This is a genomic window from Chryseobacterium sp. CFS2, from assembly GCF_036543225.1.
In the GTDB taxonomy this organism is placed as follows: Bacteria; Bacteroidota; Bacteroidia; order Flavobacteriales; family Weeksellaceae; genus Chryseobacterium; species Chryseobacterium culicis_A.
Genome location: NZ_JAZHQU010000005.1, coordinates 346,028 through 403,698, shown reverse-complemented (window position 1 = coordinate 403,698; position 57,671 = coordinate 346,028). Strand labels below are relative to the sequence as shown.

The 57,671-nt window shown below is 36.5% G+C and carries 60 protein-coding genes (2 of these 60 running past the window's edge); 32 read left to right on the top strand and 28 right to left on the bottom strand.

Going from position 1 to position 57,671, the window contains the following annotated elements; all coding sequences use genetic code 11:
* From ODR02_RS14665 to tssO, 10 genes are all read right to left on the bottom strand, one after another.
* Nucleotides 1–204, bottom strand: partial view of an ATP-dependent Clp protease ATP-binding subunit gene (locus ODR02_RS14665; protein ID WP_309513414.1) — the 5' portion only. Its footprint begins 2,295 nt before the window's first position; only the first 204 of its 2,499 coding nucleotides appear in the window; its start codon is at nucleotides 202–204; its stop codon lies beyond the left edge, outside the window.
* A 264-nt stretch (nucleotides 205–468) separates the two neighbouring features.
* Nucleotides 469–1,140: a hypothetical protein gene (locus ODR02_RS14660; protein WP_309513413.1), complete on the bottom strand. Its 672-nt coding sequence runs from the start codon at nucleotides 1,138–1,140 to the stop codon at nucleotides 469–471.
* Between the two features lie 197 nt (nucleotides 1,141–1,337).
* Nucleotides 1,338–1,970, bottom strand: a complete 633-nt coding sequence (locus ODR02_RS14655; RefSeq protein ID WP_309513412.1) for a PepSY domain-containing protein — start codon at nucleotides 1,968–1,970, stop codon at nucleotides 1,338–1,340.
* A 2-nt stretch (nucleotides 1,971–1,972) separates the two neighbouring features.
* Entirely contained in the window at nucleotides 1,973–3,442 is a 1,470-nt protein-coding gene (locus ODR02_RS14650; RefSeq protein WP_309513411.1) for a hypothetical protein, read from the bottom strand.
* Between the two features lie 2 nt (nucleotides 3,443–3,444).
* Nucleotides 3,445–5,376, bottom strand: coding sequence for a type VI secretion system Vgr family protein (locus tag ODR02_RS14645; RefSeq protein WP_309513410.1), 1,932 nt, complete (start codon nucleotides 5,374–5,376; stop codon nucleotides 3,445–3,447).
* A gap of 171 nt (nucleotides 5,377–5,547) precedes the next feature.
* Nucleotides 5,548–5,955, bottom strand: a complete 408-nt coding sequence (gene tssD / locus ODR02_RS14640; RefSeq protein ID WP_034697144.1) for a type VI secretion system tube protein TssD — start codon at nucleotides 5,953–5,955, stop codon at nucleotides 5,548–5,550.
* A gap of 418 nt (nucleotides 5,956–6,373) precedes the next feature.
* Nucleotides 6,374–8,779, bottom strand: coding sequence for a type VI secretion system protein TssR domain-containing protein (gene tssR, locus ODR02_RS14635; protein ID WP_209785750.1), 2,406 nt, complete (start codon nucleotides 8,777–8,779; stop codon nucleotides 6,374–6,376).
* Between the two features lie 47 nt (nucleotides 8,780–8,826).
* On the bottom strand, nucleotides 8,827–9,738 hold the full coding sequence (locus ODR02_RS14630) for a PKD domain-containing protein (protein WP_105684435.1): 912 nt from the start codon (nucleotides 9,736–9,738) through the stop codon (nucleotides 8,827–8,829).
* A 49-nt stretch (nucleotides 9,739–9,787) separates the two neighbouring features.
* Nucleotides 9,788–10,312, bottom strand: coding sequence for a type VI secretion system transmembrane protein TssO (locus ODR02_RS14625; RefSeq protein WP_105684436.1), 525 nt, complete (start codon nucleotides 10,310–10,312; stop codon nucleotides 9,788–9,790).
* A gap of 11 nt (nucleotides 10,313–10,323) precedes the next feature.
* Nucleotides 10,324–10,860 carry a type VI secretion system TssO gene (gene tssO, locus ODR02_RS14620; RefSeq protein WP_105684437.1) on the bottom strand — a complete coding sequence of 179 codons (537 nt, stop codon included), beginning with the start codon at nucleotides 10,858–10,860 and terminating at the stop codon, nucleotides 10,324–10,326.
* Nucleotides 10,861–11,039: 179 nt separating this feature from the next.
* On the opposite strand from tssO, the gene ODR02_RS14615 reads away from it, so the two are divergent.
* From ODR02_RS14615 to ODR02_RS14595, 5 genes are all read left to right on the top strand, one after another.
* Entirely contained in the window at nucleotides 11,040–11,711 is a 672-nt protein-coding gene (locus tag ODR02_RS14615) for a response regulator transcription factor (protein ID WP_034697153.1), read from the top strand.
* Between the two features lie 317 nt (nucleotides 11,712–12,028).
* Entirely contained in the window at nucleotides 12,029–12,319 is a 291-nt protein-coding gene (locus tag ODR02_RS14610) for an HU family DNA-binding protein (RefSeq protein ID WP_002984212.1), read from the top strand.
* A 367-nt stretch (nucleotides 12,320–12,686) separates the two neighbouring features.
* Nucleotides 12,687–14,246 (top strand): Rne/Rng family ribonuclease, encoded by a 1,560-nt coding sequence (locus ODR02_RS14605; RefSeq protein WP_105684438.1) that lies wholly within the window; start codon nucleotides 12,687–12,689, stop codon nucleotides 14,244–14,246.
* Nucleotides 14,247–14,465: 219 nt separating this feature from the next.
* Nucleotides 14,466–14,945, top strand: coding sequence for an OsmC family protein (locus ODR02_RS14600; RefSeq protein WP_309513409.1), 480 nt, complete (start codon nucleotides 14,466–14,468; stop codon nucleotides 14,943–14,945).
* 200 nt (nucleotides 14,946–15,145) lie between these two features.
* Complete coding sequence (locus ODR02_RS14595) at nucleotides 15,146–15,796, top strand: response regulator transcription factor (RefSeq protein WP_245169767.1); 651 nt, start codon at nucleotides 15,146–15,148, stop codon at nucleotides 15,794–15,796.
* Nucleotides 15,797–16,088: 292 nt separating this feature from the next.
* Here the strand turns inward: ODR02_RS14595 and ODR02_RS14590 are convergent, their stop codons facing one another.
* The 6 genes from ODR02_RS14590 to ODR02_RS14565 form a co-directional block, all read right to left on the bottom strand.
* Nucleotides 16,089–17,600: a carboxypeptidase-like regulatory domain-containing protein gene (locus ODR02_RS14590; protein WP_309513408.1), complete on the bottom strand. Its 1,512-nt coding sequence runs from the start codon at nucleotides 17,598–17,600 to the stop codon at nucleotides 16,089–16,091.
* Nucleotides 17,601–17,611: 11 nt separating this feature from the next.
* Nucleotides 17,612–18,976, bottom strand: a complete 1,365-nt coding sequence (locus ODR02_RS14585; protein WP_309513407.1) for a CsgG/HfaB family protein — start codon at nucleotides 18,974–18,976, stop codon at nucleotides 17,612–17,614.
* Nucleotides 18,977–19,000: 24 nt separating this feature from the next.
* On the bottom strand, nucleotides 19,001–19,411 hold the full coding sequence (locus ODR02_RS14580) for a curli production assembly/transport component CsgF (RefSeq protein WP_209785754.1): 411 nt from the start codon (nucleotides 19,409–19,411) through the stop codon (nucleotides 19,001–19,003).
* A gap of 11 nt (nucleotides 19,412–19,422) precedes the next feature.
* Entirely contained in the window at nucleotides 19,423–20,157 is a 735-nt protein-coding gene (gene csgH, locus ODR02_RS14575; protein ID WP_309513406.1) for a curli-like amyloid fiber formation chaperone CsgH, read from the bottom strand.
* A gap of 7 nt (nucleotides 20,158–20,164) precedes the next feature.
* Nucleotides 20,165–20,563, bottom strand: a complete 399-nt coding sequence (locus ODR02_RS14570; protein WP_309513405.1) for a hypothetical protein — start codon at nucleotides 20,561–20,563, stop codon at nucleotides 20,165–20,167.
* A gap of 118 nt (nucleotides 20,564–20,681) precedes the next feature.
* Nucleotides 20,682–21,500: a hypothetical protein gene (locus ODR02_RS14565; protein ID WP_105684444.1), complete on the bottom strand. Its 819-nt coding sequence runs from the start codon at nucleotides 21,498–21,500 to the stop codon at nucleotides 20,682–20,684.
* 480 nt (nucleotides 21,501–21,980) lie between these two features.
* On the opposite strand from ODR02_RS14565, the gene ODR02_RS14560 reads away from it, so the two are divergent.
* Genes ODR02_RS14560 through ODR02_RS14545 form a run of 4 tightly spaced genes read left to right on the top strand, consistent with a single transcriptional unit; the run spans nucleotide 21,981 to nucleotide 25,241 of the window.
* On the top strand, nucleotides 21,981–22,610 hold the full coding sequence (locus ODR02_RS14560; RefSeq protein ID WP_105684445.1) for an NUDIX hydrolase: 630 nt from the start codon (nucleotides 21,981–21,983) through the stop codon (nucleotides 22,608–22,610).
* Between the two features lie 27 nt (nucleotides 22,611–22,637).
* On the top strand, nucleotides 22,638–23,444 hold the full coding sequence (locus ODR02_RS14555) for a lysophospholipid acyltransferase family protein (RefSeq protein ID WP_105684446.1): 807 nt from the start codon (nucleotides 22,638–22,640) through the stop codon (nucleotides 23,442–23,444).
* A 15-nt stretch (nucleotides 23,445–23,459) separates the two neighbouring features.
* On the top strand, nucleotides 23,460–23,897 hold the full coding sequence (locus tag ODR02_RS14550; protein WP_105684447.1) for a hypothetical protein: 438 nt from the start codon (nucleotides 23,460–23,462) through the stop codon (nucleotides 23,895–23,897).
* Between the two features lie 6 nt (nucleotides 23,898–23,903).
* A complete protein-coding gene (locus tag ODR02_RS14545) occupies nucleotides 23,904–25,241 on the top strand; it encodes a UDP-N-acetylmuramate--L-alanine ligase (RefSeq protein ID WP_209785757.1) in 1,338 nt (445 codons plus the stop codon).
* A 50-nt stretch (nucleotides 25,242–25,291) separates the two neighbouring features.
* Here ODR02_RS14545 and ODR02_RS14540 read toward each other — a convergent pair whose 3' ends face one another.
* The 3 genes from ODR02_RS14540 to ODR02_RS14530 all read right to left on the bottom strand — a co-directional run bounded on the left by ODR02_RS14540 (nucleotide 25,292) and on the right by ODR02_RS14530 (nucleotide 28,107).
* Nucleotides 25,292–25,906 (bottom strand): hypothetical protein, encoded by a 615-nt coding sequence (locus tag ODR02_RS14540; RefSeq protein ID WP_309513404.1) that lies wholly within the window; start codon nucleotides 25,904–25,906, stop codon nucleotides 25,292–25,294.
* 95 nt (nucleotides 25,907–26,001) lie between these two features.
* Complete coding sequence (locus ODR02_RS14535) at nucleotides 26,002–27,060, bottom strand: NAD(P)H-dependent flavin oxidoreductase (RefSeq protein ID WP_309513403.1); 1,059 nt, start codon at nucleotides 27,058–27,060, stop codon at nucleotides 26,002–26,004.
* Between the two features lie 171 nt (nucleotides 27,061–27,231).
* A complete protein-coding gene (locus tag ODR02_RS14530; protein ID WP_309513402.1) occupies nucleotides 27,232–28,107 on the bottom strand; it encodes an aldo/keto reductase in 876 nt (291 codons plus the stop codon).
* 227 nt (nucleotides 28,108–28,334) lie between these two features.
* Between ODR02_RS14530 and ODR02_RS14525 the strand changes: the two genes are divergently transcribed.
* Both ODR02_RS14525 and ODR02_RS14520 read left to right on the top strand, forming a co-directional pair.
* Nucleotides 28,335–28,769 (top strand): GNAT family N-acetyltransferase, encoded by a 435-nt coding sequence (locus tag ODR02_RS14525; RefSeq protein WP_309513401.1) that lies wholly within the window; start codon nucleotides 28,335–28,337, stop codon nucleotides 28,767–28,769.
* Entirely contained in the window at nucleotides 28,770–29,237 is a 468-nt protein-coding gene (locus ODR02_RS14520; protein ID WP_309513400.1) for a GNAT family N-acetyltransferase, read from the top strand.
* On the opposite strand, the gene ODR02_RS14515 is transcribed toward ODR02_RS14520, so the two are convergent.
* A complete protein-coding gene (locus ODR02_RS14515; protein WP_209785762.1) occupies nucleotides 29,214–30,110 on the bottom strand; it encodes a LysR family transcriptional regulator in 897 nt (298 codons plus the stop codon). The genes ODR02_RS14520 and ODR02_RS14515 overlap by 24 nt on opposite strands.
* A 40-nt stretch (nucleotides 30,111–30,150) precedes the next feature.
* Nucleotides 30,151–30,897 (bottom strand): metallophosphoesterase family protein, encoded by a 747-nt coding sequence (locus ODR02_RS14510; RefSeq protein ID WP_309513399.1) that lies wholly within the window; start codon nucleotides 30,895–30,897, stop codon nucleotides 30,151–30,153.
* A gap of 600 nt (nucleotides 30,898–31,497) precedes the next feature.
* On the opposite strand from ODR02_RS14510, the gene ODR02_RS14505 reads away from it, so the two are divergent.
* The 6 genes from ODR02_RS14505 (at nucleotide 31,498) to ODR02_RS14480 (ending at nucleotide 36,463) form a co-directional block, all read left to right on the top strand.
* Nucleotides 31,498–32,115, top strand: a complete 618-nt coding sequence (locus tag ODR02_RS14505) for an NAD(P)H-dependent oxidoreductase (RefSeq protein WP_309513398.1) — start codon at nucleotides 31,498–31,500, stop codon at nucleotides 32,113–32,115.
* Nucleotides 32,112–32,996, top strand: a complete 885-nt coding sequence (locus ODR02_RS14500) for an NAD-dependent epimerase/dehydratase family protein (protein ID WP_209785764.1) — start codon at nucleotides 32,112–32,114, stop codon at nucleotides 32,994–32,996. Before ODR02_RS14505 ends, ODR02_RS14500 begins: the two co-directional genes overlap by 4 nt.
* Before the next feature lie 2 nt (nucleotides 32,997–32,998).
* A complete protein-coding gene (locus tag ODR02_RS14495) occupies nucleotides 32,999–33,292 on the top strand; it encodes a putative quinol monooxygenase (RefSeq protein WP_309513397.1) in 294 nt (97 codons plus the stop codon).
* A gap of 2 nt (nucleotides 33,293–33,294) precedes the next feature.
* A complete protein-coding gene (locus ODR02_RS14490) occupies nucleotides 33,295–34,047 on the top strand; it encodes a type 1 glutamine amidotransferase domain-containing protein (protein ID WP_309513396.1) in 753 nt (250 codons plus the stop codon).
* A gap of 228 nt (nucleotides 34,048–34,275) precedes the next feature.
* Nucleotides 34,276–35,259, top strand: coding sequence for an aldo/keto reductase (locus ODR02_RS14485; protein WP_309513395.1), 984 nt, complete (start codon nucleotides 34,276–34,278; stop codon nucleotides 35,257–35,259).
* A gap of 235 nt (nucleotides 35,260–35,494) precedes the next feature.
* Nucleotides 35,495–36,463: a cyclase family protein gene (locus tag ODR02_RS14480; RefSeq protein ID WP_309513394.1), complete on the top strand. Its 969-nt coding sequence runs from the start codon at nucleotides 35,495–35,497 to the stop codon at nucleotides 36,461–36,463.
* A gap of 258 nt (nucleotides 36,464–36,721) precedes the next feature.
* Here the strand turns inward: ODR02_RS14480 and ODR02_RS14475 are convergent, their stop codons facing one another.
* The 3 genes from ODR02_RS14475 to ODR02_RS14465 all read right to left on the bottom strand — a co-directional run bounded on the left by ODR02_RS14475 (nucleotide 36,722) and on the right by ODR02_RS14465 (nucleotide 38,240).
* Nucleotides 36,722–37,165, bottom strand: a complete 444-nt coding sequence (locus ODR02_RS14475; RefSeq protein WP_309513393.1) for a carboxymuconolactone decarboxylase family protein — start codon at nucleotides 37,163–37,165, stop codon at nucleotides 36,722–36,724.
* 7 nt (nucleotides 37,166–37,172) lie between these two features.
* Complete coding sequence (locus ODR02_RS14470) at nucleotides 37,173–37,604, bottom strand: DoxX family protein (RefSeq protein WP_309513392.1); 432 nt, start codon at nucleotides 37,602–37,604, stop codon at nucleotides 37,173–37,175.
* A gap of 63 nt (nucleotides 37,605–37,667) precedes the next feature.
* Nucleotides 37,668–38,240 carry a Crp/Fnr family transcriptional regulator gene (locus tag ODR02_RS14465; RefSeq protein WP_309513391.1) on the bottom strand — a complete coding sequence of 191 codons (573 nt, stop codon included), beginning with the start codon at nucleotides 38,238–38,240 and terminating at the stop codon, nucleotides 37,668–37,670.
* 63 nt (nucleotides 38,241–38,303) lie between these two features.
* Here ODR02_RS14465 and ODR02_RS14460 point away from each other — a divergent pair, with 63 nt between their 5' ends.
* From ODR02_RS14460 to ODR02_RS14445, 4 genes are all read left to right on the top strand, one after another.
* Entirely contained in the window at nucleotides 38,304–38,669 is a 366-nt protein-coding gene (locus ODR02_RS14460) for a DUF1304 domain-containing protein (RefSeq protein WP_105684465.1), read from the top strand.
* 530 nt (nucleotides 38,670–39,199) lie between these two features.
* Nucleotides 39,200–40,450, top strand: a complete 1,251-nt coding sequence (locus tag ODR02_RS14455) for a quaternary amine ABC transporter ATP-binding protein (protein ID WP_309513390.1) — start codon at nucleotides 39,200–39,202, stop codon at nucleotides 40,448–40,450.
* A gap of 1 nt (nucleotide 40,451) precedes the next feature.
* Nucleotides 40,452–41,279 carry an ABC transporter permease gene (locus ODR02_RS14450; protein WP_309513389.1) on the top strand — a complete coding sequence of 276 codons (828 nt, stop codon included), beginning with the start codon at nucleotides 40,452–40,454 and terminating at the stop codon, nucleotides 41,277–41,279.
* A gap of 1 nt (nucleotide 41,280) precedes the next feature.
* The gene (locus ODR02_RS14445; RefSeq protein ID WP_309513388.1) at nucleotides 41,281–42,135 is read left to right on the top strand and encodes a glycine betaine ABC transporter substrate-binding protein; all 855 of its coding nucleotides are present in this window, start codon (nucleotides 41,281–41,283) and stop codon (nucleotides 42,133–42,135) included.
* A gap of 308 nt (nucleotides 42,136–42,443) precedes the next feature.
* Here ODR02_RS14445 and ODR02_RS14440 read toward each other — a convergent pair whose 3' ends face one another.
* Nucleotides 42,444–42,821: a winged helix-turn-helix transcriptional regulator gene (locus ODR02_RS14440; protein ID WP_309513423.1), complete on the bottom strand. Its 378-nt coding sequence runs from the start codon at nucleotides 42,819–42,821 to the stop codon at nucleotides 42,444–42,446.
* 92 nt (nucleotides 42,822–42,913) lie between these two features.
* Here ODR02_RS14440 and ODR02_RS14435 point away from each other — a divergent pair, with 92 nt between their 5' ends.
* Together ODR02_RS14435 and ODR02_RS14430 are read left to right on the top strand one after the other, a co-directional pair.
* Nucleotides 42,914–43,903: an NADP-dependent oxidoreductase gene (locus ODR02_RS14435; protein WP_309513387.1), complete on the top strand. Its 990-nt coding sequence runs from the start codon at nucleotides 42,914–42,916 to the stop codon at nucleotides 43,901–43,903.
* A 3-nt stretch (nucleotides 43,904–43,906) separates the two neighbouring features.
* The gene (locus ODR02_RS14430; protein WP_309513386.1) at nucleotides 43,907–44,377 is read left to right on the top strand and encodes a cupin domain-containing protein; all 471 of its coding nucleotides are present in this window, start codon (nucleotides 43,907–43,909) and stop codon (nucleotides 44,375–44,377) included.
* Nucleotides 44,378–44,693: 316 nt separating this feature from the next.
* On the opposite strand, the gene ODR02_RS14425 is transcribed toward ODR02_RS14430, so the two are convergent.
* Both ODR02_RS14425 and ODR02_RS14420 read right to left on the bottom strand, forming a co-directional pair.
* Nucleotides 44,694–45,155 (bottom strand): thioredoxin family protein, encoded by a 462-nt coding sequence (locus ODR02_RS14425; RefSeq protein ID WP_309513385.1) that lies wholly within the window; start codon nucleotides 45,153–45,155, stop codon nucleotides 44,694–44,696.
* Complete coding sequence (locus ODR02_RS14420; RefSeq protein WP_309513384.1) at nucleotides 45,152–47,221, bottom strand: TonB-dependent receptor plug domain-containing protein; 2,070 nt, start codon at nucleotides 47,219–47,221, stop codon at nucleotides 45,152–45,154. The genes ODR02_RS14425 and ODR02_RS14420 overlap by 4 nt, the downstream gene beginning before the upstream one ends.
* 122 nt (nucleotides 47,222–47,343) lie before the next feature.
* Between ODR02_RS14420 and ODR02_RS14415 the strand changes: the two genes are divergently transcribed.
* From ODR02_RS14415 to ODR02_RS14375, 9 genes are all read left to right on the top strand, one after another.
* Nucleotides 47,344–48,495, top strand: coding sequence for a homogentisate 1,2-dioxygenase (locus tag ODR02_RS14415; RefSeq protein WP_209785777.1), 1,152 nt, complete (start codon nucleotides 47,344–47,346; stop codon nucleotides 48,493–48,495).
* Nucleotides 48,496–48,667: 172 nt separating this feature from the next.
* Nucleotides 48,668–50,179: a succinate CoA transferase gene (locus ODR02_RS14410; RefSeq protein WP_309513383.1), complete on the top strand. Its 1,512-nt coding sequence runs from the start codon at nucleotides 48,668–48,670 to the stop codon at nucleotides 50,177–50,179.
* Between the two features lie 220 nt (nucleotides 50,180–50,399).
* A complete protein-coding gene (locus tag ODR02_RS14405) occupies nucleotides 50,400–51,674 on the top strand; it encodes an acetyl-CoA hydrolase/transferase family protein (RefSeq protein ID WP_309513382.1) in 1,275 nt (424 codons plus the stop codon).
* Between the two features lie 139 nt (nucleotides 51,675–51,813).
* Entirely contained in the window at nucleotides 51,814–52,605 is a 792-nt protein-coding gene (locus tag ODR02_RS14400) for a hypothetical protein (protein ID WP_209785781.1), read from the top strand.
* A gap of 236 nt (nucleotides 52,606–52,841) precedes the next feature.
* Nucleotides 52,842–53,972 (top strand): 4-hydroxyphenylpyruvate dioxygenase, encoded by a 1,131-nt coding sequence (gene hppD / locus ODR02_RS14395; RefSeq protein WP_105684476.1) that lies wholly within the window; start codon nucleotides 52,842–52,844, stop codon nucleotides 53,970–53,972.
* A gap of 71 nt (nucleotides 53,973–54,043) precedes the next feature.
* Nucleotides 54,044–54,505, top strand: a complete 462-nt coding sequence (locus ODR02_RS14390) for a hypothetical protein (protein ID WP_309513381.1) — start codon at nucleotides 54,044–54,046, stop codon at nucleotides 54,503–54,505.
* 53 nt (nucleotides 54,506–54,558) lie between these two features.
* Nucleotides 54,559–55,806 carry a fumarylacetoacetase gene (fahA, locus tag ODR02_RS14385; RefSeq protein ID WP_209785783.1) on the top strand — a complete coding sequence of 416 codons (1,248 nt, stop codon included), beginning with the start codon at nucleotides 54,559–54,561 and terminating at the stop codon, nucleotides 55,804–55,806.
* Nucleotides 55,807–55,904: 98 nt separating this feature from the next.
* Nucleotides 55,905–56,318, top strand: a complete 414-nt coding sequence (locus ODR02_RS14380) for a GxxExxY protein (RefSeq protein WP_309513380.1) — start codon at nucleotides 55,905–55,907, stop codon at nucleotides 56,316–56,318.
* Between the two features lie 84 nt (nucleotides 56,319–56,402).
* Nucleotides 56,403–57,227, top strand: a complete 825-nt coding sequence (locus tag ODR02_RS14375; RefSeq protein ID WP_209785785.1) for a flavin reductase family protein — start codon at nucleotides 56,403–56,405, stop codon at nucleotides 57,225–57,227.
* A 146-nt stretch (nucleotides 57,228–57,373) separates the two neighbouring features.
* Here ODR02_RS14375 and ODR02_RS14370 read toward each other — a convergent pair whose 3' ends face one another.
* Nucleotides 57,374–57,671 carry the 3' portion of a hypothetical protein gene (locus ODR02_RS14370; protein ID WP_309513379.1) on the bottom strand. It continues 206 nt past the right edge of the window, so only the last 298 of its 504 coding nucleotides appear in the window; its start codon lies off the right edge, out of view — the gene reads right to left on this strand; its stop codon occupies nucleotides 57,374–57,376.

The following is a 57,671-nucleotide window of genomic DNA, read 5'->3' as shown; positions in this document are numbered from 1 at the left end:
TTCAATACGGACATCTGCCCATTCGTAGAAATAGCCGGGATCTTTATCTATACTTTTCAGGAATTCATTAAGTCCGATATCTTTATGCATTAATGCCTGCAGAATATGCGGGCCTCCATAGGTTCCATTATAATTTTCCTTCGCTATCGACTGAGCAATATGAAATAGTTGCTTTACGGTTTCGTTGGTTACTAGTACTCCCATTTATAATTTTCTTATATTAATATATTTGCGTTCTGTTTTAGTGTTCTTCAGATTTGATGGTATTGATCTGTATTTCTCATCCCTTTTATCAGGAAGTCAAAAGTTGTTCTTTTTATGCAGCTAAAATTAAAAATTTTATTCTAAACGAGATAAAGATAGTTAATTCTTCAATTAGAGAAGTAATAACCGTATTTTTTTGTTTCCAGAGACGGTTCCAACAATAGAATTTTGTGACCAATTACTGTTGTAAACCTTCTTTTTGTTTTAAATATTCAAAAAATATAATAAAACCAGACTGAACCATTGAAGTCCTATGTAGATATAGAACAGCATGGCTGATGGCTCTGCCAATTCGTATAATTTTTCAATCAAGGTCTTTTTGATAATTTCGGAGAAGTCTGCATTGTCCTCACCGAGATTCAATTCATCAAACTTGATTTTATTTAGGGCATAGCCTAAGATCTTTTTCAAAATTCTGTTTTCAGAGCTGTTTCTGAATTCATTCAACAGTTTAACTTTTGCAATAGCAAAGTCTGCACTGGTTCGGATTACCATAGGCTGTTTGGCTTTAAATGTACTGATGACCTTATCTATAAACGGCGTTACAATTGTTTTGGAATGGTCCTGAAGCAATTTACTAATGACTACAGACATTGCATATTTTGTGGCAAAAACTATTGTAAAAAACGGGGCGATAATAATCAACAGGTAGAAAATACTTGCTGAAACAGGTTGAGCAGTAATAGTGGTTATCAAAAATCCTCCAGCACCAGTGTGCCCTAATGACGGCCCCAGCTTTTCTGATAAGATATAGATTCCCAGGACAAGCACAATAATTGTTGAAATGATTCCAATTGCATAAATTTTAAATATACTAAGGATGAATACTGCAGATAGTTTGGACAAATATTTCAGATGATCTGTGATTTTGTTCATTGATGTTTTAAGGTTATTTAGTTTATTTTCTTTATCTATATTCAATAGAATTATGGGTTATAAAATGGCACTGTCTTCTTTTGAAGCTCTTTTCCTGTTTTACCTTCCAGAATGTTTTTTCCATTGCAATTATGCATTGGGATATGATAATGAACATTTCAAATTGTAATTCTCGCTGTTAGTTCATAACTAAAAAATCAATTGTTTATAAATTGTGACTCTCTTCTTGAAATTACTTTACCGGAAATTCCATCCAAAATTATATTTTCAACACGATTAGACTTTTTTAACCATTCTATTTCCCAAATGGGCTTTTCATTTTCTATTCTTCTTGAAATTATAGTATGAAAACCTGTACTTTGTAATACCGGACCTTTTGTAACGGGAATAACTTCTTTTTCACAGAATTTTAAAACATCTTCAAATGTAAATTTATAAGGCTTATCATAATCAACCTCTTTAATCAACTTTCCATTTTCATCAAACTCATACCAGATTCCTTTCTGGAAAGGAGCTCCCCAAGGTACATTAAACATAATACCTTTATATTTTATATTTCCACTGGAATAATATGATTTAGACAGCATAAAATAAGAACCTTTATATGATTCAGTATAATATTTACCAGAGTTTGCGATACTCATTTCAATATAATTTCCATTGGGCAGAAACTCTCTTACAACATCAGTCTCTTTTTTTGTTGATTGACTAAATTTGTCTGTATCAAACTTTTCAAATTTGTTATCTATTGTAGGAATTATCATATTTCTTTTTTGAGATTTACATGAAAAAAGTATCAATAAGCTGAATAATAAAAATATTTTTTTCATAATTATTTGGTATTTGTATTAGCTATCATCCATTGCCATTTCCAAAGATTATAACGTGTTTCAGGAATGTGATGAGAATAATCCATAATATTTTCTGTTTTAGCATATTCATAAGTAAACTGTGCTTTTGCATCGGCTTCTGAATTTGTAAAACTGTGAGGTAATGCAAAACTATGAAGAAATTCGTGAGCTGCTGTTTGATTATTTTTCGTTGGAAATAGTACCACAAACCTGCCATTACTATATCCATTGAGCGCAACTACATGATGAGAAGCATCTACAAATCCCCCGCTTTCTCCGAGATAGATAGCAATGTAATGGCTATCATATTTTGTTTCAGAAATTTTATTATTTTTCAACTGTGTTTTCAGTTTATCATATATATAATTTTGAAGAGTAACAAACCCCGATGGAGCATTCCCTGATGGTTGATAATAAGCAGCAATTTTACCTCCAATGACATACTTACCACCTGCTTTAAAATGGGAATCTGTAGATACATCTATAGTTTCCGTTTCTACATCTGCTTCTATCAACGCCTGGCGTAAATAATTTTCAAACAATGCTTTCTGTCCAGCAGAATTACCTGTTTTTGAAGCAGCTCCAGGGGTCAGCTCAGGGGTCTTTAATTCAATAATTAAAAACTTAGTTTTTTTCCTTTTGGCAGCATGATTAGCCCAAACCTTTAATCTCCCGGCGACTTCGGAGGTTTCAATGCCTGCATTGTCTTTTTTTACTGCGATAACTTCTATAACCTGATCATTTGAAAATTCCTCCAAGCATTCTATGGTTACAAAATCTTTAAGATTGTGTTTCCCTTTTGTTTTGGGAGAAATTTCCATCGGAGAAATTTTGAAAAACTTATTTTCTTTAAATTTTAAAGCGTCCGGTTCTTCATCTACTTCAATATTGAGGCTTAAAACAGCTTTGGTATTTTTAAAATTAGATGCAGTAAGCTGGTTTGTTTTACTATCTTTGATCTGGGAAGGGTAAAGTGATAACCAGGAACAATAATAATTTTCTAGAGTACCATCTGCTTTTTTCTTCCACGGAATACTGTAAACCCCATATATTTGCTTAAGTTTAGAATATAAGACAGGCTCCTTTTTAAAGCTCCCATCATATTCATTGATATTTGTTTCCAATGTAGTATAAGTAGCATCCGTATATTGCTTTGCTATTATATCTTCATAATTAACATCACCAAAATTGGAGGTCTCCCCCAATCTCATCCAGTCAAAACCATAATCTTCTCCCTGCCAACCATTTTTACTGCGAAAGTGAACAATACATTTTGCTTTTATTTCAGAAGGAGGTGGATCGCTTGGTGTATTATGACTCACTCCTTTAGCATTACCCTTTTCAGAAATCCATTTCATGGCACGTGAAATAATACTCTCCTGAGAATACATGTTATGATTTTCATGTGAGATTTTGTTGTAGGTGCCTTTTACAATTCTCGTTCTGCTCATAATTAATAGGCTTTAGATCTCTCTCCGCTGTTGTTCTGTACTTCTTGCTGGGCGTGTTTATTGATGGAAGCATTGGAGGTAATGTTAATTTCCTTTTCTGAAATTTCATTTCTTTCCTTCTTAGTTTCGCTGTGTACGTCTCCTTCAATAATCTCTGTAAGTTTTCCTGTAATGAATGTACTTGCATTTCCTATGACCGAAGTAAGTTTCATAGCTCCCACAGTCTCGGTATTATTTAATCCAATACTGTCCGATTTATTCATTCCCACCGTCGTTGTCATATTCTCCCCCACATTAATATTCATATTCTTACAGTTCAGGGTCATGGTTTCCGGGGCTGTAATATTAATATTGCTGCCCGTTGTATCCAGATGAATCTCATTACCGCTTTTATCTGTAATAATGATGCTTTCATCTTCTGTGAAAACAATTCGGTGGCCGCTTCTCGTTTGGATAGATTTTATACGGTTGTCAGCACCGCCACCAAGGCCTATTCCTCCATGAAACATTCCTCCCATTACAAAAGGTCTGTCGGGATGACTATGGACGAAATTCACCATCACCTGATCTCCTACTTCAGGAATAGCTACATATCCTCTGTTTTGAGTGATCTGATCTGTTCCTCCTGCATCTGGGCTCATCACCCTAACAAAGTGAGTAGTATCATTCATCTGCCAGTCGAATCTTACCTGAACTCTTCCCTGTCCTTCCGGATCCGTGTTAGAAATTACTGTTGCAATTTGTGGCTGTGCAGCGGGTACAGTGAATTCAGGTTTGGGCAGAAATCCCGTGTCTGCAGCAATAGATTCAAAAGTTCCTGTATAATGACCGATGGTATCAATTTCATGAACAGCTTCCGTTACCATCACCTTGGTAAAATAGGAAGTTTCATTACTATCGGGTTTTCTCATATGAATATCCGCAACACAGCCCGGATGTAAGAAAGGAACCGTTGTAGAACCGGAAACTGAAAATACATTGACCGCTTCACTTCCTGAAGTGCTTCTTTGGGAATGTTCCACATCCAGATGGGTGGTGGCTTTAATAGGAGCAACCTGAAGTGCCGGAGTTTTAAATATTTTATCGTTATGGCTGTACGCTGTACGGGCGAGATCACCTAAATGATTTACCGGAGTTTCTCCGGAAGTCAGCTTTTCGTTTTTACTGCTGTTATAGCCATAATATTGAGGTTTTGTATGTACTGCTTTCAGTTCTACTCTGATGTTATCTGCATTGCTTCCGTAGAGCAGTTTTATAGGTTTATTCTGTGGCGGAAGTTTTCCGAAGTGCAATACTTCTCCATCGTAATAGAATTGTTCCCCATAAGCTTCTGCCATTCTTGCCAGATAATTGTAATGGGTTTCGTTATATTGGCTGCTGTAAATGATCTGAGAATAATCATTGGTATCAACTCTTATATCGAATCGTTCTTTATCTATTCCCTGTTTTATTACTTCTTTGGCTATGATTCCCATATTAACGGGCTGTCCGCCGCCAAAGCTTTGAATGTGTGGAGCACCATCCAGTAAAATGGTTGGACTGTATCCAGAGAGGACAATATTCCCAAGACTCATTTTCTCCTGGCTGAAACCTACTTTGGTAATGATTCCAATGAAATTTCTTTCCGGGCTCTTCTCTATATCTTTGTAAGACATAACAGCTGTAAGGCGTTTTCCAAGAAATTTATTGGCTTCTTCAAGAGTATGGCTCTGCCTGTCCCCCAATGCATCGTGAGCAAGGGTAAGACTGAATTCGTGATGATGATTTGCTTTTTGTTTAAGAGTGAAATGTTTATAGTACTTAATAATTTTACCCTCTATAACCAGTGACAACTTAACCAGGCGGTTGATGCCTGCATGATGATTCTCGGATATTCCGTCTGCATTCTGTGACGGACGGAAGGAAGATCCTTTTGGTTTCGATTCAGTTTTCATATGCTTTGTGTTTGTGTTTGTTTTAAAGATAATATTATTTTATATAACAAGCACTATATAAGCCTTTTATAAAATAAAATCTTTTGTATCGTTTTTTCATTCAGGCAAAAAAAGACCGTCTTAAATAGGGACAGTCTTCTTTCTTATGAATGTTGATAATGTGTGTAAATTTTAGCTGGATGGCCATAGCCCAGCGTATTGAGAAGTACCGTAGTCAATGGTTTCAGCACTGATGACGAAGCTGATCAGCATACTGTTGCTGTCAATAGCATCGAAATCTACCTGATGCTGGATTACATATCCGTTCTGCCAGTTCAGCGTAATCAATGTTCCTTCTTCGTGAGATTTGTTGAAAGTAATCTCACCTACTGTCGGCTTATATTTACCGTTTAGTAAGCTTTCAAGGATATCTGACTTTTCAGTAGCTTCTACTGTAACCTTGATCAGTGCGTTAGAAGGATCTGATGCTACACGTCCTGAAACGTCCGTAGATCTGGAAACGCTGTAATTCATTTTTAACAGCTTTTGCCCTTCCCCGTTGTTAAATTTTAAGATTCCTCTTGAATTTCTTTCGGCCATGATTAGTAAATTTAATCGTTAGTAATATTTTGTGATGTGGTGATTGTGTTAGCAAATATAGAGGCTCTTTTCTGCTAAAAAAAACTTTTCCCTATAAATCTGCAAAATTGTAGTAGTTCTACGATTTGTTGTCGTAATTCTACGACAATGGATTTACACACATCACTATAACAACCATTAATACAGCATTTTAAATTATATCTCTATTTTTAGATAAAAAATATTTTTCCACATGAAAGAGAAATAAGATGGGTTTAACGTTCAAGGTTCAAGGTTCAAGGTTTAAGGTTTAGGGTTTAGGGTTAAGGGTTAAGGGTTAAGGGTTAAGGGTTAAAATTAATCAATATACAGCCTCACTTTACAGCACAAAAAAAGCAGAAGTATATACTCCTGCTTTTGATATCATAAAATGAATTTTTTAGTGTTTCGTGTATTCCGGTTGTTCTGTCGGAATTCTTGATGGGGTAAAGTATTCATTAAGCCAGTAGAAAGTTTGCCCGTTCTGTTGAATTTTTACAGCAGGGTTATTTCTGTTGGCAAGCATTCTGTCTGCTAAATTTTTATAGTGCTGGAAATAATTTTTCACCGTCTCACTAGGAACGATTTTAGATTTTTTCCAACCTTTCAGTTTATATTTAGCCATCAGTTCTTCTTCAGAAAGATCAAATCCTGTACTCATTCCGATAGCATAAGACATTGGCAGCTCATAAAGCGCTCCTTTATCTAAGAATTTTATCGTAGGATTATATTTCTTCAACAGCTTCACATATTCTTTCACGGCTCTTGCCTGATTAAAGTCTGCACGGTCAGCCTGAGTATTTCTGTAAACTTCCGAGTAGAAAGCTTTTAAGTTATCATATTCCGATTCTGAAATAAGAATTCCTTTTTCTATTCCCGGTGTAAACTCTTTCAGCTCTTTTGGAATATACCCTTTCACAAGGAATGGACTTCCATAGTTGATCAACTGAGCGGCAATTCCGGCAGAAACAGGATTGGTAAGACCTGGATACAGATATTTATACTTTAAATCTACATCTGTTCTTCCTGCTCCTACTGATGAATGGAAATATTCATTCAATGATTTATCAACCGTCTGATTGTCTAAAGTAACCTGCGCAATAAGGCTGTCAACAGATTTTTTCAGGAATCCCGGAGTGGTAATATCTCCTTTTTTAGGGAAAATGACAAAGCCCTGAGACATACTCTGTTTAGGATAAGCTAAAGAGAAGAAACCTGCATCACCTTCCACAAGGCTGAAATTATTTTTGGTAAGAACATCATATTGATTGATGATCTTTTGTTTTTTAAGTTCAGCAATATTTTTAGCCGTGTTGGTCACTACATTTTCAGCCATCAATACAAAATCATTGTATGTATCGGATGATCTTGCGCTGGTCTGGAACATAATCAACCTTGCCTGAGCCTGTGTCAGAGAGCTGATTACACTGTACATATTTCCGCTTTGGTTGGCAGAAGTTCCTACAGTGACTACAATATTGGTTTCATCAGAAACATTTGAAAGAAGGTTTCCTGCTGCAGTAAGAGCCTCTCCTACCGGCTGGTAACCATTGTTGCTTGCGCAGTTCATTTCATTTGTTTTCTGATCAATAAATGACGTGATTTTGCTGTAATCTGTACTTAAGTTGGATACTGAAATATTCTCTCCACAAGGATTGTTTTTGTATAGAACCACTCCATATTTAACATTGCTAAAATAGGATGGTTTTTCAAATCTAAGCTGAAGATCCTGCAATAAAGATTTTACGATAGGGGCATAAGGTGCATTGGCAGCACTTACATCTAATGCAAAAACAATATTGATATTTTTATCTCTTTCGGTGATCTCTCTGTAACGGTCAAAATAGATGGGTTCACCCAATACATTGGAGACAAAGTTCTTACTGTAATCTAAAATATTGGTGAAATATTTTGTCTTGGAATCAGGAGTTGGGGCTTCTTCTAAAGGAAGATTTACAGGGAAGATATTTTCCAGCGGTGTTCTTTTGTTTACATCGGTAAGAAGAACGGCTGTTTTATTATCTGCATCTGAAGCAGATCCGCCAGGATGTCCTTCATGAATTCCCAGTGCCGAATCATTAATTCCGGTTGTATTTTTAAGCTTGATAGCGGAACGTTCTCCCCAGCTGGAAATTACATTTGAACTTACCCAACCGTAAAGTCCTTTGCTGATACTGTCCATATCAACAGACGGTTTTTTACCTACCAGGAAACGTTTGTTGTTTTCGGCCATTTTGTATACATATACAATTTGTCCGTTAGGAATTTTCACATTGGCAGTTTCAATAAGACTCGGTGAATTAAACACCATAATAGAGTCATTCTTGTAGTATCTTTCAGCACTTCTGATGACTTCGCTGTTATTGGGTACTACTGCCACTCTTACAGGATAACCTGTTTTGTCACTTTTTAAAGCGTTATTCCAAAGAAGAAGGTCTGATTCCGGAATCCAGCCATATGTTTTGACTGATTTTGATGAAACCTTTTTCATTAAAGCATCCGGAACATACTCCGCTACTTTTACCATTCCGTCTCTATGTTTTAAAACCATTAAAGGTTCAAGGAATTTTACTTCTTTGTAAGACTTCTCATCATCTTTATCCAGATAAGCCGTATTTCTTGATCTGTCTGAAATAACAATCCATGGAACGGACTTTTTTGGATAACCGTTAACGACAGGGGAAGCATCCACCTGCCCATACTGTGAAGGCTCCGGGGTTTTCTTTGACGGCAGTTTTACCTGGCAACTCGTCAATAATACTGTTAACCCTATATAATATGCTGCTAGAGGAAATTTATTTTTCATCCTATTTAATCTTTTTATGATTGGCACATCCGTAAGACCGGACGAAATTATTTGCTTTGATTGATATCTACTTTAGTTACACAGTTCTGCGTATCATCCAGGTTTACTTTTACTGTCTGGATCACCGTATTTTTGTCAAACTGAAGTCCTGCACAATACATGTAAAAGTTATTTACTTTGCTGTCATTTACTTTTACCACTGTATTTTCATTGTTACACAGATAGGTTTTCAACAGGTAATTGTAGTGCATGTTGAAACTGTTCCCGTTAGCAATCTGCTGCAAATGATATTTAAAGTCGTTGTCTACTTTTGCATAAGAGTCTTCTACTGAAACTTCATCTTCTGCAAGAGCATCATAAGCCGGAAGAATTTTAATGCGGTGATAGATAGGATCCTGGCTTTGCTCTGTGTACAGCGTTACAAGATATTCTCCAGGTTTTTTATAGGAATAGATGGTAAATTTATCCTTAGCATCTGTATTTCCGGATTCCCCGAATTTCCATGCAAACTGTTTGGCATCAGAAATGGCACGGAATGTTACATTTTCATTTTGCATCGCCTGAGTAACGGCTTCAATAGTGGTCTTAGACATTGCCGTATCTTTTGGTTTCTGAACGCTTCTTGCGCCTACCATTACAGGGAAAGATTTCGTGTACTTATTGTCAACGATCAAAATCACCTGATAATATCCTGGTTTATTATAGAAGTGAATACCACTGTTTTTATCAGAAGTTGTCCCATCTCCGAAATTCCATCTTTTGGTTTTGGCAAACTGGGTTTTATCTTCGAATAAAAGCGTGTCTCCTACCGCCAGTGAAGACGGATAAACCACCCCAACAATATCATCGGCTGAGTGTATTACTTTTTTCTGCAGCCACAGAGCAACCAGTGCCGCGATCAGCAACGTTGCAATAACACCGATAATAATGTTTTTCTTGTTCTTTTGAAAATAATTCATAGTTAATAATTGTGATGTGTTTTATATAAAATTCCTAGTATTTATTTGCTTACTGCATTCTTGCTTTCAGATCCTGCTCGCGCTGATAGAGCTTATTCTGCTTATCTTTAAATCCGATTCTGCATTCATCTACCTGCTTCTGGAAAATTTTAATGTCTTCAGAGGTTGTTGAAATGACTTTTTTGTCATCAAAGTACATTTTATAGAATTTGGCGATCTGCGGATAGGCATCTTTACGGATATCCACAACGTCCGTGTTATTAAAATAGCTGTTAAGGTCATTCACCCCCAGCTGAATATTATTTTCGATAAAAGGCTGCGGCCCGTCATTGGTCAGCTTGGTAATCATGGTATACGTACTGTCCATGATAGGAAGAACAACTTTCTGATGCTGTTCAAATTCGGCTTTCTGTTCAAGATTCTGAATTCCTCTTACATCTTCATCAGAAAAGGGAGATTCAAATCCTTTTAAAAAGATGACACCCAAAAATAACATTGCAGTCACCAGCATCAGTATTAAATAAAAAAACTGATAATGCCTTTCTTTCTTAGATAATGTGATTTGTCCTTGCATATCTTTTCTTTTTATCTTCTTCTTTTACTTCCGGTGAAATTTCTTGTGGGATCTTTTCTCAGCTCATTATTCGTCACTTTGATTTTTCCCATACACTCATCAAGATCTCTCAAAACCGTTTTTTTCTGATATTCCACTTCGATGATCTTAGCTTTTAAAGTCATCATCGGTACAATCTGCTTCATCAGTACAGCATAATGTTTAAAGCTCTGCACACTGTCTTTACCCATAATATTTTTGGCATCTCTCACATTATCCATAATACTGGTTCTGAGAAACACCTCATTCTCCACCTTATTAATGCTAAGCTGGTTCATCTTGTCGTAAATATCATCAATGTGATCCTTAAGCACGTCACTTCGAAGCATCAGTTCTTTATAGGCTTCAGCTTCGCGGCTAATTCCCTCCCGCTGTATATCATAACTCTTAAAGAAGAGAAATAAGCAAGCAAAAGATACAACCGACAAAACGACAAATGACAGAATAAACTTCCAAATGCCCGTTCTGACGTCAGATTTGTTTAATTTTTTTTCCCTGTTAGAAGACATAATTTGCGATTTGTTTGGCCTGTGAAAATATAAAAAAAAATTTTTATGCACAATACGTAATTTCCCCAAGCCTGTTTCGTGAAAACCCTGATTAAATTAATATTAATTTTCACTTTGATAAGTTTTTCATAAATTAGACCTCTAAATTTTAAATATCATTCGCCAAATCGATATTAAGAATGAGTAAAATATTATCTAATACCGTACGTTTTTCCATTGCAGACAGTGATTTTTATTTTAAAAAAATAATGATCAAAACCCTTATGGAAAACCCTTTCTATATGCTTCTGAATGATTGTAACAATGGACATGAGCTGGTAAACAGAATCTACAGAAGACAGGAAGATGTTTTCATCATAGAACTCTTCATGCCGGTATTAAGTGGAATTGAAGCCATCAAATACATCAGGAAAAACAATACAGAAACTCCTATCATTACCTATTCCGGTACTTATCAGGAAGATATGGCCGAAATCCTTTCCAAAATTCCCAACATCTATTATTGTCAGAAAAAAAGTACGATTATAAAAGATATTATTAAAGGAAGCATAGCCTCTGAAGACTTCGACTATCAGGCGTATTCCAAAGAATGGGAGCAGCAGCCACTTGCCGTTCAGGAATATATGGACAGACAGAAGAAAGGACAGGAAGAGCTTTCACCAGCGGAGATACAGCTTATGAGGTTCTGTTATGAGGGGTTCAGCAATAAAGAAATTGCTGAAAAACTTAATCTGAGTACCAGAACAATTGATACTTACATTAACAGACTTACAGAAAAGCTGGGGCTAAAAACCAAGCTTCACCTTATCCGTTTCTGTGTAGAAAACGGATATTATAATTCCAGTTTATAAAAAATTCTGATTCCCCTTAAAAATTTCAATTTTGAATAATGGATGGGACAGATAAGGTGATCTCAAAAGTTAACGGTTAAGACATGAAAACCCTGCAGAACCTGTTATAATCAGCTTTTATTAAGTTTTGTTCATCAAATTTTTGTACCTTTATCCGGTAACATTATTTTATTGTTAAATTATCACAAGCCTGCCTTAATATAGTGTATACATAAAAAGTCCAACTCTTTGAATAAAAATATTTTGCCACTAATTTGCTAGTATTCAATTTTTTTAACTAAATTTGCACACCTAAAATTTAAAATTAAAATAAGGAAATGACAAAGGCAGAATTGGTAAACACCATCTCAAATAAGTTGGGAACAGAAAAGAATGAAACACAGAAAGTTGTAGAAGCTTTTATGCAGGAGATCAGAACTTCTATGTATAATGGGGATAACGTTTATCTAAGAGGTTTTGGATCTTTTATCATTAAAACAAGAGCTGCTAAAACAGGAAGAAATATTTCTAAAAACACTGCAATTGAGATTCCTGCTCATAACATTCCTGCTTTCAAACCTTCAAAATCTTTTGTTGAGAAAGTAAAAACTAAAGTTGCAGTAAAATAAGAACATTAACTGAATATTAACTAGTTACTAAAAAATTAAAATTATGCCAAGCGGAAAGAAAAGAAAAAGACACAAGGTTGCTACTCACAAAAGAAAGAAAAGAAGAAGAGCAAACAGACATAAGAAAAAATAATCTCTTTTTCTCGAGATTTACAATATAATAATATAGTTGGTGGATTTAAATTTCTAAAGTTCACTAACTATATTTTTGTTTGCAACTATAAGATTCCGCGGAAAACGGAGGGTTTCAAATATTATTTTAATAAACATATAATGGTTTTCATTCAAAATCCTTATATTTAATAGATGAATTAATCAGTAAAAACATCCACTTCCTATAATCTTAACAATTTTATCTTATTAAAAAATGAAGAAAGAACTAATAGTTTCGCATGAAGATGATCTTACAAAGATTGCGCTGCTGGAAGACGGAAGACTATGTGAACTTCATGAGCAAGAAGACAAAAGCGATTTTATAGTTGGAGATCTGTTTATAGGAAAAGTAAAAAAACTAGCCCCCAATCTGAATGCAGCATTCGTCAATATCGGATATGACAAAGATGCATTTCTGCATTATCAGGATCTGGGACCTCAGTATCTTACGTACAGAAAGTTTTTAAAAGATACTATTTCTAAAAAACAAAGCACTTCGAGCTTAAAGAATTTCGAGATACAACCCGAAATAGACAAAAACGGAACTATAGACAAAGTAATTGCCAAGGATGACTTGGTTCTGTTACAAATTACCAAAGAACCTATTTCTACCAAAGGTCCAAGAATTTCTACCCAGATTTCATTAACAGGACGTTTTCTGGTGTTAATTCCTTTCGACAACAAAGTTTCTATTTCCAAAAAGATCAGAAGTTCTGAGGAAAAAGAAAGACTGAGAACCCTTATCGACAGCATTAAGCCTGAAGGATTCGGAGTTATTATCAGAACGGTAGCGGAAGGAAAAAAAGTAGCCGACCTTCATAATGACATGAACCAGCTGGTTCAGAAATGGGAAAGCACTTTCAAAAACATCCAGAGAAATAAAGTTCCGTCTAAAGTTTTAAGCGAAGAAGACAAAGCTTCAGCTATTTTAAGAGACAATTTTAATCAGGATTTCGTGAATATCATCTGCGATGATGAGCAAATGGTAAACGAAATGAAAAATTACGTAGAAGTAATTGCTCCTGAAAAGAAAAATATTGTCCAGTTTTATGATTCTCATATTCCTCTTCTGGAATATTACAATGTTGAAAAACAGCTTAAACAGAGCTTCGGAAAACACGTAAACATTCCAAGTTCTAAAGGAGCCTATCTTGTTATTGAACACACAGAAGCACTTCACGTTGTGGACGTCAACTCCGGAAACAATATTACTACCGGAACTGCTGTCAACAAAGAACATGCGCTAAGAGTGAACAAAATGGCCGCTACTGAAATCGCAAGACAACTTCGCCTCCGCGATATGGGAGGAATCATCGTTATCGATTTCATAGATATGCCCAATTCTGATCACCGAAGAGATCTCTACGAGCATCTTAAAGAGGAAATGAAGCGCGATAAAGCCCGCCACAAAATCCTTCCTCCAAGTAAATTTGGGCTGATCCAGATCACCAGACAAAGAAACCGTCCGGAAAAACAGATCGACACCAAAGAAGAAAACCCGAACAAAGACGGAGAAATTGTAGCTCCTATTGTTATCGTGGAAAGAATGGGTGAAACCTTAAGAAACATTCTGCAGAAAGAAAAAGGAAAAATCTACCTGCATGTACACCCATTTGTGGAAGCCTACCTTACAAAAGGCATCAAAAGTATCCAGATGAAATGGTTTATCAAATACAAAAAATGGGTAACCATTGTTCCAAGGGATTCTTTTAAATATTTAGAATATAAAATCTACAATTCCAAAAAAGAAGAATTGATAGAATTTTCTAATTAAGACAAAATTTAAAACCTTCAGTTGTACTGGAGGTTTTTTTTATTATCTTTTCTTGTTAAATTTTGGCTAAAGCCAATGGATGTTTTTTGTTTATGCAGGCCGGGCTAAAGCCCACCCCTATTGAATTTTAACAGCAACATCTTTTATCTTTTATCTTTTATCTTTTATCTTTTATCTTTTATCTTTTATCTTTTATCTTTTATCTTTTATCTTTTATCTATGAAAAATCACCATTACAAAATCACCATTCAATGGACAGGAAACCAGGGAACAGGAACCAGCGGTTATAGAGACTACGAAAGAAAACATACCATTTCAGCAGAAAATAAAGCTGTTATCGAAGGTTCATCAGATCCTGCTTTCCGTGGCGACAAGACAAAGCATAATCCTGAAGAGATGTTTTTATCCTCCCTTTCTTCCTGTCATATGCTTTGGTATCTTCATTTCTGTTCTGAAGCAGGTATTATTGTTACAGAGTATACTGATGAAGCAACAGGTATCATGGCAGAAACAGCCAATGGAAGTGGTCATTTTACAGAGGTAACTTTGCATCCCATGGTAACTGTTGCAGAAGAATCTATGGTAGAAAAAGCAGAACAGCTTCATCATAAAGCGAATGAATATTGTTTCATCGCCAATTCAGTTAATTTTCCGGTAAAGCATATCCCCGTGATGTTAGTTAAATCCACAAACCATTAATATTATCATTCAAAACAATGATGAACACTATGTTTTAACAGAAATAACTCTAAAAAACTCCACAAAAAGAGAATTATTTAGTAAAAAATCAATAAAAATAACATTTTACTATTAATAAAAACACAATAAATTGAAAATTTTTAACAATTTTATTCAAAATGTAAAGTTTTTTTCCTATTTTTATATAAATAAAACAGACCATGATGAAACCAAGATTGACCATTTTTGATGAACCCATGCTCTATACAGAAGGCTTATCAAGACTGCTTACACAAAGCAAAATTTTCAGCACAATAGATATTTGTAATTCTTTAGAAAACCTCTCCAAACATTTAAAAGAAGAACCTCCGGAAATGCTTGTTATGAGCTCCAACATGCTCATGCTTACGGAAATCTGCAAGTTGGTGGAAAGTATTATTACACAACATAAAAATACCAAGATTACGATTATTGGAAGCTCTTATGATGTGATTGATATCCGAAAGCTCTTCAACAAAGGTATTAAAGCTTATCTGGATAAAAACTGCACCTATGATGAGTTTCTTAAATCCATCAATGTTTTACTTCTTAATGAGATCTATATCTGTGACCATGCCAAGGAAAGAATGATCAATTTTATCAGCAGTGAACAGGGAAAACCCAATCCTCACATCAAAGAACCTCTCACCCGTCGCGAAATGGAAATTCTCAAACTCATCTGTGACGGATGCAGCAGTAAAGATATCTCTGAAAAATTATTTATTAGTATCAATACGGTAGAAACACACCGAAAAAGAATTCTTTTGAAACTCAATGCGAAAAACTCAGTCGGAATTGTAAAATATGCGATAGAAAATCACATCATCGACTGAAAGACTTCCATGAATCACACAAAAATTCCAGGCTTTGCAAAGTCTGGAATTTTTTTTGCCTCTGATTTTAATTTCAATAATCCTTCAGAGGGAAATTTTATTATTACCTATAATCAAAGCCTATACAGAAAAAGTGAGGCAGAGAAATAAGAGACTTAACAATGAAAAACGTATGTAATTACTTCTCAATTGATCTCTAATGGGTACAGATTGTATCTCTCACCTCACTTTACAACTAAAACCTTGGACTTTGAACTTTAAACATTGAACTTTGAACATTAAACGCTATATCTTATTCATAATCCGGCATTTCTCCATTGCTGAAAAGTGTTGCCCTTGTAAGATCCGTCATCGTACTATTGAGGTCAATGACCATTACATTTTTCTGCGAAATATTATCATTGGAGGTATTCATGAAGATAATCTGGGCATTGTTTGGTGAGAATCTTGGATCGAGATCATTGGTTCCCATTACTTTTTCGCTTTCTGCAGAAATATCACTCACGGCATCTGTAACAAGATTATAGACAAAGATATGTGAATCCAGCTGACGGTAATTTCCACTTCCGTCCAGGTATCCTGAGACATCACGGGTAAACAGAAGAAGCTGTCCATCTACAGAAAAGTTCAAACCTCCACTGGCACCTACAGTACCTGACAATACCGTTTTAAGAACGCTTCCGTTAATGTCTATCACATAAATTTTAGTATTATATCCGTTATAATCATTGGTTTTCAATGCTATTTTACTACCGTCGTAGCTCCAGTCACACTCGGAGATCATACTTCCGTCCGGAGTGGTGTATACTAAGCTCAAGCCGCTTCCATCCTTATTAATTCTATAGAGTTTATTAAAGTTGGAATAAATAAGTTCCTTACCATTTGTACTCCATGCAAAATCCATTTCATAATTATTAAAGCCTGCAACAGCAACTGTAGTTACTTTAAAAGGATTTGATCCATCCGGATTTGCGGTATAAATATGGGTGCTTCCACCTTCTGTACGAAGGAATGCAATAAGACCTGCATTATTGTTTTTGCGGGGTCGCCAGCTGTTATAGGAAGAATTGGTAAACTGGAAATTATTTCCCTGGTCATCACTGGAAATGATCACAAAGTTTCCATTTTGTTTTTGAGTATAATGATACCTGTTAGCGGGAACTGTATTGGTGGTGAATTTACTGATAGAGCTTAAAACTGGCTGGTGAATGCCGTCCGAAACAGACACCTGCCAGAAGTAACTTACACCAAACTTCAGATTTGAAAGCGTATAGTGGTTTGCTGTCAAATCATTAACCTGAATCACATTAGTGTCAAGATTATTTTTAATTGTCAGACTGTATCTTAATACATCTGCTGTATCGGGATCTGTTGCGCTCCAGGTTAATTCGACGCTCAAAGGCTGATTTACTGCGTTATCTATCGGACTTAGCAACTGCGGTGTAGCGGGAGGAGAATTTAATGAGGTATCATCATCCATCTCAAAAACTACCGTTACTACCTGATTTTGATTTTGTATATTGACTGACTGAAAGCTTGTAATATATCCTGAAAGTTCTGCTTTTAGAGAATAATTCCCTACCGGCATGGCAGCGATTTCAAATGAACCATCTGTACCGCTGAACACCGTTTGTGTCGTAGGATTGGTAAATATCTTCACGTTAGAAAGCGGCACATTGCTGCCTCTTTTTACGACTTTTCCTTTTAACATTCCTGTTTGAGCCTGTTCTACAAGGTCTTCATTACATGAAAACAGACAAAAAGCAAAGATGAATATGCTGAATATTTTAATTATAGTTTTCATAGTTCGTGTTTTTATTTGTTTCCGAAGTAAAAGTTGATTCCTATTCCAAAGCGCAAAGCCTGATCTTTTCTTTTCCCATTTACAAGGCCTTCCCAGTCGTCTTTGAAGCCAAGGTCATATTGGGCAGAGGCTCTCAGTGAGAAATTCTTGCTGATCATATATTCCAGCCCACCACCGAATTGTGCTTTGTATTGGGGTTTATATTTTGAATACATCGCTCCTGCTCCTCCATATAAGAAGGGACTGAATCTGTATTTCGGGAAAAGTATGTATTCCAGATTCACTTCAGGACCAAAGTAGTTTCTTTTCACAATATTTGAGTTTTCAAGCGTAAAATAGCTTGCATTCAGTTCCATATTCAGATAAGGAGTAAGGAAGTATTTGAATCCTATTTTTCCTCCCACATTCATTTTAGAACTTACATAGTCATCTTTAACTTTCTGTCCTTCCACATTGGCAAATATGGATACTTTCTGTCTGTAATCCTGTGGATACCTGCCTCCAACCACCCGATCATTATTTTGCTCCTGCTCTCTGTTATATTCATTGATTAAACTTTGATAACCGCCATTATCATCTATTGCTTTCCCCCATATTTTATCTCTGATTCCTTCTACAATAAGGGCTTTTACAGCTTTTTCGATAGCTTCTGTTACAGCGAGCTGAACGGGTTCATTTTGAGTAAGCCCTACTTCAGCCTCCAATAGTCTTTCCGTATCAATATATCTGAAAAAACTTCCGTTAACACTGGTTGAGAGAATGGTTTTAGAAGTATAAACCGTTTTAAGAATTTCTCCGTTCAGCGTAGAGACAGCACGAAGATAGATGGTAATTCTGTCCTGGCGATACTGTGTGGAAGCTCCGATACCGAAATATCTTGCTCCAAGTCCTCCGGTCAGAATATTGCTGTCATAAGAAATAACGCCGCCTTCGAGAAGAATCCCAGCGTATAAAAGAGGAGGAAGTGATTGATTGTTTTTGTCTGCATCCTTGATATATTCCTGTCTGGTGGAACGGATGATCTGTCTTTCATTGAGAAGATTGGCGATATTTTCCCTTTCAATAGGGATAAACCAGCGGCTGTCTTCTAAGGCTTTTATGAGAATGGTAGTGGTTCCCTGAGGAACTGCCGTACTCCAGTTATTTCCATTTTCAGATGGTTTATACTGGCCGGTCTGGTCTCTGAATTTGTAGACTCCTATTACAATCTTCTCTTTGGGAAGCGGAAGATTTTTTAATTCTGCGGTAGAAGAAGTAACCTCTCCCATTGTTGGTTTTTCGGGATCCGAAGGTAAACCAAATATTGAACTACAGGCCTGCAGAATGCATAGCAGGAAGGTGCAGAAAAAGATTCTGGTATAAGTGTAGGTTGTCATGGTAAGTTTATTTTTAGTTATTTCCTATTTCGGAATTACGATCTCGGACTGATCGCCATTACTGGTATCCAAAATATTGATTAAAAGTCCCTGATTAGTATTGGTAATTTGTAGATAAAGGGATCCGAAGAGATAATTTCCGGGTTTTATGTTTCCATCACCAAACTGTTCATCAAACAGTTTTCTTGAAAGCTCACTAAGGATCTGTCTGTTAAGACTCTGGGTAAAACTATCAAGGGAATTCACACGATCCAGCAAATTGCTGTAATCATTTTTTTCATCAAATGGGTTTTGTGCATTAGCAGAGCTTAAAAGCCACTGGTAATTGAAAGTATCTCCTCCAAAAGCTGGATTTACCGGCTTATAGACGAGCTGCTGAGATTTTCCGTAGAAAATACCCGCAATAAAGGTCAAAATAATGATAAAGGTTTTCATGGCGGACATTTTTAATAGATGAATTCATTTTTTATAAGATTTTTCTTGGCATTAAATTCTTTGATATATTTTAAGCTGTAGCTCAACTGTTCCTTTAAATAATCTTCTGCCGGATTGGTCATAAAACTGTAAATAATTTTATCTTCCATCTGAATAGTAATCTGGCCACTTGTTCCACGAAGAGGGAGCTCTGTAATAGTAATAACGCTACTGCTCTTATCAGGAAGCTGATTGTACTGCATGTAAAACATGTCATAAAAGTCTTTTCCCACCTTGGTTTTCGTCTCATCAATAGTAAGTCCTCTGAGCTCGTAAGCAGCATCTTCTTCTATCTTAGCTGTTTTTTTTTTAAAAAGGTCGCTGTTCAGTTCCAGACTGTCTTTGGCAATCAGCTTGTGGGTTTCTTCATCCCTGATATAAAGGAAGGCTTTAAGAGCATCTTTTGATTCTAGATTCACATTAATTTCCGATAATACCTTTACTTCATTCGGATTGACAGAAAATTTACCACTCTGCTGGTTGTTGGAGAGATTTCCACCATTTCCTTTTTTAATAGAAACCAAAAGGTAATTCAGTTCTTTATACACTGCAGTGTTATTAACTACAACTGCTTTTAACCTGATCTGGTTTTCAAGGAGACTGCTCTCTATCCTGGCGTTTACTTTCTTATCTTCCTGCCCATATGTCCATACAGACAGGAAGCTAAAAAAAGTACCCAAGCTAAGGGAATATAAAAGTTTCATCATCTGTGTTTTAATAATTTCTCATGAAGACTGTTTTATTATCTCCCTTTACATTAATCTGAATTCCATCCGAAATACTGTTGCTTCCTGTAACATCAATAATATTATTATTTCCCTGTGCAGTAATGGCAGCTTTTGTTTCTTTATCTGTGAATGAATTGATAAAATATAGGGTATTGAAATCTCCCAGCTGTTTTACTAAAATATTCGTTCGGGCGTTAAGGGAAAGTTCGGCATTGTTATAATCTCCTATCTGAATGATATCGGATCCATAAGAACTCTGATCAGTCTGCTGTCTGGCTATAAGATTAAAGATTGTAGTACTGTTTACCTTATCCCAGTCTATTTCCTGTGCATGTAGTGGCAACATGGTGAAAAGAGCCAAAACACTCCATCTCAAGTTAAACATAGCCTATTTTATTAAAATTACATGAATAACAAACCGGAGAAAATCGAAGGTGAAAAAGGAGAAACACTGCAGTTTCTCCTTTACAATTTCTAAGATTTACAGTATTTTGTTATAGGGCTTAATTCGACTGATTCACAATCATTGAGTTTCCATTACCCATCTGAGTTCCAACATGGATATGGCCATCTCCGCTTTGTGCTACCCAGGTAAAGTTACCGTTACCCATCTGAAGGTCAATAGCAGTGTTAGAATCTCCTATCTGGAATTGATAAAGCTGGTTGGCATTACCTACCTGTAATCCTACAGAAGTGTTATCATCTCCTACCTGAACTGAAGCGGCAATATTACCTGTTCCGGCTTGAGCATGAGTAGCACTGTTATCATTACCATCCTGATACTGAACAAGAACATTATTAGCACCTATCTGAAGGGCACTGGCATCATTTCTTCTTCCCAGCTGAATTTGATAAGCATCATTACCGATACCTACCTGGATAGCAGAAGCATCATTTCTTCTTCCATCCTGATATTGAAGGACAGAGTTACCTAATCCAACCTGTACCGAAGAGGCTTCATTTCTTCTTCCGATCTGAGTTTGTTCTGTAGAGTTAAGTACTCCAAGCTGCCATGTTGAAGCAGAGTTTCTGTTTCCTAACTGCATCACTTCATTTGAGTTTCCAATACCCACCTGATCCACATCTATAGAGTTTCTGTTTCCGATACTTTGTGCATTATTGACATTTAAAATTCCTACCTGGTCAATATCTGCCATATTACGATTCCCTGTTTGTGTTAGAGAATTAATGTTCAAAAGACCTGTCTGGTCTACTGTAGCAACATTTAAGTTTCCTGTTTGAGTAGTCACATCAATATTGAATTGTGCGAATCCGAAACTCATTGCGAATAGTGTAAGTACACCTGTAAGTAAATTTTTCATCTTAGTAAAAATTAATTGGTTAATAGTAAGGCAAAGGTAGCTTCCCCGACAAAATGAAAAACCACCATCAAAGTGTAAATTTTGAAAATCACGGTTTCCAGTTCGCCAGGTCATTATTTACCGTTACGGAAAAACCCCATCACAACTTGTTGATTTTCAATCAAATCTATTAGTAGTGAATATTAATTTTTCTTCAATGATGATTTTTTCTGAATAAATCCGGGATTTTACATTTTTAAAACATCACAGTACAGGGTTTTAAGCTTTGGGCAGAACTATTACTCAAATTTATTTACACAACCAAAAATCAATTTTGAATTAAAAATTAACAGTTAAAAGTTGAAATATGTTCTGTTTTATCATTAACGATATATCATTCGGTTTAAGAAGCAAATATTTCCGCTTACAATGCCGTCTTTCTCATAGGTTAATTAATGTTAAGGCATTTATTTCTTCAAGATATATTGCTAAATTTGAGCTATGGAAAATTTTGGAAAAGATTTATTGAGAAAAATAAAAAGCGTGGAACTTCCCGGTGAACACGCACATGGAGTATTCTCGCCTCCCTACCGTCCCGTTTTCACTTATGATGAAGTATTGTCAAAAAATCCCAAATTTGCAGCTGTCAATATTGTTTTATATCTGAAAGACAACGAGTGGTATTTTCCCTTGATTCAAAGAACCATTAATGAACACGACAGACACAGCGGGCAGATATCCCTGCCTGGAGGAAAGCGTGAGGAGATGGACAGTGATTTTGCTGAAACAGCGGTTCGGGAAACCTCTGAAGAAATCGGAATAGATAAACATTATGTAAGGATTATCCGAGAAATGTCTCCTATTTATATTCCGCCAAGCAATTTCTATGTATATCCCTACATTTCTTATACAAAAAAGAACCCGGCCTTTGTTCTTCAGCAGACGGAAGCTGTGGAAACAATAGAATTTCCTATCACTTCCTTTTTAAACCTGTCGGATACCCCGGAAATTATGGCTTTACCCAGTGCTGGCGGACATGACGTTCCGGTGATTAATTTCAACGGATACATTATCTGGGGTGCTACAGCGATGATATTAAGTGAATTCAGTCAGTTGCTGAAAAAAATGTAACTTTGCACTACCCTGTTTAATTGAGAGATGGCGAAGAAAAATATTTTCACCGATGCATTCGGAACACCTTATTTTTTGAAAAGGTTTATTATTTTTATTTTAGGAGTTGTATCATACAGAAGATTCAACGGCTTTAATAAGTTAAAAATAACCGGTACAGAACACCTTGTGGATCTTCCGGACTCTAACGTACTTTTTGTATCCAACCATCAGACCTATTTTGCAGATGTGGCGGCCATGTATCATGCCTTCTGTGCTGTAAATAACGGATATTTAAATACGATAAAAAACCCGATCTATCTACTGAATCCAAAGATTGATTTTTACTATGTAGCGGCTGAAGAAACCATGAACAAAGGTATTCTTCCCAAGATATTCAAAATTGCAGGCGCTGTAACGGTAAAAAGAACATGGAGAGCTGAAGGTAAAAATGTCAACAGAATGGTAGACATGAGTGAGGTAGATAATATTATGAAAGCATTGGACAATGGCTGGGTAGCTACTTTCCCTCAAGGAACTACATCGGCTTTTGCACAGGGACGAAGAGGAACTGCCAAACTGGTAAAAAACCAACGCCCCATTGTGATTCCAATCAAAATAAATGGCTTCAGAAGAGCTTTTGATAAAAAAGGACTCCGCGTAAAGGTAACCGGTGTAAAACCTACGATGGAATTCAAAGCTCCTCTGGATATTGATTATGATAATGAAAAAGCACCGGAAATTTTATTGAAGATTATGACTGCCATTGAGCAGACAGAAGACTTCAATGTATTACACAGTTATGATGAAGAACTTAAAGCTAAAAAATTAGAACAAAAGGACTCAAATAATTAAAGTAAATTAAAAATTATGAACAAAATACTTGGAATCTTATTCGCAATCATAGTATTAGTTTCATGCAACAGCCAAAAGATATATTCGGATTTTGATATCAGCTATTCGAAAAGTGGTGGCTATGCTCCAGTTTATGAAAACCTGCTTATAAAAGGGAATACTGTACACTACTCTTTTGAAGGACAGGGAAAGAAATACAAACAGGATTTTAAAATTTCTGATGAAGATTTAAAAAAACTGGATCAGGTTCTTTCTCAGAATAATTTCAGAAGAATACAGGAAGACCGTAAAAAATTGTACGACAATATTTCCACTTCCATCAATATCAAGAAAGGTCCTAATGAAGGCAGTAAAACGGATGCCAGTATGATTATTCCGAATTACCAGACCAACTGGAACAATATTATTGAGGCTTTCCAGCAGATCATTACTACTAATGTTAAAAAACAGTAAATACAATTGAAAACCCATTTCATTGCCATTGGCGGAAGCGCCATGCATAATCTTGCGATCGCATTAAAAGACAAAGGATATCAGGTGACAGGTTCTGATGACGCTATTTTTGAACCTTCAAAATCCCGATTGGAAAAGAAAGGAATTCTGCCTCAGGAAATGGGCTGGTTCCCGGAAAAAATCACTCAGGATATTGATGCAGTTATTCTTGGAATGCATGCCCATCAGGATAATCCAGAGTTGGCAAGAGCAAAAGAACTGGGACTGAAAATATATTCTTATCCTGAATTTCTATACGAACAGTCTAAAAACAAAACAAGAGTGGTCATTGCAGGATCACATGGTAAAACTACCATTACTTCAATGATTCTTCACGTGTTGAATTTCCATCAGAAAGATGTGGACTTCATGGTAGGAGCTCAGCTTGAAGGGTTCGACTGTATGGTAAAACTGACTCAGGATAATGATTTCATGGTACTGGAAGGTGATGAATATCTATCTTCTCCCATCGATCTTCGTTCAAAATTTTTACTGTATCAGCCGAACATCGCTTTAATGAGCGGTATTGCATGGGATCACATCAATGTATTCAAGACCTTTGATGATTATATCGATCAGTTCAGAAAGTTTGTAGCAAGTATTACTGCCGGTGGAGTTCTGGTATACAACGAAGAAGATCCTGAAGTAGTAAAAGTAGTGGAAAATGCAGAGAACTATTTCAGAAAAATCCCTTACAAAACTCCTGAATACGAAATCAATAATGGCAAAGTATATTTAAAAACCGAAATGGGAGATGTTCCGCTTTCTGTTTTTGGAGCCCACAACCTATTGAACCTTGAAGGAGCAAGACATATCTGCCGTCAGCTTGGCATTATGGATGAAGATTTCTATGAGGCAATTATGAGCTTCAAAGGAGCATCCAAACGTCTTGAAAAAGTAGAAAGAGAAGATAAAGGAATATTATACAAAGACTTTGCGCATGCACCAAGTAAGGTAAAGGCTGCGGTAAAAGCATTTGCAGAGCAATTTAAAAATGATAAGAAATATGGATTTCTGGAGCTTCATACCTATTCCAGCTTAAATCCGGCTTTCCTTGAACAATATGACCACGCCATGGATGGTCTGGAAGAAGCCATTGTTTTCTATTCTGAAGATGCTTTGAAGATCAAGAGAATGGAACCTATTTCTCCTGAGTTTATCAAGGAAAAATTCAAGAATGAAAAATTAAGAGTTTTCACGAATGCTGAGGATCTTCACGCCTACTGGAATACATTAGATAAAACAAACGGTGTTTATTTAATGATGAGTTCCGGAAATTTCGGCGGTCTTGATTTAACAAAATAATAAAAAAGCTTCAGATTCTATTTCTGAAGCTTTTTTATGAAGTATGCTTTCTAATTGTCGCTTAACTTTTTATTATTGGTCAGTTCAATACTCTTTATGGAGCCCAACGGTGCTATTTTTATCGTTTTATTTCCTTTTGCCAGATAAATATAATACATGCTGTTCGATCCTATCAGATGTACCTGCTCAAAGCTATCATCACCATAGTTTAATTTATAGTCATATTTAAGCTTGTTCTCCCTTATCTTTCTGGTGAGCCCAAGCCCTTCTCCCCAACCTATTCCCACAAAGAAAGACAGTAGCATCATGGCGAGAAATCTCACAAACATATTGGTAAAATGATTCTCAATAGCCTCTTTGCTCATATTTTCATGTCCTTTGAGAGATGCCATCTGGAATGCCCAACGTTTATTTTTATTGGCCTGTTTGGATAAAAAAGAGGGAAAAGCAAATGAAAATACGACGATAACAATCAGGGCAATCAGGATAACCGGATGAGCCGTTAAAGTAGCAATCGGGCTTATCAGAATGTCCATTATTGTTGAATATTTTAGAATATTAATATTGATCTGATAGTAGAAGACACTTTCTTTTAATATTCCCATTATAACGAGAAAAAGATACCCGAATGGAAGTGATCTCTTAATTCCTTCTGAATATTTCATGGATGTTTTTTATTGGTTTTAGTTTTATATTGGGGCAGATCAACGATATTGATGTACGAAAATATAAAATTATCATCAAATTAAAACATACAGATTTATCTTTCACATTCTTTGATCAGTTTTTTCAGAATTTCTTCTGTAGAAAGTTCGCTATATGGATGGATAGACTGCCCTACCCAAATTCCTACAAACTCCGGATTTTGCAAAGATTTTGCTGCTTTACGTAAGGCATTGGTCAGTTTGTTCTGGTAAGGATAAGGTAAAATATATTCTGAATTTTCAACTGTTTCTATAAATTGATTTTTCACGCCTCTGGCATACCTTCCAGAAAAACTCTTCGTCAGAACAATTTCTTCTTCTCTTACTTTTTTCAATCTTTCTTTTTCAAAAGGCTGCAAAGCACTTTCCTGAGAAGCCAGTAAAAGATTGCCCATCTGAAAACCCTGTGCTCCTAACTCTTTAACAGCCTGCAATGTCTTCGCTCCATAAATCCCTCCGGCATAAATCAAAGGAACTTTTACCTGTTCATAGATCTGTGACAGCAAAGATAATCCTCCGATCTGCGGAATATTTTCTGCTTCAAAACTTCCTCTGTGCCCTCCGGCCTCTATTCCCTGAACGCAAATGATATCAATACCGGAATTTTCAAGTAATAAAGCTTCTCTCACAGAAGTACAGGTTCCGATAAGAGTAACTCCGTTTTCTTTTAATTTCTGAATACTCTGATCATCGAGATTTCCGAAAGTAAAACTTAAAATTTTACAGTTTTCCTGAATAATGGCATCCACTTGTTCATGGTAGCCGTTTACACTGATTTCTTCAAGATCCCGAAGATGTACTTCAATCGCATTTTCCTTTGCCAGCTGCTCAATAAAAAGCTTAGTTTTACCATACTTTTCTTTTAAAGCATCAGTCACTTCCGGAATGTGATGAACAAATATATTAGCAGCAAAAGGTTTATCCGTCAACTTTTTCATCTCTCTGATCAATTCAACAGACTGATCTGCAGAAAGGTCAGCCAGTGCCAGTGATCCGAGACAGCCTGCCTTTGCAGCTGCAACAGCCATCTGGACGGTGCTCACTCCAAACATCGGAGCCTGAATAACAGGATATTGTATCCCTAGTTTTTTACTGATTGTATCCGGCCAAAACATAAGAATTATTTTTATTAAAAAGGTACAAAAAATAGGAACACTTCATTTTCAACAGGATATGATATTCTTCACCCTGAATGAAAATACAATTCCCACAGTTTTCACTATTTCACAGATTACAATCTGTGTTTTCTGTGAGATCTGTGGGAGTATTCTTACTTTTTATTTCTATTAAATATCCGCTACGGAATTTAACATTTTTTGCTCCCATTCCGGATCTTTAGGATCAAAGAATAATCTTTTTCCGGTATCTAAAGAACGTACAACATTCATCTCATCCTCTGTCAGCACAAAATCAAATACATTAAAGTTTTCTTCGATTCTTGAAGGGGTCACAGATTTCGGAATTACAACAAAACCTTCCTGTAAGTGCCATCTCAGAATTACCTGAGCTACAGTTTTGCCATATTTTTCAGCAATCGCTTTCAGATCAGGATTGCTTAAAAGGTTGGCATTACCATTTCCTAGCGGGCTCCAGGGCTGAGTTACGATATTATTTTCTCTGTCATATACCTGTAATTCTCTCTGCTGGAATACAGGATGCAGTTCAATCTGATTGATAACGGGTAAAACGGTTGAATTAGCCTTCAATTCCTCAAGTTTCTCGACGGTAAAATTACACACCCCAATGGCTTTAATTTTCCCTTCATGGTATAACTCTTCCAAAGCTTTCCATGTTCCCAGAAAATCTCCATACGGCCAGTGGATTAGATACATATCAAGATAATCCATCTGCAATCTGTCTAATGTTCTCTGGAAAGCACTTTTTGCCTTTTCATATCCATGATCCTGAACCCATACTTTTGATGTGATAAACAATTCATCTCTGTTTACACCGCTATTTTTTACGGCAGCACCTACCGCTGTTTCATTCTGATAAATAGCAGCAGTATCTATCATTCTATATCCTGTCTGAATAGCTTTAATTACTGCATTTTCACATTCTTTCAGATCTTCCATCTGCCATACTCCAAAGCCTAAAGCCGGAATATCCACTCCATTATTTAAGGTTACCACAGGTTGTCCTGTATAGGTTTTCTTTTGCATAAATCTTTATTTTAATGATTAATATAAAGTGATAAACAAATTTGCAATAAAAAATCGGAAATTCTGCCTACCAATTTTACTGTTCCTGTTAAAAAATTGTTAGGTAATTGCAGTTTTGAGTTGCTGGTTGCTGGTTGTTGGTTGCTTGGTTGCTTGGTTGCTTGCAAAATTATGTTCCTGCTGGTATACCATCGCTATTTTCTTTATTTTTGTTTAAATTAAACATCATGTCACAACACATCAGACTGGCGAATGCAGAGGATTATCCTCGAATTATGGAAATATGGGAATCAGCAGTAAAAGCCACTCATGATTTTCTTACTGAAGAGGATTTCAATTATTTCAAAGAGGTCATTCCAAGAGACTATCTTCCTAACCTGGAAGTCTATTTAATTACTGAAGACAACGAAGCTGAAGGATTTGCATCCGTAGCAGAGGGCAATCTGGAAATGCTTTTCATTCACAATGACACTCGTGGAAAAGGCTATGGAAAAACTCTTTATCAGTTCATGAAAGAGAAAACGGGATTGACCAAAGTAGATGTGAATGAGCAAAATCCTCAGGCGATCGGGTTTTATGAAAAAATGGGCTTCAAAAAAATCGGAAGATCAGAGAAAGATGGCTCAGGAAAAGAGTATCCACTTATCCATATGAGCCTGTAAATGGAAAATTTCACCTTCAACAAGCTAAATTCAGATTCAGAAATCCCTTATCATTTACTGCTTCTGGCTGATGAAACACGAGAAGCTATCAATCAATATATTTTTAGTTCTGAGATCTATCTTTTACATGACGGTACTGAAAACATCGCTGTAATGGCGTTGTACAAGAAGCCCCATACTGAACTGGAAATTAAAAACATTGCTGTCATTGAAAGCTACAGAAATAAAGGTATTGGAACGATCCTGATAGATAAGGCAAAAGAAATTGCGAAAGAAAATCATTATAAAACACTGACTGTTGGAACATCGGATACCGGTTTCCAACAGATCAGATTTTATGAGAAAAACAGTTTCATTAAAAGTGGAATTCTGAAGAATTTCTTTATTGAAAATTATCCAGCACCTATTTATGAAAACGGTTTACAGATGATAGATATGGTTTTATTAAGCCATCACCTTGCGGAATAATCCTTTAATATGTTCTATTTCAGTTTGATAATTGGTTTTCTTGCGACAACCGAAGTAAAGCGTATTTTCAAATTTCTTCTTTCCTTCCCAAATCAACTGGATATCACCGTTTTCAATATCATTTCTGCATAGAAAATCTGGAACAACGGCTAATCCTGTTCCACCTTTCAGACAGCGGATTATTGAGTTCATGTTAGGAACGATATAATTAGGACGGAAATTGGGTTTATGACCAAAATTCAATATCCAGTACTGGAAAAGATGTTCCATGTCTCCGGTGGTTCCGTACCATTTTTCATTCTTCAGCCATTCCTCTATCTGTTCGGCATCTTTTGTTTTTAAAACCTTATTGAAAGCTGCTTTATCCACATCTTTTCCTCCTACCAGAATAATTTGTTCTGAAGAGAACGCTTCATGTTCAATATTAGGTGAAGACCCTTTTTTCGGAGTAATGATAAGATCAAGAATTCCTTTATCCAACTGATCCAGCATTTCAGGATATTCTCCAAAACTGATAATCAGATTAAAGGGTAAGGAAGAAACATATTGTTCAAGGGTAGTCTGAAAAGTCTCAAAACACATACCCACGCTGATTGTAGGAGTATGTTTCTCAGTAGACTTCTGAAAATTCTTTTCTACATCTTCCAGCTTGGTAATCGGTTCAGCTACTGCATTAAACAATACTTTCCCACGTTCTGTCGGAATCATTTTTCTACCGGTTCTGTCGAACAGCTTATAACCTACATAAGCTTCCAATGAGCTTAAATGAAGGCTTACACCCGGCTGTGATATGAATAAAGCATCCGCAGCACCTGTCAATGTCCCGGTTTTATAGATCGCCTTAAAAGTACGATACCATTCTAAATTAACCATGACTTAATTATTAATATTATAATGCAAAATTACAAAATAATTATAATATTAATACATTTTCATTCTTCAGAAAGGAAGCATAATAATCCGGAATCCCGCTTTCCTTTATCTGGCGGACAGTTTCATCAATCGGATAGGATAATTGGACAATTTCCGGGGTAATTTTTTCTTCATCTAAAGTCAATACTAAATAGGAAGCCAATCTGTTTTCTTCTTTAGAACGGCCTACGGAACCACAATTGACAGCCCAGGTATCATTTTCAAACTGTTTTTTAAAAGATAAATGAGTATGTCCCATTACCATCAGATCAGCATCTGCCCTTTCCAGCATTACCCTAAAAACCTCATCATTTTCTGATTCGTATAAGTAAGTGTCATTGCTTTCAAGGCTGGAATGAACCAATTGAATATTCCAGTGCTTATTCCCTGTTTTATAGTTTAATTTTAAATGAAAAGGAAGCTCAGCAAGAAATTTTTTATTCGGTTCTGAAATGTGTTTTTTAGAGTGATCTATCGCAACAAATCTGGCATTGGTTTCTTCTTCAGAATGCTTGGACAAAGGGACAACAGGAATATCAAAAGCAATCCTTTCATCGTGATTTCCCATCAGACAAGGAATGTTTAAACTTCTAATCTTCTCAATCACTTCATTTCCCCAGGGTGCAAAATCCACCAGGTCCCCCAAACAGAATTTCTGCCGGATTCCCCTCTGCTCAATATCATTCAGTACAACTTCTAATGCAGGAAGATTTCCATGCACATCACTAAAAACGGCTATCTGTATCATTGTCCTTCAATTTGTTAGACAAATTTACACGACAGACAGGAATTTCAGTTCAAATATGATATGACATTTTACCATTAGTGACGTTGATAGTCAATTTTTGCTGCGCAAAGTCAATGATGAATCGGTATACTCATAAAAATTCACAAGCGAAGCGGATTGACTATTCACAATTAATGCTGTCAATAGTCAATTTTTGCTGAGCAAAGTCAATGATGAATCGGATACTCACAAAAATTCACAAGCGAAGCGGATTGACTATTCACCATTAATGCTGTCAATAGTCAATTTTTGCTGAGCAAAGTCAATGGTGAATCGGCATACTTACAAAAATTCACAAGCGCAGCGGATTGACTATTCACCATTAATGCTGTCAATAGTCAATTTTTGCTGCGCAAAGTCAATGATGAATCGGTATACTCATAAAAATTCACAAGCGAAGCGGATTGACTATTGACTATTCACTCTCGATCTTCAACTTAAACCCAAAACCTTGAATCAACAACTATAATTTAAATAATACTTTCCTATAATTTATATTATTTTTATTATACAAACATCCGTTCTAACTTTGCAGAGTAAAATTTAAACAATCATAAAAAAATGAAAAAAGTACTAATCATCAACGGAGGACAGAATTTCGGACATTCCGGAGGAAAATATAATCAGACTATTACAGAAAATACATTAGCAGTTCTTAAAGAATTGGGTAACGTAGAAGTAAAGATCACCAATGTAAGCGAAAATTATGATAAAAATGAAGAAGTAGAAAAGTTTGTGTGGGCAGATTACATCATTTACCATACTCCTATCTGGTGGTTTCAGCTTCCCAACGGATTGAAAAAATACATTGACGAAGTTTTCAAAGCAGGTCATGCAAAAGGAATTTATATGAGTGATGGAAGAAATGCTGAAAATCCGGAGATCAATTACGGTACAGGAGGAATGCTTGGTGGCAGAAAGTATATGCTGACTACAAGCTGGAATGCTCCTGCAACAGCCTTTACGCTTCCCGGAGAATTTTTCAGTGAAAAAAGTGTAGATGAAGGTCCTTTATTTGGTTTCCACAGAATGAATGCTTTTGTATCTTTAGAAAAAATGGAAAGTTTCCACTTCCATGATGTAGAGAAAAATGCCAATGTAGAACGTGATATGAAACGCTACAGAGACCATGTGAAAACTGTTTTTGAAAAAGAATTAAAACCAGAACTCGTATCATGAAAAAAGTACTGATCACAGGAATTACCGGCTATATTGGCGGAACTATCGCAAAGAAACTGCTGGACAAAAATTATGAAGTAACAGGGCTGGTACGTAATGAAGCGCATGTACAGGAACTGGAATCATTGGGAATCAAGGCTATTGTAGGAGATATCCATAATGAAAACCTTATAAAAACGGCTGTTGCTGATGTGGATGCAGTCATCCATAATGCCGATTCCGCAGATGATGCCTATGCTGCAGACAACTTTATCAAGGCACTGGAAGGAAGTCATAAAACTTTTATATTCACTTCAGGTTCAGCTATTTTCGGTGGTAAAGAAAATGGTAAAAGAAGTAATTTCGTTTATACGGAAGACTTTCCATTAACTCCGAGATTGGAAATGGCATCAAGAGTACTGATCAACAATTATGTACTGCAATCTATACAAAAAGATATAAGAAGTATCGTTATTGTTCCTACAATGGTTTATGGTAAAGGCTTAGGCATTAAAAAAGACAGTATTCAGATCCCGGCTCTCGTTAATTTTTCTCAGGAAAATGGACATGGCGTTTATTTTGAAGAAGGGGAAAATATCTGGTCTAATTTACATATTGAAGATTTGGCAGATTTATATGTACTCGCATTGGAAAAAGCAAAAGGAGGTTCCATTTATTATGCTGAAAATGGTTCGTCATCCATAAAAAATATTGCAGAAAACATCAGTAAAAAATACAATCTTAAACCTGCAAAATCATTAAGCATACAGGATGCTGTTAATAAATTCGGTCCTGCAGGAGGTTATTTCGGCTTTGCATCTAACAGTATTTGCAGCGCAGACAAAGCCAGAACAGAACTGGATTGGAAACCTATCTATAACTCAATTGAAAATTTTATTTAATTATGAAAATTCATCTTACAGCCATTATAAAAGCCAAAGAAGAACATCAGACAGAAGTATTGGAAGTTCTTCAGAACATGGTAAAAGAAACAAAAAAAGAAGAAGCTTGTGAACTTTACAGCTTACATCAGGGAATTGAAGACAAAAATGAATTCGTTTTCTATGAAATCTGGAAAAATGAAGAAGGACTGGCTCAGCATAATCAGCAGCCTTACATCCAGGCTTTCGGAGCTTTGGTAGACGAAAAACTTCAGGAGAAGCCACAGATTTATCTTACAAATAGTATTAGTATTTAACCATGAAAAAATTAGCGTTGTTAGTACTGGCAATCCTTACCATAGGATTCGTTCAGGCCCAAACCAAAAAATCAAAAAATATGAAAAAGAAAATTTTATTTGTCATAACCAGCCATGATAAAAAAGGAAGTACCAGTGAAGATACAGGATATTATCTGGGGGAAGTTTCTCATCCATGGGAAGTCCTTCACAAAGCAGGATATGAAATTGATTTTGTAAGTCCAAAAGGAGGAACTCCTCCGGTAGACGGATTTGATTTGAAAGATCCTGTAAACAAGGAGTTTTGGGAAAACAAAGAATACAAAAACAAGATGGATCATTCTATGACTCCATCTCAGGTGAATCCAAAAGACTATTCAACGGTATTTTATGCAGGAGGACACGGAGCGATGTGGGATTTTGCAGACAATAAGGAACTGGCAGATATCGCTTCAAAAATTTATGAAAACGGAGGTATTGTAGCAGGTGTATGTCATGGTCCTGCAGGGCTTGTGAATATCAAACTGAATAATGGGAAATATCTTGTGGACGGTAAAAAAATCAATGCTTTTACCAATGAAGAAGAATCTGAAGTAAAATTAACCAACGTTGTTCCTTTCTTACTGGAAGATAAACTGAAAGAAAGAGGAGCAAAATTTGAAAAATCAGGGCTTTGGCAGAATCATGTAGTGGCAGATCAAAGAGTCATTACAGGACAGAATCCACAATCTGCAAAGAGCGTTGGAGAAGCTATCTTAAAAGAATTAAAGAAATAACAGACAATTTTTAACCACAAAAGTCACAATAGTCTTCAGACACTTAAGTAAAAAAAGTTGCTATTCAGAATACAGAAAAGAACACTTAAGTTCTTTTTAAATCCGAAAAAGCTCTTATAAGTGTCACTATTGAAACGGCGAGAATTCCCCTCATCCGGAGGGGTGACGAAAATTCAAAGAATTTTTGACGGGGTGGTTTAACACAACAACAATTTTAAAACAAACAAAATGGAATATAGAAAATTAGGAAATACCGATTTAGAATTATCAACCATTACACACGGTGCTTTTGCTATTGGCGGAAACATGTGGGGCGGTAATGAAAAGCAGGATTCTATCAATTCTATTCACGCATCATTGGATCATGGCGTAACTTCTATTGACACGGCACCTTTCTATGGTTTCGGATTAAGCGAGGAAATGATTGGTGAAGCGATCAAAGGAAAAGACCGTTCAAAAATCCAGCTTTTAACAAAATTCGGATTGGTATGGGACGGAAGTAACAACGGCAAAGGAGAATTTTTCTTCGACGCGGAAGACGATGGGAAAAAAATTCCCGTTTATAAATTAGCTTCTAAAGAAAACATCATCAAAGAAGTTGAAGAAAGCTTACAAAGATTAGGAACGGATTATATTGATCTTTTGCAGCTTCACTGGCCGGATAGTACAACTCCTATCTCCGAAACCATGGAAGCCATGGAGCTTTTAATTCAGCAGGGAAAAATCCGTACCGCAGGGGTAAGCAACTATAGCGTAGCTCAGATGGAAGAAGCTAACAGAACTTTACAGCTTGCCAGCAACCAGGTTTCTTACAGCATGCTGAACCGTGCTATTGAAAACGATCTTGTTCCTTATTCTTTAGAAAACAATACAGGAATTATCGTGTACAGCCCAATGGAAAGAGGTCTTTTGACCGGTAAATATTTCAAAGAAACTCAATTGAAGGATAACGATCATAGAAACGGATATTTCTCTCAGTTTGATTTGAATAAAGTGAAAATTTTCTTAGAAAAAATTGAACCTATCGCTCAGGAAAAAGGAGCCAGCCTTTCTCAATTGGTATTAAGATGGACTACTCTGCAACCCGCTATTACAGTGGTACTGGCAGGCGCAAGAAATGCACAGCAAGCTATTGAGAATGCAAAAGCAATGTCGATTGACCTTTCAAAGGAAGAATTGAACATTATCAATTCAGCGTTGAGCGAGATATAATATAAAGCTGGAAGAAGGAGGCTGGAAGATGGAAGTTCAATGAGTGTATTGATAATTAGCAGGCTTCTCTTGTACTATTCGGAATGTGACAAAGAGATTCCTCCTTCGTCGGAATGACAGTTGAAGTCAAGTTATACAAAAATTAAATCAATACAATTCCCTCTGTTATCAGACTTCAATAACTTCCCTCTTCCAGCTTCCCACTTCCCTTCCCCAATCCCAAACCTTACAAAAAATGAAAAATAATCTGATCAAAATGTTCGGGTTAGCAACTCTGTTGACTATTAGCAGCGTTACTTTAAAAGCTCAAACCCTTGTAAATCCGGAAGACCAGTCATGGTATCCGTCTGCTTATGGAGCAAAAGACGAAATCGGAGCGGCCAATCTACTGACTCCTGAAGTGGTAAAACAAGCCCTTGGTTTAGTAAAACAAGGTAAAACATTAGCCCTTGCCGTTCCTATTGATAAAAAGCTTCCCGCTTTCAGACACAGAAGCTTCAATTTATACAATATTCAGCCCGGAGAACAGGGCGGAAAAAGCATAGGACCCAATAAATTCACCTTCAATGACGAATTGGTCAACGGATGGACCGGAGTCGGAACACAGCTGAACGGTATCGGGCACATCGGGATTGATAACATGTACTACAATGGAAATAAAGCCACAGACTTTGTAACCGTAGTAGGGGTAAAAAAACTGGGTGTTGAAAAAGTACCTCCGTTCGTTACCCGCGGTATAGTTCTTGACATGACGGCTCATTATGGAAAATCTATTGTGCCGGGAGGAACAGAATTTACCGTAGAAGATATTAAATCTGTTTTAAAAAAGCAGGGACTTACCCTACGAAAAGGTGATATCGTTCTTTTTAATACCGGATGGCTTGAATTGATAGGTAAAAATAACCAGCAATTTCTTGAAACAGAACCGGGAATCGGAATGGATGCCGCAAAATGGCTTGCCGATCAGGGAATTGTTGCTTTTGGCGGTGATACCTGGGCTTCCGAAGTTTATCCCAACCCGAAAAGTAAAGAAGAATTCCCTATCAATCAGTTTATGCTGGCTAAAAAAGGAATCTATAATCTGGAACTGATCGACAGCCGTCCTTTGGTTAAACAAAAAATCTGGGAATTTTTATTCGTACTGGGACAGCCTTTATATGTAGGTTCTACTCAGGTGAATGTGAATCCTGTGGCTATTTATTAATTTAAATACAGTAGGAGGTTGTTTAAACTTTTATATCCGGGAAACAAAGAGACAAGGTAATTCTGTTTAGAAAATAAAATGAACCTTAGATTTATTTTTAGAATTAATACCCAAACCGTATTACACTGTCACTTTGCATCTTACATCAAAACGGCCTTTCAAAAATTTGAAAGGCCGTTTTTTTAAATAAAGTAAACATCCGTAGATGATGCAGTCTTCATTGACTTCCATCTCCCATCTCCCCGCTTCCAGACTTCACTATTTTGCAATCGGAAGATGAGTACTTACTGCAATTCTGTTCCATGCATTGATCGTTACGATAGCCATAATGATCTGAGCAATCTGGTTATCATCAAAAAATGACTTTGCTTTTTGGAAAGTTTCCTCAGTAAGCCCCTGATGGCTGATCAAAGTAATTTCCTCAGTCATTGTTAAAAGTACCTGTTCTTCTTCTGTGAAAAATTCTCTGGCTTCCGTCCATCCGTTCAGAATAAAAATTCTCTGAGGCGTTTCACCATATTTGATAGCATCCTTTGTATGCATATCAAGGCAGAAAGCACATTTATTGATCTGTGAAGCTCTGATTTTAATTAATTCCTTCTGAATATGGGTTAAAGAAGTAGTTTGTAAATATCCTTCTAATCCCATCATCGCTTTGTAAGCTGCTGAATCTACTGTTGCAATATTCAATCTTGTGCTCATAATATTATTATTTTTTGGTTAATTGATCTATACTTAAAGAATAATGTTGTTGTACCGCCAGTAAAAGCGCGGCAGCACTTCCTACCCACACGGAATAGTTAAGCGGAGCTTTTGGTCCTGATGCAATGGTCATTGATATCGCAAAAATCAAGAGTAAAATACTGCTTCCGTACGCTGCTATTTTTGTTTTAAATCCTAAAACCAGCATTAAAGGGAAAAGAATTTCCAATAACGTCGCAGCATATGCTGAGACTATGCTCAAAGCTTCCGGAAGGAAATAGGTCAGCTGTCTTGTATATTCTTTAAAACTCTCCATGTTTCCCCATGACGAATTTTCTTTGCTCCATAATCCGAATCGGTCTGCCACTGCAGAAAGCATCGTAACGGCAAGAGCCAGCCTTAAAAAGAGTTGCGGAAATTGATTTTTATGATCTGTCATTGCATTAGCTTTTAATAACATGACAAATTTCCGGTTTCTTATTCGTAAAAATCTTAAACTGGTTTAAGATCGTAATTTTGCTCTGATTTCGCTCAGATATTCCGGAGTAAGATTCAGAAAGGAAGCAATCAGGTATTGGGGAATTCTTTGGATAAACCACGGATATAAAGTACTGAAATGCATATAAAGTTCTTCTCTGGACATCTCATACAAATAACGGATTCTCCGTTCCGAAGCAGCATATGCCCTTTGATAAACCATCCGGAAATACCTTTCCATCACAGGATGTTTTTTTAATAAATCTTCCTGACGCTCCAGATCAATTACCAGAATAGAAGAATGCTCTACCGCCTGTATTGAAAAATCTGTCTGTATTTGTCTTTCGTAAGCAAATGTATCTGTAATCCACCAGTTTTCAATGGCAAACTCGGTAGTTTGCTCCACTCCTTTTTCGTTGATGAAGAACTTTCTCAAACATCCTTTCAACACAAAATACATCGTTCGGCAAATCTCTCCTTCCAGCACCAGATTTTGTTTCTTTTTCACATCAAGAACCTGAAAAAAAGACATGATGGAAACAAATTCCTCATCGGTTATGGTAATAAATTTATTTAAATGCGATTTGAATGAGTCCATCTTAGAAATTAATACTCAAACTTAACTTTATTTTTTTAGTTTTACAATGAGAAAATATTTATTATGGAAATCGTTGCTAAAATTCTGATCGCAATCGTTGCACTGGAACATATTTATATTCTTTGGATGGAAATGTTTGCCTGGGAAACCAAAGGAAAGGAAGTTTTCAAAGCAGCTTTACCTGCGGAAATGTTTAAACCTACCAAAGGATTAGCGGCCAATCAGGGACTTTACAATGGTTTTCTGGCAGCCGGACTGATCTGGTCATTTTTGATTAAAGATCCGCAATGGCAAACCAATGTTGCCCTATTCTTTTTAGGATGTGTAGCCGTAGCAGGAATCTATGGAGCAATTTCGGCTACTAAAAAAATATTCTTCGTTCAGGCTTTACCCGCTATCCTTGCCATTATTGCCGTTTTATTGAAATAGTCTTACGGGTAATATCGTCAAAGTTTCTTTTCACATCAATATTCTCTTAACTAGAATGATAAGAGAAAAAATTCCTGTGAAACACCACTTTAAAACCATACTGAAAATCAAGATATTACAGCCTAAAAAATCCATTTAATATAAAATTCGTAAATTTGCAGCGTCATAAAAAATTGATATACAGTTTTTTGATGCTGGCAAGCATTTTGATGAAATGTAGCCATTCAAGTTGTTCAGTACACATATCTGTAATTACCTCATCAGTAATTTAATTGTAGAATTTATGTAAAAGATTAGCTTCTTTTTACATGATACACTCTTTTTCTAGAGTATAATCTATTGAAATATTTAAAATAAACATAAGGCCAGGTGGTCTTTATGCTGTTATTTTTTTGTTTAAAGCTTTTATCACTAAAGGCTTAGCAAATTATTTTACCCTATTGTCATCAGCAGAACAACGAATGCTAAATGTATATAATAAATTGGTGTACAATATATTATATCAAATTATTAATTGAAAAATTCTGAATATGGAAAAAAATGAAAACACTCGAAAAGTAAAACTTAAAGTGGAAGACCTGACCATCATCTTTGGTAAAAACAAAGAAAAAGCACAGGAACTTCTGGACAAAGGTTTTTCCAAAAAGGAAATTCTTGAAAAAACAGGCTGTACCGTAGGAATCAACAAAGCCAGTTTTGAAATCTATGAAGGAGAATTTTTTGTCATCATGGGACTTTCGGGAAGTGGAAAATCTACTTTATTACGCTGCCTCAACAGACTGAACGAACCCACTTCCGGAAAAGTATACATCAATGACGATGATATTACCGGTAAAAACAATAAACAACTGCTGGAAGTAAGAAGAACAGAAATGAGCATGGTATTCCAGAAATTCGGATTACTTCCCCACCATACCATTTTAGACAATGCTGGTTTCGGCCTGGAAATTAGAGGAGAAGACAAAGCTTCCCGTGATAAAAAAGCACAGAAAGCCCTGGATATTGTAGGATTGAATGGTTTTGAGAACCAGTATCCTTCCCAACTTTCAGGAGGAATGCAGCAGAGAGTAGGATTGGCAAGAGCTTTGGCTAATGATCCGGAAGTATTGCTTATGGATGAAGCCTTCTCCGCGCTGGATCCCTTGATCAAATCTGAAATGCAGGATCAGATGCTTGAACTGCAGAATACATTACAAAAAACCATTGTCTTTATTACCCACGACCTTGATGAAGCCATTAAAATCGGAGACCGTATCGTCATTATGAAAGATGGGGTCATAGAACAGATAGGAACTGCCGAAGAGATCTTAACCAATCCTGCAAGTGATTATGTAAAAGCCTTTGTAGAGAAAGTAGACCGTAAAACAATTATTACAGCCAGATCTCTAATGTTCGACAAAGCTACAGTGGTACGTTTCAGAAAAGACGGTCCTGAAGGAGCTTTAAGAAAAATGAGAGCCACAGGACTTGAAAACTTACCTGTTGTAGATTTTCAGAATAAATTTCTGGGGTTTGTAACGCTTAATGACGTTGTTCGCATTGCCAAAAAGAAAGAACCTACAGTAGAATCAATTATCAACAGCAATGTTCCTTCAGTCTATCCTGAAGTAACCGTAGAAGAAATGCTGCCATTAATTTCCGGAAGTAAATCAGCCATCGCAGTAATTGATGAAGACAATAAATTTTTAGGTCTTGTTACCCAGCTATCTCTCATCATAGAAGCGACCAAGTTTAACGAAGAAGAAATCATTGAATTAAAAGAAATCGCAAACAATCAATAAGATGAATAAAACTATAGATATAGGTCAATATGTAGAAACTGCTATCAATTGGCTCACAGAAAATGGAAAACCTGTATTTGATGTCATAAAACACTTAGGAAACGCCTCTATTATGGGGATTGAATGGGTTTTGGTACATACCCCTTTTTATGTTATCATTCTCTTCTTTACCCTGTTGGCATTATGGAAAGCAGGAAAAGGTATCGCCGTAGTAACCGCAGCCGGACTGAGTTTAATATTTTTAATGGGATTATGGAAAGAAACCATGGAAACCCTGGCGCTTATCTTTGTTTCCACTATTACCGCCCTTATCATTTCTATTCCTCTGGGAATTCTGGCTGCAAAAAATGCAATAGCTGCAAAGATCATACGTCCTTTACTGGATTTGATGCAGACCATGCCGGCATTTGTTTACTTGATTCCTGCTGTACTGTTTTTCAGTATCGGTAAAGTTCCGGGAGCTTTTGCAACCATCATTTTTGCCATGCCGCCTGCGGTAAGATTAACCACATTGGGAATAGAAGCTGTTCCGAAAGATATCGTGGAAGCAGCCAGAGCTTTTGGAGCTACCAACCGTCAGATCCTTTTCAAGGTAGAACTTCCTTTAGCCATGAAAACTATTTTAACAGGAATCAATCAAACCATACTATTATCTTTATCCATGGTGGTTATCGCAGGAATGATTGCCGCAGGAGGTTTAGGGGAAAAAGTATTGGAAGGAATTAATAATCTGGATATCGGATTAGGATTTGAAAGTGGATTATCCGTTGTGATTTTAGCCATTATCCTCGACCGTATTACTCAGGGATTTGTAAAGAAAAAGCAATAAGATGAAACAATTTAAATATATGTTTTTACCCGCTTTAATGTTAATATTTACAGCATTAAGTTCGTGTGAAAATATAAAAAACTCCAAATACATCACCATAGGAATGGTAGATGGCTGGGCAGAAGATGTTGCCATGACGCATGTTGCCAAAGCCATTCTGGATAAACAGGGTTATCATGTTATAATTCAAAAAGCGTCTACCGATATGATTATGGCTTCAATGAATAATGAAGATACAGATCTTTTCATGGGAGTCTGGCTTCCTTATACACATGCTAAAAAACTGGCAAAATTCCCGGGATTAACCCATATTGGCACCAATTACAACAATGGCCGTATAGGATTGGTCGTTCCGGAATACGTCCCTGTTAATTCCATTGAAGAACTTAATCAGCATCAGGAGCAATTCAGCCACAGAATCATAGGAATTGAAAAAGGAGCTGGATTAACAACCGGAACGGATAAAGCTATTATTGATTATAAGCTGGATTATCAACAGATCAACTCCTCTACCATTGCCATGATCACCGAATTGCAAAACGCCATACAACGTAAACAATGGATTGTAGTAACCGGATGGCAGCCTCACTGGATGTTCGGCAAAATGAAACTTAAATTTCTTGATGATCCTAAAAAGATATTTGGTGAAGCTGAGCAGATTAAAACCTATTCCAGAAAAAGTTTTGTGAAGGATCATCCGGAGCTGGCCAGGTTCTTTTCCAGACTTCATTTTGATGATGAAAATATGTCTGATCTTTTAATGAAAATGGAACAGAGTAAAAATAAAGAAGCTACCGCTAAACAATGGGTGGAAGATCACTCTGAACTGGTAAATTTATGGTTAGATAAAAATTAATAAACAATTTGGTATTATTTAAAATCCTCAACCCTGCTTTGGGTCTGGGGATTTTTTCATCTATGCGACAGAAGAACTCGCAGATTCTTTTGACTTTTTTCTATGAAGCAATATTTATTAGTAATCGCAAAGGCGCAAAAGAAATTTAATAATATACTGCTGTAAGGCGCAAGAAAATCTAAGATTTTCAGCAAAGGTTTTATAAAATAAATAAACAGCATTCAATTTTATCGGAGATAAAATCCTTGCGCCTTACAACATAAGAAAAGAAAAAACTTAGCGTCTTTGCGTTTTTCAATATCTCACAACTACCCCATTGATTCTTTAATTTTTTCCCGATGAAGTATCCCCCAATTGACCAATGTTTCTGTGACAGGAAATACAGATTTCCCGTACTCGGTCACCGCATAAGTTACTGTAATAGGTTTCGTATCCTGAATGGTTCTTGTAATCAAAAGGTTTGTTTCCAGTTCTTTTAATTCTTTGCTCAGCATTTTAGCAGAGATTCCTTCAATACTTCGTTCCAACTTTTTAAAATGAATCATCTGATCCGGCCTGTTGGTCAGGTAACGTAAAATCATCAGCTTCCATTTTCCTCCTAACACATACAGGCTGTCGCGCATAGCAAACAATTCTTCTGTACAGCTTGCCTCTCTTTCGATACCGTTTTCAATGATTTTTGCCATAATAGTTTCATGAAGGTAACTAGTTACCATTGGTTAACTAGTAGCAAATATAAACTATTCCCTCTTTACATTTGTGTATCAAATAAAAACATATGAAAGCAGTTATTTTAAATAAAAACGGAAAACTGGAGGACGGATTTACAGAACAGCCCAAACCTAAAAGCAATGAAGTTTTAATCCAGATTAAAGCAAGCGGTTTCAATCCCATCGATTATCAGATGCTGGAAAATGAATTGGAACGGAAACTGATCAGTTCCCCGATATTAGGAAGAGAGTTGTCCGGAATTGTAATAGATAAAGGTTCCGAAGTTACAGAGTTCAATATTGGAGATGAAGTATATAGTGGCAGCGGCTCTATGGGAAGCAACGGTACTTACGCTGAATATATTGCTGTTCCTGAAGCCATTGTTTCCTTTAAACCAAAAAATATTTCGTTTGAACAGGCAGCTTCCATTCCTTCCGCAGGACTTACTTCTTTGCAGATCTTTAACCGTCTGAAATTAAATCCGGAAAATACTGTTCTTGTGACAGGTGCAGCCGGAGGTGTGGGTTCATTTCTGATTAAATTTTTACTGGCACATAATATCCGACAGGTTATTGCAACCGTTGGCAATGAAGAAAACAGGCAGATGCTTCTCAAATTAGGTCTGAAAGATCATCAAATCATTAATTACAGAGAGGAAAATCTTATTGAAAACATTTTAAAAGCAAATAACGATCAGCCTTTTGAATTTGGAATTGATCTGGTTGGAAACTCTATGTCTGAAGTGACGGCCGAAGTTTTAAAAATTAACGCAACTTATGTGGATGTGACCGCTTTAGTCACTAAAGATGCTCATGAAATGTTGTTCAACAAGGGAACTTTGATCATGAATATCTCCAATTATACCTATGGAATGATAAAAAAATATGAGTATTATAAAAACAGTTTACTAGAAATAAAAAGACTTATTGAAAACGGAACAATTCTTCCTCCTCAGCATAAACTTGTAGGAAACCTCTCTCTGGATACCGTTCTGCAGGCACATTCTATATTGAAAAATAATCAGACCCAAGGGCATAAACTTATCATGAAACATTAATCTATGAACAAAATACCAAGACGAATCGTAACTGGAATTAAAGAAGGAAAATCGATTATTATTGAAGACCAACAGGTAGAAAACGCTGTGGAACACTTTCCCGGACTTATTATTTCTGATGTATGGAATACACAGAAAATGCCGGCCAGCTTAGAACTTGAAACGAAAATTCCCAATACCGGATTTCCTCAAACTCCTAAAAACGGCACTTATTTCCGATATGTAGTAATCCCTCCGGATAAAGATCTAGGAGTAGAATGGAAAAAGATTGAACCTCACCCCATGATGCATCAAACGCCAACATTGGATTATATCATTATTCTTTCCGGTGAGCTCTATCTCATCATGGAAGAAGGAGAAACGCTTCTGAAACCGGGAGATATTGTCATACAAAGAGGCACCAATCATGCATGGAGCAATCGCTCTGATGAACCTTGTATTCAGCTGGCTGTTTTGATTGATGCTGATAATTAATTAAAAGATTTAATTATTTAAAGATTGGGATCGTTCTCACAAATTTTAAAAGTTCAACAAGCCAAAAAATCTGTGGCATCTGTGTAATCTGTGGGAAATGAATAAAATTTTGCAAGGTTAGAAAAATGCAAAGACGCAGAGAAAAATAAATAATGTGTTGTTTTTTAATGCGCAAGAAAATCAAAGATTTTCAGCAAGGAATAATCTATAAAGTATTAGGAATATACAATTTTATCGCAGATAAAATCCTTACGCCTTAAAACATAAGAAAAGAAAAAACTTTGCGCCTTTGCGTTTTCCAACAAAATCTCCCACCTTACAAAGCAGAAATCTCCAACAGTTTCTGCTTCATTTTTTCAGGCGTCATCTGCCCTTCCTGATAATACACTAAGTTCTGATGCTTATCCAGAAATACCCACAAAGGATAAACAGGCTGGTTTTTATTCTTTGACAACGCCAACGCCAACTCATGAATTCCGGAATTTCCATTTTGCAGATATTCAAACTCCTGATTCTGAAAGTGGATTTTCTCCTTTGTCTTCTCCGCCTCAAAATTGACGAAATAAAAATGGTCATTGATCATATTAACCAACTCTTTATCTTTACTTAAACGGAAAGACTCAATTTTACAAACCGAACACCAGTCCGTATAAAGATGGATTACAACCGGTTTAGGATTTTCTTTCTGCTGAACCTCAAGATCAGAAAAAGTGCCTGTCTTCATCTGTGACAGATAAAAACAGGGCACTAACATTAAAAATAAAGCTAATTTTTTCATTTTAAAGTATATTTTACTCCCAGAAAACCTCTTATCCCTTGCATCGGAGCATAGCCATACGCCGTATCAAAAGTATAATGATTAGGATTGTTGATAGGATCATCAACATGCTTATCAAATGGGTCAAATGGTCTCATCAAAGGATCTTTAGGCCTGAAATTGAATAAATTTTTCATCCCGCAATACACCTCAAATCCTGATTTGAAACTCTTGGACACCTGGATATTAGCCAAAGAATACAATGGTGAATATTCAGGGCGATAGTCATTCACCAGGACCGGAAGCCTCATAGGGCCGTAAAATTGTCCTGTAAAATCTATAGTCAGATTACTTGGAAACTTATATGTCAGGTTATACGTTCCACTCCACTTTGGAGCATGCAGCTGTTGTGTTTTTTGATTCTCATTATCAAATTTCTGATATACATCCAGGTAAGTCACTCCCAGATTAACACTCAGCGGAAACTGAAAACTAAAATCCACATTCAAAGAAGCACCTCTTGAAATTCCGTATCCGTGAAGATTATCATAAATAATTTTATTAGGATCTGAATCAAAATCACCCACAATTTTATTACTGAAATAAGTATAAAATGCAGATGCATCAAGATTCACCATTCGGTTTCCTACAGGGATTTTCCAGATATAGTTCAGGTTTCCGTTCACCGATCTTTCCGGTTTCAGATCAGATTTTACCACAACTTCCCTTGAGCCTGTCAGTGCAGCATGATCTTCAGTAAATAAATTCACCACTCTGAATCCTGTTCCAAAATTAAAACGTAAAGTGTGATACGGATTGGGTGAAAACTTCCATGCTAATCTCGGTGAATGTACAGAATGATGTACTTTATCATAGTCATATCGATATCCAAGCAACAAAGTATTTTTATCGTTAATCTCCCACTGATCCTGGATAAAAGCTCCCCAGATTGGAGATTTCATCGGAGCATTGGTAATTCCGTCTGAAGCTAAAGTTCCCGGAGTGTTGTCATCATAAAAAGTTCTTTTGAAAGTAAGCCCGGCCGTGATATCATGCTTTCCGAAGCTTCTGTCCCAATAGGTCTGTACAAAAGCTACCTTTTGTGTTGCATTGAAAGGATTGGATCCATAAAAAGAGTTCTGATCATGATAATTATAAGAAAACTGAGTCACGATATGCTCTTTCATTGGCCATTCATACAAACCAAAAACTTCTGCCCTGTTGGTGTAAATACTTTCTCCATACACTTCATCACTTCCACGGAAAGATTTATTCCATTGCATTTCTCCCCCAAAACGGTCTTCATACAGATACCTCAAAGCAAAACTTGCCTGTCTGTTTTCTTTTCTCTTAAAGTTCCACTTGTTGAATACAGAAATTCTGCTTTGTAAAGTGGCATCCGTGAAATTATCTTTATTCTGATCTATTCTTTCCTGAAAACTGAAATAATTTAAACTTAATAATGAAGCGGCATTCTTCCCTACATTAAACTTGGTAGAAAGATCCAGATTATTTTCAAACCAGCTCGATGTCATCAGGTCCACACTTAATTTAGGAGCAGTCAAAGCATTTTTGGTGATAATATTGATCACTCCTCCCATTGCTTCAGAGCCATAAATTGACGAAGCTGGCCCTTTCACTACTTCAATCCTGTCTACCAGACTATTGGGAATCCCACTCAGGCCATACACTGTAGATAGTGAACTTACAATTGGCATTCCGTCAATCAGAATCATGGTATAAGGTCCTTCCAATCCGTTAATGTGAATATCTCCCGTATTACACACGGAACAGTTCAGCTGGGGTTTTACACCGTTCACCATCGCAATCGCCTCAAAAATGCTGGGAGTAGGATTTTTCTGAAAGAATTTCTGGCTGTAGATCTCTACGGCAACAGGACTTTTAGACCTGCTCATCGGTTTTATGGTACCGGTAACCACTACATCCTCAATGTTACTTGTCTTGAATTCCCTCTTCATAACTTTTGCAGAATCCTGACTTTTAGTCTGCTGTAGACTCAAGCTGTCTGTCTCCTGCGCAAAACAATAGGTTGATAAAAAAGTAATAGAAAATAATATTCGCTTCATGAAATTAAAATTGTTAGACAAATCTAACAATTATTTTTCAAATACAAAACTTAATCTAAAAATATAGGTTGAGCCAATTCGTGAAAAATGATTAAATTTGAGAAACTACATATCAAAGTAAAATGAGATATCATCAATTGGGAAATATCCCACCAAAAAGGCATACGATCTTTAAGTCTCCGGAAGATAAATTTTACTATGAGCAGCTTTTCGGAACAGAAGGCTTCCATGGTATTTCTTCACTGTTATATCATATCCACCGCCCTACTCAGATTAAATCTATCGGTGAACCGAAAGATGTTACTCCCAAAATAGCTGTGGAAAAAAATGTTGCTCCGAGAATGTTTAAGGGAATGAACGTCACTCCTGAAGATGATTTCATGGACAGCCGAAAGATCCTTTTGATGAACAATGATCTGAAAATGGGATTGGCAAAGCCAAGAAAATCGATGGATTATTTCTACAAAAATGCTGAGTGTGATGAACTTTTGTATGTTCATAACGGTACCGGGATTTTAAAAACATTTGTAGGTGATCTTGAATTTGTAACCGGAGATTATCTTATTATTCCGAGAGGAACCATTTATCAGGTAGAACTGAAATCTGATGATACTGTATTCTTTGTATTAGAAAGTCACTCACCAATTTACACTCCGAAAAGATACAGAAATGAATTCGGGCAGCTATTGGAACATTCTCCATTCTGTGAGAGAGATATGATTGCTCCTACTTATAAAGAACCCATCGATGAAAAAGGAGAATTCCTGATTAAAGTTAAAAAAGAAAACCAGATTACCGACTTCATCTATGCTACTCACCCGTTCGATGTGGTAGGCTGGGACGGCTATTTTTATCCTTATAAATTCAATATTAAAAACTTTGAACCGATTACCGGAAGAATTCACCAACCACCACCGGTTCACCAGAATTTTGAAGGACATAATTTCGTAGTATGTTCATTCTGCGCAAGAATGTATGATTATCATCCACAGGCAATTCCAGCACCATACAACCACTCCAATATTGATTCTGATGAGGTATTGTTCTATACAGAAGGAGATTTCATGAGCCGTAACCATATTGATCTGATGGATTTCACCCTTCACCCGGGAGGAATTGTACACGGACCTCACCCTGGTGCTATGGAAAGAAGTATCGGTAAAAAATTCACGGAAGAATATGCGGTAATGGTAGACCCTTTCCGTCCTTTAAAAATTACTGAAGAAGCTTTAAAAGTAGAAGATCCTTCTTATAAAACTTCATGGTTAGAATAAAACAGTAAAATTATCAAAAAAGTATTACTGAATACATACAAAAGACGCTTTAAATCCTTTATTTAAAGCGTCTTTTTTTGTAAATTTGTAAGGTATGGTTAACATATTTAACCATCATTATTTTTCATAACGCATCCTAAGTAATGGTGGTTTAAAACAAAATCAATATTACATGTTAGAAAGAATCAGATTAGAAAGTTTACACCAAAAGGTAACCACAGCTGAAAGCGCTGTAAAAATCATTAAGGACGGTATGACCATTGGGTCCAGCGGCTTTACAAAAGCAGGTGACAGCAAGGCTATTTTGCCGGCACTTGCAGAAAGAGGAAAAACAGAAGACCTGAAAGTCACTTTGATGACCGGAGCTTCACTTGGCCACGGCACCGACGGGAAACTGGCAGAAGCCAATGTTCTGAAGAAAAGAATGCCGTTTCAGGTAGATCCTATCTTAAGAAACAAAATCAACAGCGGTGAGATTCTCTTCATCGACCAGCATTTAAGCGAAAGTGCCGAGCTTCTCCACACCAAAAATCTTCAGAGCATAGATGTAGCCATTATTGAAGCTGCCTATATTGAAAGAGACGGAAGCATTGTTCCGACCACTTCTGTAGGTAATTCCGTGACTTTTGCTGCTTTGGCTAAGAAAGTCATCATTGAAATCAATACAGAGGTTCCTGAAGAAGTATATGGTATCCATGATATCTACCAGGCAGAAGATTATCCGTACAGAAATGTTATTCCTATTGTTGCCCCATGGAACAAAATCGGGCGAAAAAGCATTCCTGTTGACCCTGAAAAAATTGAAGCCATTGTATTTACCAATCGTAAAGACAGCCCGGCAGATATCGCAGAACCGGATGAAAAGACAACAGCCATCGCCAAACACCTTCTTGCCTTCTTTGAAAATGAAGTTCTTTTGGGACGCCTTACAGACCGATTGCTTCCTCTTCAGGCAGGTATCGGTAAAGTAGCCAACGCGGTTCTTACAGGGTTCAGAGACAGTAATTTTTATGATCTGACGATGTTTTCCGAAGTACTTCAAGACAGTACATTTGATCTGATAGATTCCGGTAAACTGAGTTTCGCCTCCGCATCATCCATTACCGTATCTCAGGAATGTTATGAAAGAGTCCTGGGAAATCTTTCAAAATATAAAGACAAATTTGTTCTAAGACCTCAGAATATTTCCAATACTCCGGGATTGATCCGAAGATTGGGAGTAATAGCCATCAATACTGCTATTGAATTCGATATTTATGGAAACGTAAACTCTACCCATATCGGAGGAACAAAAATCATGAATGGAATCGGAGGTTCCGGAGACTTCGCAAGAAATGCTTACTTAAGTATTTTTGTGACTCAGGCAGCTTCAAAAGGCAATAATATTTCTCACGTACTTCCCATGGTATCTCATACTGATCATACAGAACATGATGTGGATATTCTGGTAACAGATGTGGGATTGGCAGACTTAAGAGGTTTGGCACCAAGAGAAAGAGCACAAAAGATTATCGACAATTGCGTTCATCCGGACTATAAAGAAGAATTACAATCTTATTTCGACAGAGCCTGCGAAAAAGGAGGTCATACTCCTCATTTGCTGCAGGAAGCTTTCAGCTGGCATATTCGATTTTCAGAAACCGGAAGTATGAAGCAGAAAACAGCTGTTGAAACTGCCCCTTAAGATTTTCAGCAAAATAATAAACAGAATAAAAGAACTGAATGCCAATGCATTCGGTTCTTTATTTTTTCAACTAAATCTGGTTCATTTTGTATGACAAAAGTCTGTATAATATCCTAAAAATATTTATCTGAATATAAAATTATAAGATTATCTTTGAAAGAATAGAAGTATTTTTTGAGGCAGAAAAATACTCTTAACACCCTTTTAAAAAAGATAAAATATGAATAATTACATCAGTGCAGAAGAGGCAATATATACGATAAAAAGTGGAAACCGTGTATTTTTCCACGGCAGTGCTTGTACTCCTAATTATCTGATTGATGAACTGGCAAGACAGGCTGGACGATTACAAAATGTGGAAATGGTTTCTATTACCCAGCAGGGAAATGTAGAAATTGCAAAACCAGAGTACAAAGACAGCTTTTTCATCAATTCTTTATTTGTTTCTACGCCTGTACGTGATGCTGTGAATTCTGACAGAGGAGACTTTGTGCCGGTATTTCTAAGTGAAATTCCTATTTTATTCAGAAAAAATATTTTACCACTGGATGTAGCGATCGTCACAGTTTCTCCACCGGATAAACATGGTTTCTGTACACTGGGAACTTCTGTGGATATTGCAAGAGCAGCGGTGGATACAGCCAAGATTATTGTGGCCATTGTCAATCCAAGAATGCCCAGAACCCATGGTGACGGGATGCTCCATATCAGCAGAATCCACAAACTCGTTTGGCATGAAGAAGAGCTTCCAACAGTAGACTATGGCTCAAAAGTAGGACCTGAAGAAATGCTTGTCGGAAAAAATGTAGCTGAGCTGATTGAAGACAGATCTACCCTTCAGATGGGTATTGGTACAATTCCAGATGCTGTTTTGAAATGTCTTACCAACCATAAAGACCTGGGAATCCACACAGAAATGCTGAGTGACGGTGTTATTGACCTTATTCAGGATGATGTAATCAACAATAAATACAAAGGTTACAACGATAACAAAACCATAACAAGTTTCTGCTTCGGAACCCGAAAACTCTATGATTATGTGGATGACAATACCGTGTTTGCGTTCAGAGATGTAAGTGAAGTCAATTTCCCGATCAACATCATGAGAAACAAGAAAATGGTAGCCATCAATTCTGCCATTGAAATAGACCTTACGGGACAGGTATGTGCAGATTCTATCGGAACCATGCAATACAGCGGAATCGGAGGTCAAATGGACTTTATGCGTGGAGCCGCTTTAAGTGACGATGGAAAACCTATCATAGCCATTACCGCAAGAACGAAAAAAGGAATTTCCAGAATCGTTCCTTTTCTTAAACAGGGAGCTGGTGTAGTAACAACCAGAGGTCATATCCACTATGTCGTTACTGAATACGGAACAGCTTACCTGTATGGTAAAAATCTCCGCCAGAGAGCACAGGAGCTCATCAGTATAGCCCACCCGGATGACAGAGAAATGCTGGAGAGAGCTGCTTTTGAAAGATTTAAACATTGACAATCAATCATAAAAGACCTCAAAACGGTTTTTTAACCGGGGACTTAAAAATAAATTTTGAATTCATCACCATATAATGATCAAAAAACATTAATAATTTGGCAGTATATTTGATAAAACTCTTTCAAAAACAAGGAAATTGAAAACTATATATAATTCGATACGAGAAGAAGTGGTAAAGCATTCCAAGGTAAGGAATTCTGTTTTGGGGAATGTGAATGAATGGAAGAGAAGCCATTATATTATTCTTTCTGAAATTATTAAGGATGAGCTTTCTGAAGCAGAGGAACTGAAAGGAGGAAAGAAATTTGAAATTGGAAATACGATTTCCCATGTTACTCTTCAGCGTTTTTTTGAAAACGATTACCAGGATAAAACCCATAGTGATCTCAGGTTTCTGAAAACACTGGATAAAATATGTATTTTTTTAGGATACAAGGACCTTAACGATTATATTCTTACGATAAGATACAAGAAACAGGGCGATGAGGAAACTGATGATCAGTCCTATCTTACCCAGATGGTGTACGATTACTGTGCAGCAGCTTTTGAGTTTTACAAACTGTTTCCCACCCATAATACGGAAATCTTAAAAGGTCTGGTGTTTGATGATTCTCCTTTTTTGGAAAGGGCTTCACAATTCAGTAAAGAGCTGTGTGATAAAGATTTTCATCTGGTAACCAAAAACAACAGATCCAACTACGAAGTTTTTGATATACACGTTGTTACCGATGAGCCCGATAAAAAAATATTAGAATCCCAGGAATTCTGGAATCTTCTCTTCAAAGTGGGAGAAACAGGAGAGGAACATTTTGTGAATCAGCTGAGTACCCAAATCTATTTTATAAAAAAAATAAATAACACCTGGAAGATCTGGGATAATTATAATCCCGATGCAGGAATGCTCAACAGAAAAATTGAGACTATCTAAAATAAGAAAGCCGTAGAGAGTATCTACGGCTTTCATGTTTCGAAATATTTTTTTCATTTGTCTTTTGTATAACAAATGTAGTCAGCCTATTTTAAACTTAAGAAACTTAAATATACTTAAGTAAACTCTTCTTTAACGTTATGTTAAATATATTCAATGAATCCGTGGTAATATTTTCGCGATATCTAAGAATTTTGTAATTTGCATACCAATAAAATAAAAGTAAAAGAGAAAATATGTCAACACTTACATTTGCCGAGAAAATAGCTCAAGCAGAAAATTTCTTACCGATTAACGGTACAGATTATATTGAGTTTTATGTAGGAAATGCAAAACAGGCTGCCCATTATTACAAAACCGCTTTCGGTTTTCAGTCTGTAGCTTATGCCGGTCCTGAAACAGGAGTAAGAGACCGCGCATCTTATGTGCTTCAACAGGGAAAAATCAGATTGGTATTAACTACCGGACTAAAGTCTGACTCTCTTATCAGCGAGCACGTAAAAAAACATGGTGACGGAGTAAAAATTTTGGCACTTTGGGTAGATGACGCTTATGCAGCTTTCGAAGAAACAACTAAAAGAGGAGGAAAACCTTATTTAGAGCCTGTAACGTTAACTGATGAGCATGGTGAGGTAAGAATGTCCGGTATCTACACGTATGGAGAAACCGTTCACATGTTTGTGGAAAGAAAAAATTACAACGGAGCTTTCATGCCTGGATATGAAAAGTGGGAAAGTGATTATAAGCCTGAAGAAGCAGGTTTATTATATGTAGACCACTGTGTAGGAAATGTTGACTGGAACAGAATGATCCCAACTGTAGAATGGTACGAAAAAGTAATGGGGTTTGTAAACATCCTTTCTTTTGATGACAAGCAGATCAACACAGAATATTCTGCATTGATGTCTAAAGTAATGTCAAACGGAAACGGATATGCAAAATTCCCTATCAACGAGCCCGCAGAGGGTAAAAAGAAATCTCAGGTAGAAGAATATCTTGATTTCTATGAAGGTGAAGGGGTACAGCACATTGCTGTAGCCACGAAAGATATTATCCACACCGTAACGGAATTGAAAAAACGTGGTGTTGAATTCCTTTCTGCTCCACCAGAGGCTTATTACGATATGGTTCCTGAAAGAGTAGGTCATATTGATGAAGATCTTAAAAAACTTCAGGATTTAGGTATACTTATTGATCATGATGAAGAAGGATACTTGTTACAGATTTTTACAAAACCCGTAGAAGACCGTCCTACTCTATTCTTCGAAATTATTGAAAGACACGGTGCACAGAGTTTTGGTGCCGGAAACTTCAAAGCTTTGTTCGAAGCATTAGAGAGAGAACAGGAAAGAAGAGGTAATCTTTAATTTTACATTAAAAAATATAAGTTTTGTCAGGATACAGTATTCTGGCAAAACTTTTTTATAAAACACACTATATGAGAAAACTTTTAATAGGAATTTTCCTTCTGGGAACACTGGGACTTCAAGCTCAGTATGGAACCCTGAATGAAATCCTTAATCGACTTGAGCAAAGAAAAGGCATCAATCAGCATCTTGAAAATGTAAATATTGACAACAAAAAGTTTGTTTTCATTAAAGATGAAGCCGATCATACAGAACGGGACTTTATTATAATCAAAGGGAATAATGCCACTTATGTAGAAGTTTTCGATGATAAAGCAACAGGAGAAAGCAGCTCTAATGTTTTCACCGGAGATATTATCAGAAAAAAAAATATTATTTCTTTACGGGCAGATATGCTTGAAAATAAAAAAATCCCAATGCCTGTCACCAAAACCTTATTGCTGACACAACAGGATAATATTCTGTACCTCATCGATGTCAATACCAGAGACAGATGGATTGATGAAGCATCTTACTCAAAAAAGACAAAATAAATGTTCCGGGGAATTACTCTGGAGGATCTTTAATCTAACTAAAATCTAAACTTATGAAATCATTTGTAGACTATTCCTCAAATTCGGATTTTTCTATACACAATATTCCTTTCGGAGTCGCAGTTTTTAACAAAGAATATATCGGATGCTGTACAAGAATCGGAGATCAGGTAATTGATCTTGCTACGTTGTACGATCTTGGTTATTTTGAAGATATTGAAGGATTAGACGACAATGTTTTTGAAGCGTATACCATCAATGAATTTATCGAACTGGGTAAACCGGTTACCAATGCTGTTCGTACCAAAATTCAAACATTATTACAGGAAGGGTCTATTTTATCAAAAGATCAGAAAACCATTGAAGAAGCTTTCTATGATCTGGATAAAGTAAAAATGATGATGCCTGTTCACATCCCGAACTACACCGATTTCTACAGTAGCATTGAACATGCTACCAACGTAGGAAAAATGTTCCGTGACCCTGCAAATGCTCTATTGCCAAACTGGAAACATTTACCGGTAGGTTACCATGGAAGAGCCTCTTCTATCGTAGTTTCCGGAACTGAGATCAACCGTCCGAAAGGTCAGATGAAACCTGCAGATGTGGAGAAACCTGTTTTCGGACCTTGCAAACAGCTTGACTTTGAATTGGAAATGGCTTTCATCCTCAACAGAAATACAGAGATGGGAGAAAGTATCTCTACTAAAGATGCTGAAGATGCCATCTTCGGAATGGTAGTTTTCAACGACTGGTCTGCAAGAGATATCCAGTCATGGGAATATGTTCCACTAGGGCCCTTCCTTGCCAAAAACTTCGGTTCATCTATTTCTCCATGGGTAGTTACCCTTGAAGCTTTGGAACCATTCAGAACAACTTCTCCAACTCAGGATCCTGAAGTATTGGAGTATTTAAAATTCGAAGGTGATAAAAACTACGATATCAACCTTGAGGTATATATTCAGCCTGAAAACGGAGATCAGAACCTGATCTGTGAAAGCAACTACAAACACATGTACTGGAATATGACCCAGCAACTGGCACACCACACCGTAAACGGATGTAATGTAGAAGTAGGAGACCTATATGCCAGCGGTACTATTTCCGGAAGTGATCCAAAATCTTTCGGATCTATGCTTGAGCTTACATGGAGAGGACAGAATCCTTTATCATTAAGCAACGGTGAAGAAAGAAAATTCATCGAAGACAATGATACGGTTACCATGAAAGCATGGGCTGAAAAAGACGGTATAAGAGTAGGTTTCGGAGAAGTTTCCGGTAAAATTATTCCAACCCTTTAATAACTATTTAAACACTTAAGTTTTTAAGTTACATAAATATGATATATTAAGTTCACTTTAGTTTTTGAAAATCTACGATTTTCGTTCTTTCCTTCATTATGATTACTCAAAAAATAATTAATGATCTGTCTTATAAAATTGTTGGAGCTTGCATTGAGGTCCATAAATTAGCAGGTCCTGGACTATATGAAGGTCTATATCACCAATGTCTGGAAAAAGAATTTAAATTATTAGGTTTAAAATACCAAAGTGAACTTGAAATACCATTTTCCTATAAAGGAAGCTATATAGATTGCAAATTAAAATGCGACTTTTTGATTGAAGATCTGATTGTTTTAGAAATAAAATCAGTTGCTGAAATTCATCAGATTCATAAAGCACAAACTATGAATTATATGAATCTATTAAAGCTGCCTCGCTCAATTTTAGTTAATTTCAATGTTACCAATCTTTATCACGAAGGCTGTGAATCCTTTGCTTCTAAATTATTTAAAGAGCTTCCCAAAGAATGAAAATCGTAGATTTTCAAACTTAAGTGCTCTTCATTAAGGCGCTACCATAATAACTAAAATAACTTAAGTGTTAAAAGCAAAAATATGAAAACAGTAATCCCTTCCGAGATAACCTCCGTACAACTACAGACCATCATGCAGACTGCCGTTTCACCACGTCCGATTGCACTGGCTTCTACTGTAGATAAAGACGGCAATAATAACTTATCTCCGTTCAGTTTTTTTAATATGTTCAGTACTGTTCCACCTATCCTGATCTTTTCCCCATCAAGGAGAGTTCGTGACAATACGACTAAACATACACTGGAAAATGTTCTTGAAGTACCCGAAGTAGTCATTGGAACAGTGAATTTTCCAATTGTACAACAGATATCTTTAGCTTCTACAGAATATGAAACCGGAGTCAATGAATTTATCAAATCCGGACTTACCATGAAGGATGCTGATTTTGTACAGCCTAAACTGATTGAAGAATGTCCTGTCAACTTTGAATGTAAAGTTTTAGAGGTAAAACCATTGGGAGATCAGGGTGGTGCCGGAAATCTGGTGATCTGTGAAGTTCAGAAAATCCACATCAGAGAAGAATATCTGAATGAAGCAGGAAATCTGGATCAGAAAAAACTGGATATGGTAGCCCGTTTAGGCAGTAACTGGTATTCCAGAAGCAATGAAAACAGCCTTTTTGAAGTACCGAAACCTTTGGTCACAAAAGGAATTGGTTTTGATCTTTTACCTGATTCTATCAAATACAGCAAAGTATTTACAGGAAACGATCTTGGGATGCTTGCCAATACAGAGGTGTTACCTGCGGGTAACTTCCATGCTGATGAAAACATTCACATAGAGGTTCAGAAACTACTTCTGGACAGCAAAGTTGAAGAAGCGTGGGTTTTACTCACTATACAATAAAAAAAGAGCCTGAAATTTCAGGCTCTTTTTTTATTGTATGCTGGAAGCCAGAATATTGAGGCTGGAAGTCCATAGATATTTGATTTCAATAGATAGGAAAAACGTCAATAGCTCCCAGCTTCTATCTTCCAGCTTCCCAACTTATACTACTTCGCTTTCAATGCTTCGGAAACAACAATTTTTCCTTTTTCAGCAAAGTCTGCTATCTTACCATTTTTATCAATGGAAACATTCAGATTGTCATTTTTAGCATCGTAAAAAATACTTGTAGCATATCCTGGACAGTCGTGCTGCTTACATCCTGTCAGTTTATAAATTCCATTTTCCGAAGCCACAGGACTTTCTACATTGAAATTCTTTACCATTTCATCATATTGAGCTCCTACCAACTTTTTCAGTCTTTCTGTAATACTTTTATCTTCAAAAAATTTAATATCATGAGGG

Coding starts and splice junctions, on each gene's coding strand:
- ODR02_RS14660 (WP_309513413.1), bottom strand. CDS start 1,140: ATGAACAAAATCACAGATCATCTGAAATATTTGTCCAAACTATCTGCA.
- ODR02_RS14655 (WP_309513412.1), bottom strand. CDS start 1,970: ATGAAAAAAATATTTTTATTATTCAGCTTATTGATACTTTTTTCATGT.
- ODR02_RS14650 (WP_309513411.1), bottom strand. CDS start 3,442: ATGAGCAGAACGAGAATTGTAAAAGGCACCTACAACAAAATCTCACAT.
- ODR02_RS14645 (WP_309513410.1), bottom strand. CDS start 5,376: ATGAAAACTGAATCGAAACCAAAAGGATCTTCCTTCCGTCCGTCACAG.
- tssD (WP_034697144.1), bottom strand. CDS start 5,955: ATGGCCGAAAGAAATTCAAGAGGAATCTTAAAATTTAACAACGGGGAA.
- tssR (WP_209785750.1), bottom strand. CDS start 8,779: ATGAAAAATAAATTTCCTCTAGCAGCATATTATATAGGGTTAACAGTA.
- ODR02_RS14630 (WP_105684435.1), bottom strand. CDS start 9,738: ATGAATTATTTTCAAAAGAACAAGAAAAACATTATTATCGGTGTTATT.
- ODR02_RS14625 (WP_105684436.1), bottom strand. CDS start 10,312: ATGCAAGGACAAATCACATTATCTAAGAAAGAAAGGCATTATCAGTTT.
- tssO (WP_105684437.1), bottom strand. CDS start 10,860: ATGTCTTCTAACAGGGAAAAAAAATTAAACAAATCTGACGTCAGAACG.
- ODR02_RS14615 (WP_034697153.1), top strand. CDS start 11,040: ATGAGTAAAATATTATCTAATACCGTACGTTTTTCCATTGCAGACAGT.
- ODR02_RS14610 (WP_002984212.1), top strand. CDS start 12,029: ATGACAAAGGCAGAATTGGTAAACACCATCTCAAATAAGTTGGGAACA.
- ODR02_RS14605 (WP_105684438.1), top strand. CDS start 12,687: ATGAAGAAAGAACTAATAGTTTCGCATGAAGATGATCTTACAAAGATT.
- ODR02_RS14600 (WP_309513409.1), top strand. CDS start 14,466: ATGAAAAATCACCATTACAAAATCACCATTCAATGGACAGGAAACCAG.
- ODR02_RS14595 (WP_245169767.1), top strand. CDS start 15,146: ATGATGAAACCAAGATTGACCATTTTTGATGAACCCATGCTCTATACA.
- ODR02_RS14590 (WP_309513408.1), bottom strand. CDS start 17,600: ATGAAAACTATAATTAAAATATTCAGCATATTCATCTTTGCTTTTTGT.
- ODR02_RS14585 (WP_309513407.1), bottom strand. CDS start 18,976: ATGACAACCTACACTTATACCAGAATCTTTTTCTGCACCTTCCTGCTA.
- ODR02_RS14580 (WP_209785754.1), bottom strand. CDS start 19,411: ATGAAAACCTTTATCATTATTTTGACCTTTATTGCGGGTATTTTCTAC.
- csgH (WP_309513406.1), bottom strand. CDS start 20,157: ATGATGAAACTTTTATATTCCCTTAGCTTGGGTACTTTTTTTAGCTTC.
- ODR02_RS14570 (WP_309513405.1), bottom strand. CDS start 20,563: ATGTTTAACTTGAGATGGAGTGTTTTGGCTCTTTTCACCATGTTGCCA.
- ODR02_RS14565 (WP_105684444.1), bottom strand. CDS start 21,500: ATGAAAAATTTACTTACAGGTGTACTTACACTATTCGCAATGAGTTTC.
- ODR02_RS14560 (WP_105684445.1), top strand. CDS start 21,981: ATGGAAAATTTTGGAAAAGATTTATTGAGAAAAATAAAAAGCGTGGAA.
- ODR02_RS14555 (WP_105684446.1), top strand. CDS start 22,638: ATGGCGAAGAAAAATATTTTCACCGATGCATTCGGAACACCTTATTTT.
- ODR02_RS14550 (WP_105684447.1), top strand. CDS start 23,460: ATGAACAAAATACTTGGAATCTTATTCGCAATCATAGTATTAGTTTCA.
- ODR02_RS14540 (WP_309513404.1), bottom strand. CDS start 25,906: ATGAAATATTCAGAAGGAATTAAGAGATCACTTCCATTCGGGTATCTT.
- ODR02_RS14535 (WP_309513403.1), bottom strand. CDS start 27,060: ATGTTTTGGCCGGATACAATCAGTAAAAAACTAGGGATACAATATCCT.
- ODR02_RS14530 (WP_309513402.1), bottom strand. CDS start 28,107: ATGCAAAAGAAAACCTATACAGGACAACCTGTGGTAACCTTAAATAAT.
- ODR02_RS14525 (WP_309513401.1), top strand. CDS start 28,335: ATGTCACAACACATCAGACTGGCGAATGCAGAGGATTATCCTCGAATT.
- ODR02_RS14520 (WP_309513400.1), top strand. CDS start 28,770: ATGGAAAATTTCACCTTCAACAAGCTAAATTCAGATTCAGAAATCCCT.
- ODR02_RS14515 (WP_209785762.1), bottom strand. CDS start 30,110: ATGGTTAATTTAGAATGGTATCGTACTTTTAAGGCGATCTATAAAACC.
- ODR02_RS14510 (WP_309513399.1), bottom strand. CDS start 30,897: ATGATACAGATAGCCGTTTTTAGTGATGTGCATGGAAATCTTCCTGCA.
- ODR02_RS14505 (WP_309513398.1), top strand. CDS start 31,498: ATGAAAAAAGTACTAATCATCAACGGAGGACAGAATTTCGGACATTCC.
- ODR02_RS14500 (WP_209785764.1), top strand. CDS start 32,112: ATGAAAAAAGTACTGATCACAGGAATTACCGGCTATATTGGCGGAACT.
- ODR02_RS14495 (WP_309513397.1), top strand. CDS start 32,999: ATGAAAATTCATCTTACAGCCATTATAAAAGCCAAAGAAGAACATCAG.
- ODR02_RS14490 (WP_309513396.1), top strand. CDS start 33,295: ATGAAAAAATTAGCGTTGTTAGTACTGGCAATCCTTACCATAGGATTC.
- ODR02_RS14485 (WP_309513395.1), top strand. CDS start 34,276: ATGGAATATAGAAAATTAGGAAATACCGATTTAGAATTATCAACCATT.
- ODR02_RS14480 (WP_309513394.1), top strand. CDS start 35,495: ATGAAAAATAATCTGATCAAAATGTTCGGGTTAGCAACTCTGTTGACT.
- ODR02_RS14475 (WP_309513393.1), bottom strand. CDS start 37,165: ATGAGCACAAGATTGAATATTGCAACAGTAGATTCAGCAGCTTACAAA.
- ODR02_RS14470 (WP_309513392.1), bottom strand. CDS start 37,604: ATGACAGATCATAAAAATCAATTTCCGCAACTCTTTTTAAGGCTGGCT.
- ODR02_RS14465 (WP_309513391.1), bottom strand. CDS start 38,240: ATGGACTCATTCAAATCGCATTTAAATAAATTTATTACCATAACCGAT.
- ODR02_RS14460 (WP_105684465.1), top strand. CDS start 38,304: ATGGAAATCGTTGCTAAAATTCTGATCGCAATCGTTGCACTGGAACAT.
- ODR02_RS14455 (WP_309513390.1), top strand. CDS start 39,200: ATGGAAAAAAATGAAAACACTCGAAAAGTAAAACTTAAAGTGGAAGAC.
- ODR02_RS14450 (WP_309513389.1), top strand. CDS start 40,452: ATGAATAAAACTATAGATATAGGTCAATATGTAGAAACTGCTATCAAT.
- ODR02_RS14445 (WP_309513388.1), top strand. CDS start 41,281: ATGAAACAATTTAAATATATGTTTTTACCCGCTTTAATGTTAATATTT.
- ODR02_RS14440 (WP_309513423.1), bottom strand. CDS start 42,821: ATGGCAAAAATCATTGAAAACGGTATCGAAAGAGAGGCAAGCTGTACA.
- ODR02_RS14435 (WP_309513387.1), top strand. CDS start 42,914: ATGAAAGCAGTTATTTTAAATAAAAACGGAAAACTGGAGGACGGATTT.
- ODR02_RS14430 (WP_309513386.1), top strand. CDS start 43,907: ATGAACAAAATACCAAGACGAATCGTAACTGGAATTAAAGAAGGAAAA.
- ODR02_RS14425 (WP_309513385.1), bottom strand. CDS start 45,155: ATGAAAAAATTAGCTTTATTTTTAATGTTAGTGCCCTGTTTTTATCTG.
- ODR02_RS14420 (WP_309513384.1), bottom strand. CDS start 47,221: ATGAAGCGAATATTATTTTCTATTACTTTTTTATCAACCTATTGTTTT.
- ODR02_RS14415 (WP_209785777.1), top strand. CDS start 47,344: ATGAGATATCATCAATTGGGAAATATCCCACCAAAAAGGCATACGATC.
- ODR02_RS14410 (WP_309513383.1), top strand. CDS start 48,668: ATGTTAGAAAGAATCAGATTAGAAAGTTTACACCAAAAGGTAACCACA.
- ODR02_RS14405 (WP_309513382.1), top strand. CDS start 50,400: ATGAATAATTACATCAGTGCAGAAGAGGCAATATATACGATAAAAAGT.
- hppD (WP_105684476.1), top strand. CDS start 52,842: ATGTCAACACTTACATTTGCCGAGAAAATAGCTCAAGCAGAAAATTTC.
- ODR02_RS14390 (WP_309513381.1), top strand. CDS start 54,044: ATGAGAAAACTTTTAATAGGAATTTTCCTTCTGGGAACACTGGGACTT.
- fahA (WP_209785783.1), top strand. CDS start 54,559: ATGAAATCATTTGTAGACTATTCCTCAAATTCGGATTTTTCTATACAC.
- ODR02_RS14380 (WP_309513380.1), top strand. CDS start 55,905: ATGATTACTCAAAAAATAATTAATGATCTGTCTTATAAAATTGTTGGA.
- ODR02_RS14375 (WP_209785785.1), top strand. CDS start 56,403: ATGAAAACAGTAATCCCTTCCGAGATAACCTCCGTACAACTACAGACC.